The organism is Salinimicrobium sp. 3283s (assembly GCF_039602225.1).
Taxonomy (GTDB): domain Bacteria; phylum Bacteroidota; class Bacteroidia; order Flavobacteriales; family Flavobacteriaceae; genus Salinimicrobium; species Salinimicrobium profundisediminis.
The window spans coordinates 2,479,347-2,537,017 of sequence record NZ_CP143631.1 but is presented as its reverse complement, the minus strand read 5'-3'; the positions used below and the strand labels follow the sequence as shown (position 1 = coordinate 2,537,017).

Sequence of the window (57,671 nt, the reverse complement as noted above, 5' to 3'; positions counted from 1 at the left end):
TTACAATGATCTATTCCTCGTACAGAATGATAATAATGTAGAATCTGTGTTTGCTTTACAATGGACAGATTCTGGAGTGTATTCAGAAGGAAATTCCCTTCAGTCTTTTTATGGTTCTTCAGGCATCTCTGGATTTGCCGATGGCTGGTCTGCTTTAGGTCCTTCCATAAGCCTGCAAGACGCCTACGAAGATAATGACGCGCGCTATTATGGTACTATCATGGCTCCCGGTGCAGTATATCCAAATATCAATGGCGGTTACACAGTTCCCGACAACATCGACTTTCAGGGAACTAATGTAGGAATCAAAAAGTATGTGGTGGGCAAAGTTGGTGGAGGAATGATGAGTTATCCCAACAACACTTATATCATTCGTTATGCTGAGGTACTCCTAATTAAAGCTGAAGCAGCAATAATGGGTGGAGGTCCTGTCGATGAAGGTCTCAAAGCCCTTAATAAGGTACGGGAAAGAGCAGAACTTGAAGCTCTTGAGTCTTACACTCGTGAAGATGTTTTCCAGGAAAGAAGAATTGAGCTTGCTCTTGAGGGAGAATTTTGGTACGACGTAATTAGAAGAGGACCAGAGTTTTCAATTCCATTCCTTGCAGCACAGGAAAAAGGGACTTTTGATGATTCTACTACTCCTCCTACTATTTTTTCAGAGAAGTTCACTCCAACCATGGATGACCTGTTATTTCCTTACCCCAGTAACGAAATTCAAAACAACCCGGCATTATTAGAACCGCCGGTACCCTTTGACTTTGGTGATGAAAACTAATTCTAAAGCTTAAAACAAAAACTATGAAATTTAGTAGTAACACAAAATTCCCCCTTCTTTTACTTCTCCTGGTAATATGCTCTTTTACTTCCTGTGAAAGCGACTTTGACGTCGAGGAGATAAAGGGTGGAAGTGAACCTCCGGTGATCACAAGTGTAAGTGAAGCTAGAGAAGATAATCCTGTTACACAGGGAGTACTTGAGAACACCTATATCATTAGAGGTAAGAATTTTTCTTCCCTTACCGAAATATGGTTTAATGGCGTAAGAGCCAGCTTTAACCCTGCACTAACCCAGGATGATCTTACATTCACTTCTGTACCAAGAAATGCTCCTTATGTAGGGCAGGAAAATACCCTGAGACTTGTAAATCTTCACGGGGAGACCACTTATGATTTCTCGCTTCTCACTATTGAAGATTTTACTGAAGCTACCACCACTGAGGGTATAAAAACCGTAACACTCATTGGAGGTGATTTTTCTGAAACCAGTAAAGTTACTTTTGTTTCGGGTACTGCCGAAGATGGAAACCTTGTAGAAAGTGAAGCAGAAATCCTTTCTGTTTCTGAAACCCAGGTAACAGTTAAAGTACCAGACGGAATAGAACAGGCATACATTTACCTGGAAACTGCCAGAGGAGCAGTAGCACAATCAGAGTCTTATGGCTTTAGTTACTCCATTTTCATTGATGCGCTTAACCCCGATTGGGAAATGAGCCAATGGGGCGGAACTTTTGATGTAGAGAATACCGATCCGGCACTTGGGCAGTACTCTATTGCCAGTTATCGTGAAGGATGGTCTGGTTTAACCTTTTTATCTACAACGAACATCCCTTACTCCGATTATCAGGCGCTCACTGTTTCTTTGTATGGAACAGTAGAAGGCCAACTGGTGAATATCGCTCTAAATGATTTTGCAGCTTCTGTGCAGGTAAAATTGATCAAGGGACAATGGACTAAATATGTTATTCCTCTTAGAGACTGGTATCCAACAGGTGGTGCTCCTGCACTTATTACCAGAATTGATTTCCAGGAAGCAACTAACACAGCCCTGCCACAGTACATCTTTTATGTAGATGACTTTGGATTTCTGTAAACCTAAATAAAAAGGAATAGACAATGGGACCGGAAGGAGGTTTAGCGAGCTACTTTCCAATCTTCAAAAACCAAAATTCCGGTTCCATTTAATCAAACCATAATCAGATGAAAAAAGTAAAAATAAACTCTCTTTTAATTTTACTGGCAGTAGTGGGCTTCGTTTCCTGTGAGAAGGAAGATGACCTCTATCCACAGTTGGGGGATGATCCTCGCAACCTCAGTGAAATTATTTCCTCCACTCCTAACCTATCTTCTTTCTACGGAGCTATGGGGGAAGTGGAAACGAATATTGATTCTATTCTTAGACAAACTACAACTTATACCGTATTTGCTCCACAAGACGCCGCTTTCTCCAGTGTAGACTCTGAAGTTACTCAAAACCTCGTGCTAAATCATATGATAAGCACACTAACGGCTGACTTTAGCCATAACCTATCTACAGGATATGCACCCACAATGGCTACAGGTCCCGAAGGTGAATTTCTTGATCTCTTTATAAACACAGAAGGAGGAATTTCTCTCAATGGCATGGCTACAGTCCAGCCCGGCACATCAGATGTTGGTGCTACCAACGGAGTGCTGCATGTAATTGATGGAGTTTTAGTTCCTCCTACAGTAGCCGATCACGCAGAAGCAAATCCAAATTTTTCAATGTTGGCAGCTGCCATAGAAAGAGCAGGATTAACCGAAACGCTCTCCATTAGAGACACCGAAAATGAATCCTATCCTATCACCTTTTTCGCTCCCACAAATGCAGCCTTTGAAAACTTGATTAGCCGGCTCAACGGAGCTTTTGGATGGGCCACTTTAGAAGATGTACCGGTTGAAACGCTTCAGGAAATCCTGATGTATCATGTGGTACCAGGGGACAATACACTTTCTGCACTGGTTCCGGGTTCTGAATTTATCGCTATGGATGGAAACAGCTTTGCTGTAGACGATAATTCAATAATTTCTGATGCCAGTTATGATACCGCGAATATTGTCCTTACAGATGTACAGGCCGTAAACGGAGTAATGCACGGAATCGATAAGGTTTTGTTACCTGAAAATGTTTTCCAAAGCATTTTGGGTGCAACCCTGGATATCAAAGCCCGGGCTGAAGACAAAGGTTACTCTTCCTTCCTTGCTGCTGCAGAAAAAGCAGGATTATCCACAATGCTGGCAGAAGATGAGCTAACGGCATTTATACCTAACAACGATGCTTTTACTGCGCTTTTTGCTGTCATTGAAAATTTTGAAAGCCTGGAAGATTTTGACACTCCGGAAGAAATAGCACTTCTAAAAGGTCTTTTAGAATATCATTTACATTCCGGTGTTATCATGTCCAGTCAACTTAAAGACGGACTGAGTATTTCTACTCTACATAAAGATAATTTCACCGTAGATCTTTCAGGAGATAATCCACGATTACAACCCACCTATGAGGATGCTATTCCATCAACCATAGTGATGATTAATATTGGAGCTACCAATGGAGTTATTCATGAGATCAATAGGTTACTTGTACCAAACGAACTGGTGAAGGCACTTGGCTTCCCTTCAGATGAAGGCGGGGTATGTCCTGTTGGTGATCCTGAGCTGGTATTCTTTGACTGGGATGACAAAGGTATTTACTGGGGTAACGTAGCAGCCGAAAATGATGCTTCTATAAGCCTTGATGGCAGCAGTTATGGCAGGGCTAATTTCCAGACAGGCGGAACAGGATGGCAGGATCTTTTCTGGAGAAATGGCGGTACCCTTAATGGAGGCGCTATTGTTGGAGATGATCTTCAGGGTTACTCTCTAAAGTTCGAAATTAATGTTATTGAACCTATCAACGACGGAATGTTTAGAATCAGGTTCAAGGATTCAGACGGGGTGGATGCCATCTATAACTGGCAGCCCTGGGAAGAAACAGGTGAACCTTTTAGTACAGATGGATGGGAGACTATTGAGATTCCGCTTTCCGTGCTGGGGGTACCAGATTTTAGTCTCATAGATGCTGAATTCGGAATGGCTTTCGAAGGTGCAGATGTACTGCTAAACTTTGCCATAGACAATGTTCGTTTTGACACTCCGGGAGGATGCGGAAGCGGACCAGACCCTGTTGCAGATACCGATGCTGTTTTCTTTGACTGGGATAATAAAGGTAAATACTGGGGAGCTGTTGAGCCCGAAGATAATCCTGCTGTTTCTTTAGACGGAAGCAAGTACGGAAGAATCAACCAGCAAACAGGATCAGACGCATGGTTTGAGCTGTTCTGGAGAAACGATGACACTTTCTACGGAGCAGATATGGTTGGTTCCAATGTGGATGATTATGTATTGAAATTCGACCTAGCCACCTTTGAACCTATCAATGACGGTATGTTCAAAATTAGGTTTAATGCCTCTACGGGAGTAGACGCATTTTACAACTGGCAGCCGTGGGAAGAAACAGGAGAAGCTTTTGATACTCAAGGAAACTGGGTAACGGTAACGATTCCTGTTTCAGCGTTAGGACAACCAGATTTTGGTCTTGTAGATGCCGAATTTGGAATGGCTTTCCAGGGTGCCGATATCCTTCTCAATTTCGCCATTGATAATGTAAGATTTGAAAAAAAATAAATAAAATGAATTAGCCTTAAAATATTCCCTGTTCGATCTTCGGCAGGGAATATTTTTAAATTATAAAGCATGAAAAATAACATCATATTACTCCTATTTCTCACGATTAGCCTGAATACATTTGCACAAAAATTTGACGGGCTCGCAGAAACGCCTCCTATGGGCTGGAACAGCTGGAACACATTTGCCACAGATATCAATGAACAACTTGTAAAAGATATTGCCGATAAATTTGTGGAGTTGGGTCTAAAGGATGCCGGTTATGAATACATCGTTCTAGATGATGGTTGGATGACCAGGGAAAGGGATGAAAATGGAGACCTCGTTCCAGACCCAGAAAAATTTCCAAATGGTATGAAAGCCGTGGCAGATTATGTACACTCCAAAGGGCTTAAGTTCGGTTTGTATGGTGATGCCGGCACTAAAACCTGTGCCGGATATCCTGGAAATCGTGGATATGAGTTTCAGGATGCCAAAAAATATGCTGAATGGGGTGTGGACTTTTTAAAGTATGACTGGTGCAGCACCGGGAAGCAAAATGCTGAAGCTTCCTACACAACCATGCGTGATGCTCTTTATAAAGCAGGAAGGCCGGTAGTGCTTAGCATTTGTGAATGGGGAGATAATGAGCCATGGAAATGGGCTCAGGATATTGGCCACCTTTGGCGGGTTACAGGAGATATTATTAACTGCTGGGATTGTGAAGTAGGTCATGGCACCTGGTCTTCATGGGGTATATGGCCCATCATTAACATGCGCGGCAATATCCGGAAGGCAGCAGGTCCCAGTCAATGGAATGACTATGACATGATGGAAGTAGGAAATGGATTTACTGATGCCGAAAACCGATCTCATTTTGCAATGTGGAGTATGCTCACTTCTCCTTTAGTGATGGGGAACGATCTTAGAACAGCTTCAAAAGAAACTGTGATGACACTTACCAATAAAGAAGTAATTGCAGTAAATCAGGATAAATTGGGGATACCAGCTTTACGCTTCACCAATGAAGGAGACTTTGAAATTTGGGTAAAACCCCTTGCAGACGATGAATGGGCTATGGTGATTGTAAATATGGCAGATGCACCCAGAACTATTGATTTCGACTGGAATAAACATCAAATAGGTGACGATTTACATAACAGGCAGCTGGAGATAAAAAACAACAAGTATAAGATTCGCGACCTTTACAACCACAAAGATATTGGTGATACCAGTAAATATTTAAAGGCTACAATAGATTCCCATGATGTTCTCATGGTACGACTAAGAAAATAGTCTTTCAAAAGGAGGTGTCAAAAAAGGTATTTTTGACACCTCCTTTTATATCCTTTTCTAGAATGATCGTATTCAAATCAAGGATTAACATCTCCTCTATGCCTCTTTCAATACCTCATCGGGCCAAACCTCATAAAGGGTAGTGAAAGCTTCAGGAATATGGATAGAACTATTTTGATCCTTGTATCCTACATCAGATGTAGACGGCCATTCCGGAGTTCTTGCTATGGGTTTCCCATCAGTCCCCAGAACATTGAAGTAGCCTTTATGAACAGGATCGTAAGCCATCGCTTCTAACCAATAAAAAGTATTTATAGCAAGTTCCAAAGCCATTTGATTTCCGGAAGCACGATAATATTCTGCTAAACCGTAAATGGCAAAGGCATTTCCATAGGCTGTTTTTTCCTGTCCCGGTTGTAAAACAGGTTCGCCATCTTTGGTTACAAAATTATAAAAACCACCATGCACATAGTCCCACATCTCATCCTGCAAAAATTGAAACCCGTGTTCTGCATTGTTTAGATACATTTGTTTTTCAGGATAGATATCTCCAGCTATTGCATTGGTCCAGATGTGCCTTGCCTGGGTAACGATCATCTTATCCTGCTTTTTCCCTAGCTTAAAGTCCCGGGTAATTTGGCTATAATATCCCCCATTATCATGATCTAAAGACAGAGGGTACCATTTATTAAGAAGCTGCTCTTTTGCAGCAATTTCAAAATCCTCAACCAATATCTCGTCATCTGCACCTTCAGGATCCTGTGTACTAACGCAGGCGGTAAAAATTAAAGCGGAAAGAAGAGAATAACCAAAGACTCTCATGGAAGATCGATTTTGAAACCTAAAGATAAAATATTAGCTTGAATCCTGCGCCTGCTGAAAGAATACTATCTGAAAACGACAAAAAAGTATTAAGTCAAAAATTCATTAAAGGGCTATTTTTAAGGTTCAAATTCCATCCTATGAAGACCTACCTACAGTTTCTCCCGTTCCTGTTCTTTTTTAGTGCGTTTGCCCAGCAAAGCCAGGACACAACTAATACTTTCCGAATAAATGATCAGGAATATCTTGAAAGGCGGGGTGCAAATGTCATGCTGGCTCATGATTTTTATCCTGAAAGTCACCAGGGAGGTGTCGGACTTATCCAAAACGGAATTCGGGTGGCCACCAACGGAGATCTTCGACTGGAGCCTGCACCGGGGCAATGGCAACCGGTTCCAAAAGTGGGCGAGAGACAGGTAGACCGTCAAAAAGGGGAAATTAGCGTTCGCATGAGCTACCCAGATCCGTCGAAAGACAGAGTGGGTTTTAACCCTATTATATATCCGGAGCTTGACATGTCTTACACCCTAAAAGTGCTTCCGGAAGGAAAATCTTTCAGAATAGTAGTTGATCTTGATGAGCCGCTGCCCGAAGAATGGATTGGAAAAGTAGGGATGAATATTGAACTTTTCCCCGGAATTCTCTTCGGAAAATCTTACTACATGGGAGATGAATTCGGGATCTTTAACCGGCAGGCTAACGGCCCCGGGTTTTATACTAAAGAGGGTGAATACCGCCTGAAACCAATGGCCACCGGAAAGGAACTTACAGTAGCTCCCGAAGACGCTAAACAAACTTTAACCATTCGTAATCTTAAAAACAATGACCTGGAACTTCTGGACGGCCGGGCCATACACAGCAACGGCTGGTTTATCGTGCGTTCCCTGGTCCCTGCTGGCGCTACCAAAAATGCAATCGAATGGCTGGTAACTCCGAACGTTCTTGAAAAATTTACCTATGACCCTGTAGTGCAGGTTTCACAGGTAGGATATCATCCTGCCCAGGAAAAAATTGCGGTTGTGGAAACCGATAAGAATGACACTAATATAAAAGACATCAAACTTCTGAAGGTAAAAACCGATGGAGGTTTCACTGAAGTCATTTCCCAAAAACCTCAATTATGGGGAGACTTTATGAGATACAGGTATTATCAACTGGATTTTACCAGTGTGACCGATCCCGGAATGTATGTGGTGGAATACGGAGATTACACCACTGAACCTTTCCAAATTAATAAGGACATTTTCAAGAGGGACGTATGGCAGCCAACTCTCGAATATTTCCTGCCAGTTCAAATGTGCCACATGAGGGTGAACGACCGGTACAAGGTTTGGCACGGGCTGTGCCACATGGACGATGCCCGCATGGCGCCAGTAGACCACAATCATTTTGATGGCTATATTCAGGGCACCGAAACGCTCACCACATACGAACCAGGAGAGCATGTCCCTGGCTTAAACCAGGGAGGCTGGCATGACGCGGGAGATTACGATCTTAGAGTAGAATCTCAGGCAGCTACTGTTCAGGGTTTATCTCACATTTATGAAATATTCCAGGTAGATTACGATAACACCAGCATAGACCAGGAGACGCGGATCGTTGAGATCCTGCAACCCGATGGAAAACCGGATATTCTTCAGCAAATAGAACACGGACTGCTTTCCATTGTCAAGGGCTACGAGTCGCTAGACAGGTTTTACCGCGGAATTATTGTGCCCACCAAGCGGCAGTATATCCTGTTAGGTGATCCAGTAACCCACAGTGACAATGTTCCCTTCTCCAATAAACCTGAAGATAAAGATATTCCGATAGGACTTGAAGGAGCCCCCGATGATCGTTGGGTATTTACAGAAAATAACCCCCGCAGGGAACTGCAGGCTGCCGCAGGCCTTGCTGCTGCAGCGAGGGTAATGAAAGATTATAACCCCGATCTTGCACAGCGTAGCCTCAAAATTTCTGAAGAAATCTGGAATGTTATAAAACCTGATAATGAGCTTCAAAAAGTGATGCTTGCAGTAGAACTTTTGATAACTACAAAAGAGAAAAAGTATGCTGATTTTCTGGTTACAAACACAAATCTTATTGCTGAAAATATTTCACAAACCGGTTGGGTAGTTGGGCCTGCTCTTCCTTTTATCAATAATAAAAATTTCAAAGAGAAAGTAAGAGCCGCTGTAAAAGGTCATTTGCAAACTGTGCAGGAACAGGAAAAGAAAACGCCTTATGGAATGCCCTATGAACCCGATATTTGGGGAGCAGGTTGGGGAATTCAGGATTTTGGGGTAAAACAATACTTTTTCCACACCAGTTATCCTGATATTTTCCCTGCGAAGTACATGCTGAGTGCCATGAACTTTGTTTTAGGGGTCCATCCCGGCGTGAACACTTCTTCCTTTGCCTCAGGCGTGGGATCCAGATCATTAACTCAGGCGTACGGCGTAAACAGAGGAGATTTTTCACATATTCCCGGCGGAATTGGCTCGGGAACAGCCTTAATTCGCCCCGATTTTCCTGAATTGCTCGAGTGGCCTTTCCTATGGCAGCAAACAGAATACGTTTTGGGAGGCGGAACCACAGATTATCTCTTCCTGATCCTCGCTGCAGATAAATTATTGAATGAAAAATAATACCTGTCAAAAATGGCATTTTTGACACCCCACTTCAGGCATTATTCCATTAAACCTGAAGAAAACCTAATATGGTTTTTCTTCAGAATATGAGAAAGAAAAGAACAGGCTACTGGTTGGAATTGTGCGGGCTGGGTAAAATTAAAAAATAGCTGTACTCCTTTTCGCCATTTCCGAAGGACACATGTTAAGGGAGTATTTTTAGGATTTTACTAAAAAAAAGGTTAAAATAGCTCGATATTAATCATCTAAGAAAATGAAAAAGGCAATTTTACTTTCGCTAACCATCTTTATTAGTTATAATGCTACTTCGGCAGATATCATAGGGGATAAAGAAATTTGCTCCATTCAAAAAGATTCTTCAAAGGCTGGTCAAAATGTTGCTTACCAATGGGGGAAGATGGCTCTAACTGCCACCGCAAATGACACCGAAAAATTCAATCCCCGGCCCACAGTTACTTCCCGGTATTTAGGATTGATATTTACTTCAGTTTTTGACGCCTGGTCGAGATATGATGAAAAGGCCATTCCGGTCTATTTGACTGGCGCTGAAAGAAGGCCCAGTAATGAGCATAGCCTTAAGAATAAGGAAATCGCTATAAGTTATGCAGCTTACAGGGCCATGAGTGAGTACTATTATTCAGATGTGAAGCTGTTCACCAATTTCATGCGGGAATTGGGTCTGGACCCAAATAACAATTCTTTAGATCCAACTACCCCAGAGGGTATTGGAAATTTGGCTGCAAAAGCGGTCATTGAAGCCAGAAAAGGAGATGGCTCCAACCAATATGGAGAAGAAACCGGCTCAAACGGGACAGCTTATTTTGATTATGTCAATTACAAGCCCGTGAATTCTCCAGATGAAAACGTTGACCTCAACAGGTGGCAGCCCAAGTACTTTTCAGATGGTAAAGATGGAAAGTTTGCTCCGGGATGTTTAACACCTTTCTGGAATAAAGTTAAACCTATTGCCTTACAATCGGCTGACCAGTTTCGCCCCGGTCCGCCACCATTAATAGGTTCAGAACAATTGGAAAAAGAGGTGAAAGAGGTGATTGATTTGCAGGCAAACCTTACAGATCACGATAAAGCATTAGTAGAGTTTATGCGGGATGGGCCACAATCAGTTCAGCAGGCGGGGCATTGGCTAAAATTTGCTCAGGAGGTTTCCCTTCGGAATAATAATAGCCTTGATGAAGATGTGAAAATGTATTTCTATGTACAGGTGGTTGCGATGGATGCTTTTATAGCTTCCTGGGATGCAAAAATGTTCTATGATTCTGCCAGGCCAAATGCGTTGGTACATCATTATTACAAAGATCAAAAGATAAAAGCCTGGGGCGGACCAGATAAGGGTTTTACTGAATTAAACGGCACCGAATGGAGACCCTATTCTCCCGACACTTTTTTATGCCCTCCTTTTCCTTCCTATGTTTCGGGTCATAGCACTATTAGCGGAGGTTGTGCTGAAGCTCTAAAACTGTGGACAGGAAGTGATGAGTTTGGATCTGAAGCCACACTGGTTGCAGGCGCGATGACGGAACCTGAGCATTTAGGAGATACTGTCACTTTAAAATTCCCAACTTTTACTGAAACTGCTGAAATGGCAGGTATTTCAAGGGTTATGGGAGGATACCATATCCAGTCAGATAATATAGCCGGATTGGAACTGGGAAGAGATGTGGCCCGGGAAGCCTGGAAATTCTACAAAAAACACATTGGTGAAGTTGTATATTAAAAACAAAGAGGTTTACAAACCGGAACTTCTCTTTTCAAAAATAAGATTTGCTAAATTTTGCTGTCGTTGAGCATTAATTTGATTCAATGCTCTTATTGAGCACGTGATTTTTTTTAATAGATGTTAATTTAGTCAGATGGTTAAATCTCAGGATTAATATTTAGATTCCTTTCGCACAAAATAGCGCATTCTTTTAAAAGGCTAAATCCCTGTATAATTGCAATTTAGCACTTCATAAAAATAGTGGTAAAAAAGATTTGTGTTATATTTACACTTCACCTGCCAATTCAGTGCAAATTTATTTAAATCAAGATGAGTAGAATAAAAATTTTATCGGCTGTAGTGCTGCTATTAATGGCATCCAATATGACATGGAGCCAGACATTAAAACTTAATGACCTGGAGTATTTTGAGACACAAGGGGTCAATGTTCTTGTTTACAATAACCTTTTTACAGGAGGGTTTAATGATGAAAAAACCGCCGGAATCGAGCTCATTCACCATGGCGTAAGAACAGCTCAAGGTGGAGCAGTAAGGCTTTCCAATACTCCCGAGCAGTGGGACCTCGTTCCCAGTATACCTACGCGGAAGGTAAACCGTGCTTCTAATAGTATTGAGTCTGTTCTTAGCTATGATGATTTTGATTTTGAATCTAGAGTAGTGGTTACTGCTAAGGGTAAAGGTGTGGAAATTTCGGTTTACCTGGACAAACCAGTTCCTAAAGAGCTTGAAGGAAGCGCCGGGTTCAATCTAGAGTTTCTTCCCTCGCAATACTGGGCTAAAACCTACTTAATGGATGAGCGTATCAACCGTTTTCCCCGTTACGTGGTTGGTAACACTGTTACTAGACCAAATTCGGAAAAGCTCAAACAGTATAAAGGTTATGAAACCTACGACGACAGAGGTACCGGAGAATTCATCGATGTGCTGCCTCTTGAAACAGGGCGCACCTTACTTCTTGCCCCCGATGAACCCGAACGCATGGTAAAGATCACTTCGCAGGATGCCGATCTAATGCTTTTTGACGGCCGGGTACTTGCTCAAAACGGCTGGTTTGTGGTTCGGAGTTTGCTACCGGCAGGAAAAACCGGTAAAGTTTTAACCTGGACAGTAGAACCAAACGCCATTAACAACTGGGTAAGAGAACCGAATATAGGTTTTTCACAGGTTGGATATCTTCCCTCCCAGCAAAAAGTTTCAGTCATTGAACTCGACAAAAAAGCTAAACCGCTTGAGAAAGCATCTGTTCATAAAATAGATGAGAACGGCAAAACTACCGAAGTATTTAATGGCAAAATAGAACCATGGGGTGACTACTATAAATATCACTATGTGAAATTCGATTTTTCTTCAGTTAACACTCCGGGTATATATTATATCCAGTATGGAGACACTAAAACAAATAACTTTATAATAAACAAAAGCGTTTACGATAAAATTACTGACGCCACCAGCGACATTTGGATTCCAATACACATGAACCATATGTTCGTAAAGGAAGGATACAGGGTTTGGCACGGGGAACCTTTTAAAGATGGATATCTCCAGGCTCCTCCAAATACCGATCATTTTGACCTTCATGATCAGGGACCAACAACCGATACCGAATATGAAGCCCTCGAATTGATCCCAGGACTGAACGTAGGTGGTTTTTTTGACGCAGGAGATTTTGATATCGAGACGCACTCCAATATTAGTGTGGTGCAGAACTTTGTACAGACCTGGGAATCTTTTAAACCCTTACGCGACCAGACTTTTGTTGATCAAGAAGCACGGCATGTTGTTCTTCATCGCCCAGATGGAACTCCAGATATACTCCAATTTATAGAGCATGGCACCCTTAACCTAGTGGCGCAGGCTGAAATTATTGGACACATGGCGCAGACACTTTCCAATTCGGTACTCTATAATTACCATCACCTGGGAGATGCCGCCTCATTAACAGACGGACTTCCATACAATGCTGAACTTGGCCCTTACGAAATAGCTGCTGATGGTGAGTCGAGCGGAGTTAAAGATGATATGTGGGCTTTTACCAGCCGCAATCCCAGTCTGGATCTTAGGGCCGCAACTGTGTTTGCTGCAGCAAGCCGGGCACTAAAAGGTTATAATGACGATCTTTCAGAAAGAGCACTATTTCAGTCCAAGAGGCTGCTGAAGGAAGCAACAGAATTGATTGCCAAACAGCCACAGGACAGTACGGGTAGGGAGTGGGCATCTGTAGCAGATATTTCAACTAATCTTCAGCTTTATATCTCAACAGGAGAGCAACAATATAAAGATAAATTTCAGGAGCTTTTGTGGCCTGCCCTAGACCGGAATGTTAGTTTTGTAATACTGACTGCATTACACGGGATACCGCACATGGAAGCATCTTATAAGGAAAAGCTACGACCATATGTGGTGAAATACAATGAATATATTGCCGGGCTTGAAGACGATAACCCATACGGAGTACCTATTGGTCTTGGTAACTGGGCAGGGAGTGGATTCATAGTAAATTTTGGTACTACCATTAGTTTTGCCAATGAACATTTCCCGGATATTATCGATGACAAGCATGCATATAAAGCGACGGACTGGTTATTTGGCAACCATCCCTATCACAATTATTCTTTAGTGGCAACAGTGGGTGCAGCACGTCCCAAGGAAGTATTCTATGGCAATAACAGAGCAGACTTTTCATTCATACCCGGCAATGTTGCTCCGGGTATTTTATTTAGAAAACCAGACCATTTTGAAAACTATGACGACTGGCCATTCCTGTGGGGACAAAACGAGGGTACGATTGGCGGAAACACCAGTTATTTAATCTTTGGGTCAGCTTTTAAAAATCTGGTAATAGACAAAGATTAGATATATAAGTCTATTCAAAAACTGATAAACACCTTATAATAATTAAGCGCAAGCAGTAAGTTTTAAATGTAACTTACAACTTGCGCTTTTTCTTTTAGTTAGCAACATCTTTTAAAAAGATATTGACTTCTGGTTTGCCTCTCTTTAATCTTCAGCTCCTGCTTTGAGAAATTTATTTACTTCAAGCCAGTAAATAAAAGCATCAAACCAGCGATTGCTCGTGCGGTCAGGATTTCCAAGGCCGAATCCATGCCCTCCGTTCTGGTAGAGATGGAATTCAACAGGTATTCCGGCTTTATGCCAGGACTCAATCAAGCCAAACTCTCCATTAAAGAGAAAATCATCAGCAGCAATTACGTTGAACATTGGAGGAGCATTTTCCGGCACCTCCACTTCGTTCAAACCACCATAAACAGGCCCAATGAAAGCAAGATCCATAGTTTTTGAATTTAATGTAGAATGCATTGTAAGACCTGCACCGGCCGAGAAGCCAATCATTCCTATATTGGTAGTATCCACACCCCATTCTTCAGCACGTTCAACGATCATGGCATAAGCCGCCTCGGCATCTTCAAGTTGATTGTCCAGGTTCCATCGCGGACGCTCAGGTCGTGCTGCGGGTTCCCCATCTCCTGAAGCTTCCGCAGGAGGTGTCATAGGGCGATTCATCCAGGCACTAAAGTCATCAAGGGATTCGGGAGTTGGGTTCAGCCGGTATTTTAAGACAAAGGCGGCGATTCCTTTTTCGGCAAGGGCTTCAGCAACTTCCCAGCCTTCATTTCCCATAGAAAGCCATCTAAATCCGCCTCCGGGAGCCACAATAACTGTGGTACCTGTAGCTTTATCTGGATCGGGTAAAAAAGGGGTAAGCGTTGCAGTAGTAATATTTCGCGCCATAGGATCGCCCCATTGTCGAAACCATGTTTCCTGAGCAGGCTGATCTTCCACACCCCCGGTTCCTAACGGAATGGCATTTGGTTCTTTGGGATTTTCCATTGGGTAAATTGTACCATCCTGGGCCCATCCCGATGCTGTAAAGACAAAGACAAATGTCCACATGGCAGACCTGAGAAATTTAATTGGTGAATAAGTCATAATTATTGGTTTTAAGGTTAATAATCTAAAATCTATATTATGGTTGTTATTATTCAGTTTCACCTGTCATTTAACTTTCACCTGGCTTAAATTTCTCAGTCCACTTCACTTTTCCTTGAAACATGAAAATTATTCCCCGCTAAAGAATATCATTACTGCAGCCACTATTATTAGAATGATAACAGATACAACAATGTCCTTCCAGTTGTAACTATTCTTATTGTTCTTTTTCTCTTCCTCAGATATCGTTTGAAAAGTGAGATTATCTGTCTTCTCTTCAGGTGGAGCAGCAGTTAGATGACTCACCACTACGATTAGGATAATACAGAAGAGGAAAAACCATGCTCCAAAGGAAAGGAAATTACTTCCTCCCAAAACGTACAGGTAACCGTCTGGATCAAGTGAGTCTTTCATGATCTCAAGAACAATGCGTATCGCACCAACAATAAGGCCCGTTATTAAAGTTACAAAAGCTCCGGTTGCATTAATTCTCTTGTAGAAAATTCCAAGGAGAAAAACTGCGGTAATGGGAGGAGCAATATAAGATTGTACACTTTGTAGATATTCATACAGCACACCAGAAATGTTAGCCATAATTGGTATCCAGATAATTCCGATAATTACAATTACAACGGTAGCTATCTGGCCTGTTCTTACCAGTTTCTTCTCTGGGGTATTAGGCCTAAGCTTCTTGTAAATATCCACAGTGAAAAGCGTGGAACAGGAGTTAAATACCGATGCAAGAGAACTCATTAGTGCTGCCAGCAATCCTGCAGCGACCAATCCTCTTAAACCAGATGGTAACAGGTTACTCATTAAAACAGGAAAAGCCTGGTCTGGGCTATCCCAGTGAAGTTCTCCTCTCATTTTAAGAGTAAGTGCAATAATCCCGGGAATAAGAAATAAAAATACCGGCAGTAGTTTTAAAAGTGCCCCGAAGATCGTTCCTCTCCTACCCTCTTTAATATTCCGGGCAGTAAGAGCTCTTTGAACGATATATTGATCTGTACACCAATACCAAATCCCAACAATTGTACTTGTGATCAACAATGAAGGCCATGGGAAATCAGGATCTGTAGCAGGGCGCCACATATTAAAATATTCGGGACCTACAGTGTCTACCATACTCCCCCAACCTCCAACTTTATCGAGACCGATAAAGGTTAAAGCTGCTGCTCCAAGAACAAGAATGATAGCCTGCAGGGTCTCAGTGTAAACAACGGCTCTCATGCCGCCAAGTACTGTGTAAATACCCGTAAGGATTACAGTAGAAAGGGCTCCTGTCCAAAAATCTATTCCCAATAGCGCCGAAACCACAATTCCTCCTGCATAAATAGTTACAGAAATTTTAGTAAGAACGTATGCTATAATTGAAAAAATAGACAGCACCCAACGAGACCTTGCATCAAATCTTTTTTCAAGAAATTCGGGCATTGTGAACACCCCGCTTCGGGCATAGAAAGGGAGGAATACCCAACCAAGAATAAGTACCACCCAGGCCTGTATCTCATAGATCAACATGGGAAGTTTATTTCCGGCACCGGCCCCTGCCAATCCCACTACGTGTTCAGAACCTATGTTTGATGCAAAAATGGAAGCCCCAACAACAAACCAACCCACATTCCTTCCTGCTAAAAAGTAATCCTCTGTATTAGATTGTTTCTTTTGAATTACCCATACGGCAATCCCCAAAAGAATAGCAAAATAAATACCGATCGAAATCCAGTCAAAAGTATCTAATGTCTGCATATTATTTTACTGAAAATTTAAAGGAAGTTTTTGAAGTATATGTATCTCCCGGTTCAAGGATTACCGACGGAAAATTTTCCTGATTTGGCGAATCTGGATAGTGTTGTGTTTCCAGACAAAAGCCACTCCTCTTTTCATAATTCCCTTCCCCATACTGAAGCGGTAAAGTTCCATCCAGGAAGTTTCCTGAGTAAAACTGGATTCCGGGTTCGGTGGTGTGTACCTCCATAAAACGACCACTTGCCGGATGGTATGCAGAAGCAGCAAAACGCATCCCGCTATCCTGCTCATTCAGTACCCAGTTGTGATCATAACCTCCGGCTCTTTGAAGCTGCTCATTGCTTGCTTCTATATCTTTTCCTGCTTCTTTCGGCTCTCTAAAATCAAAAGCTGTGTTTGCAACATCCTGTAGTTCTCCTGTAGGGATTAAATTTTCAGTAACAGGTAAATACTGGTCTGCATTGATCTTGATTTCATGATCAAGAATAGATTCAGAAAAATCTCCTGATAGGTTGAAATACGCATGTTGAGTTAAATTAACCACCGTTTTTTTATCGGTAGTTGCTTCATAGTCCACATCGAGAGAATTATCATCATTCAAAGTATAGGTAACAATAGTCTCAAGCTTACCGGGGTAGCCTTCTTCCATATCCTCACTCACGTAAGACAGCTTAAGCATCCTGGGACCCGCCTCTTCTACAGTCCATATTACTTTATCAAAGCCTTTTTCCCCACCGTGTAAATGATTTTGTCCGTCATTTTGTGCAAGTGTGTATTCCTCACCATCAAGGGAGAACTTTCCATTTGCGATCCTGTTACCAAAGCGGCCAATTAAAGCTCCAAAAAAGGGATTATCTTCAAGATATTGTTCCAGCGAATTAAATCCCAGTACAACATCTTCATAATTTCCTTCTGCATCTGGCGCCGTTAGAGAAGTGATTCGCCCCCCATAGGTGATGATATTCACTTCCATTCCGTTTTCATTCCTAAGGGTGTATTGTTCAACCTGCTCACCATCGGGTGTTGTGCCAAAATCCTCTTTCAAAACTTCCTGATCTACCTTAGTAGTATCCTCGTCTAAAGTTTGAGTTTCTTTATTTTCATTTTTGCACTGCACGAATGCAAGGGCTAAAATCAATAACCCACAGCTTAAAAAACTTCTTTTTACAGTATTCATAATTGAGTTGGTTTGGTTCTACATCCCGTGTTGAAACAGGTGATAATAAACTTCGTTAGCGTTGATTTTATCTTTGAATTCCCGAAAATTTGTCTTTTCATCTATCACCAGTAATTCAATACCGGCAATGTCTGCAAAATCTTCAAGAAATCCTGTAGTAAGAGCCTGAGTGTAAACAGTATGATGAGCGCCCCCGGCAAGTATCCAGGAGGTTGCAGCAATGTCTAGATCTGGTTTTGGATCCCAAAGCACCCGTGCGACAGGTAAATTTGGTAGATCTGCTTCAGGTTTTACGGCCTCCACTTCATTTACTATTAATCTGAACCTGTTGCCCAAATCGATCAAGGAAGCATTGAGTGCAGGGCCTTCAGGGGAATTGAATACCAGCCTAACCGGATCTTCTTTCCCGCCAATTCCCAGCGGATGTACTTCACAGGAAGGTTTAGCATCGGCAATAGTGGGACAGATCTCGAGCATGTGCGACCCCAGAACATAGGATTTCTGCGGACTAAAATGATAGGTGTAATCTTCCATAAAAGATGTTCCCCCCTCAAGACCTTGGGTCATTACTTTCATGGCTCGCAGAAGCGCAGCTGTTTTCCAGTCTCCCTCGGCTCCAAAGCCGTAACCATCGGCCATTAAACGTTGTACGGCAATTCCCGGTAATTGTTTCAGTTCTCCTAAGTTTTCAAAAGTATCGGTAAAAGCTTTAAATCCGCCTTCTTCTAGAAATGAACGAAGGCCAAGTTCAATTTTTGCAGCTTCTTTTAACGAGTCTCTTTTCTCGCCATTCTTCTGAAGTTTTTCTGAAAGATTGTATGAAGATTCATATTCTTCCAGCAGTTTGTCAATATCTGCATCTGAAACTTTATTGATATGTGCTACCACTTCCGAAGAATCATAACCATTAACTGCCATTCCAAATTTCATCTGGGCTGCCACTTTATCACCTTCAGTTACAGCAACCTCGCGCATATTGTCACCAATTCGAGCCACTTTAAGGTTCTGCAGTTCATCCCAACCCAGTACCACTCTGCACCAATTGCCAATCTTTTGCTGTACGCGCTCTTCCTGCCAGTGGCCTACGATCACCTTTCTCTTTTTGCGCATTCTGGACATCATAAAACCGAATTCCCGGTCTCCGTGTGCAGACTGGTTCAGGTTCATGAAATCCATATCGATCTTTCCCCAGGGAATCTCGGCGTTGAATTGTGTATGAAGGTGGCAAATAGGTTTCTTGAGAATACTAAGGCCTCTAATCCACATTTTGGCGGGGGAAAAAGTGTGCATCCAGGTGATGATACCAATACATTTTTTCTCGCTGTTGGCCAGCTGGAGAAGGTCTGTGATCTCATCGGGCGTCTTTACCGTCTCTTTGTGGACAATTTTTAATGGGATCTTATTTGATCCATTAAACCCATCAACTATGGCTGCGGAATTCTTTGCGACCTGGTTAAGAGTTTCTTCCCCGTAAAGGTGCTGACTCCCGGTTACAAACCAAATTTCCTTTTCTTCTGTACTGATCATTTATTCTGAATTAGGGGTTTTTTATATTTCATTAAAAAGACCTCACAGGTTTTAAAAACCTGTGAGGTCTGATTCGTTTAATTATTTCTGACCGTAATAGGCATTTTTGCCATGTTTACGTTCGTAGTGTTTTTTAATAAGTGAGTCCTTTAGTCTTGGGGCATCGGGATTTATCTGAAGTGTCAAAAATGCCATTTTTGACACCTCTTCCAAAACCTTGCTGTTGTACACCGCTTTGGCTGCATTCTTGCCCCAGGTAAATGGTCCGTGGTTTCCTATAAGCACCATTTGAACTTCTTCATAAGACAGGTTTTTATCCCTGAAGCAGTCCAGGATCTGTATCCCGGTATTGTGTTCATAATTCCCTTCAATGAGATCATCCCGCATTGGCGGAGCACAGGGAATATCGGTGGTTAAATGGTCGGCGTGAGTAGTTCCAAAGATTGGAACATCTCTTTGCGCCTGCGCCCATGCTACCGAGTAGGTTGCGTGGGTGTGTGCCACTCCGCCAATTTCCTTCCAGTTCTTATATAAGAAAGCGTGAGTTTTAGTGTCTGAAGAAGGCCTCATTTCCCCCTCAAGGACATTGTTATCAAAATCGAGGATCACAATATCTTCAGGTTTTAGATCTTCATAGGGCACGCCGCTGGGCTTAATCGCAAAAACACCTTTTTCGCGGTCTACGGCACTCACATTTCCGAAGGTATAGATCACGAGATTCAATGCATTGAGCTGCATATTGGCCTCATAACATTCCTGTTTCAATTCCTGATAAATAGAACTCATTGTTGGTTTATTTTTCTGGTTGCACTTTTTTCGGCAAAGGCGCCCAATTCTTTGTACTCCTGCATTAATTGGGCATAGATTTTCACCTCCTCTTTCTTCGGAAGATATTCTGCTTCAAAATCACTGCCCAGGGTTTTACTGGCTTCGATCACGTTTGGATAAAGACCTGCAGCAACAGCTGCATAAATGGCCGCCCCAAGGGCAGGTGCTTCATCTGAAGCTGCTACTTTAATTGGCATATCCAGCACATTTGCCAGGGTTTGCATTATAAAAGGGGATTTTCTCGCCACTCCTCCAATTCCTATCACACTATTGATCTTCACGCCTTCTTCTTCAAAACGGTTGACAATCTCTTTAGAACCGAAGCAAATTGCATTGATCAAAGCTTTAAAAATATGGGGGGCTTTAGAACCTAAAGACAGGTTGGAAATGGCACTTTTCAACTCCTGATTGGCATCGGGGGTTCTTCGGCCGTTGATCCAGTCAAGGGCGATTGGCAGGCTCTCAAAAATGTCAATTTTCTCTGCCTCTTCAGAAAGTTTCCTGATGAAGTTCTTTTCGGCTTCTGCCTTTAGTTGCTCTTTTTGTTCTTCAGAAAGTATATCCGAATTATAAATAAGATTATCCAGGGGCCAGGAAAGTACATCCTTGAACCACGCCAGCACATCTCCAAAAGCGGACTGCCCTGCTTCGAGACCTATCATTTGCGGAATTACCGAACCGTCTACCTGCCCACAAATTCCTTTTACAGTTTTATCTCCAACGTTTTCTTTGGAAGATATAATAATGTCGCAGGTGGAGGTTCCCATTACCCGAACTAAAGTGTGTTTATCGATCTTAGCACCTACAGCGCCAGAGTGTGCATCAAAAACCCCTACTGCAATAACACAATCTGTACTTAATCCTAATTTTTGAGCCCATTTGGCACTTAAGTTCCCGGCAACCTCATCGGAGGTGTAGGTCTCGTTGTATAATCTTCCGCGAAGCTCACCTAAATAAGGGTCCAGCCTGTTGAGGAAATCTTCGGAAGGAAGTCCGCCCCAGCTTTCGTGCCACATAGCTTTATGCCCGGCAGCACAGCGGCTTCGTTTGAATGACTGCAAATCCTGATCTTCAATGAGCATAAAGGTCATAAGATCACAATGCTCCATCCAGGAATAAGCTGCATTTTTAACCTTTTCATCTTCCCTGATGACGTGGGTGATCTTCGCCCAAAACCATTCGGAGGAATAAATTCCTCCTTCGTATTTGGTATAATTCTCTCCTCCCCAATTCTCTGCCAGCTCATTGATCTCATTAGCTTCCTTAATGGCAGTATGGTCTTTCCACAACACCATCATAGCATTGGGGTTCTCTTCAAAACCCTGCACAAGTGCCAATGGAGTTCCTTCTTTAGTAACTGCAATTGGGGATGAGCCAGTGGTGTCTATGCAGATCCCTTTTACAGCCTGGCCATCAATTCCACTTTTTTCTACAACTCCTTTAATGGTTTTTTCAAGACCTTCAATATGATCTAAAGGGTGTTGCCGGAATTGATTTATCGCTGCGTTACAGTATTTCTGCTCCTTCCATCGTGGGTAATAATAAGTATCTGAGGCCAGTTCCTTCCCGTTTTCGGAGTCCACCAAAACAGCTCTCACCGAGTCGGTTCCATAATCAAGGCCTATAACATAATTCTTCATCTTAATAGTAATTGCTTAAAACAGATACTCAAATATAAGTTTCTTTTTGATTAAGTGTCATTAAAACACTTATGAATAATTAACAAAATTTTAAATTTAACAATCTTGCCAGAAAAATCTTCGTACTCCCGACTTAAAAACTCTATTAATATTCTACTTTTCGGGTTAGTCCTGTTCTTTATCCTTTAATAATCTAACATCGTAAATTCCTGCAGTACGCGAACCTGGGACTGCTTCAAATCTCAGCTTTAAGATACCATCGCTATTTTTTACCACTCCGGCAGGAAGTTTATAATCCTTTTCAAAGAACCTGTTTCCCTCCAGGCCATAAAAACTTTCTTCGGAAATGAGTTCGTCATTAATGAAGATTTTAAAATTGCGCCCTTCATCTCCTCCAAAGTAAGTGATCCTAAGTTTTCGTGCCTGTTTCTCCTTATCGACCAGGTTATAACTGAACCAGCCTTCTGCATCTCTCCAGTGCCTATCCCGATGCGTGCCGATGTTTGAATTCTGGCTTTCTATAAAATGATCGGCCTCCGGTTGTTGTTCGCCGGGAGCGACCCTGTCAATGGTTAAGGCCGCCAACATCTTTTCTTCCTCCTCCTTTTTCTCCAGTTCCTTCCTTATCTTCTCCACCCCTTCAGTAGTTTCCAGAGGAAGATAAATGGCATACCGGGAGTCATGGAGCTTGTAAAATGGTATGAACTCCAGGTCTTTAAATTGATTAGGATATAAAACCTCTGACGCCGAAAATGTCAGTTTTTTACCAGGCACTTTCTTCACCAGGGTTTCAACCTTTTCAGTTTCATCTGAAATAAAATAAGGCACTTCTGAAAGCGGAATGATCTCCCCGGCTGCAATATGACCTCCCCTACTATCATCGGCAAAAAGTCCATCCATATCCTGATCGCCTGTTTTAGCTGCCAATACAATGGGGCCGTATTTTAAAGCCTTGTAATCTGAACCATCGGGAAGTCTTTCAGAAGTAAGATGCATGGGCAACTTCACATCGACCCTGTCACCATCTTTCCATTTTCTTTTAATGCTGAAGTAATTCCCGGAAGTTGTATTCACCTCAAACGGTTTTCCATTTACTTCAACGTTGAACTCCCCCTGCGAAATCCAGCGTGGATATCTTATTTTTAAGTTTAATTCCTTAGGATCTTTAGTCTCGATGAGAAATGATGTGGACTCTTCTTCAGGAAAATTGGTTCTCTGAGTTAATGAAAAATCCTTCTCCTCCCAATTGAGAGTAGAAGGAATAAATAGATTCACATAAAGCTCATTTTCAGAATAGGCATATATGAATTCATTGTACTTGCCATGGTTTTCAATACCAGAGCCTACGCAACACCAGAAACTGGTTTCCGGCTGAGAATACACCCGGTAGTGTCCCGGACGCATAGGGGTGAAATAGACAAACCCTCCTTTTTCGGGATGTTGAGACGACAAAATGTGATTATACAGACCTTCCTCGTAATAATCTAAATATTTCTCCAAACCTTCTGCCTGGAAGAGCTTTTTGCTCAATTTGAGCATGTTGTAAGTATTACAGGTTTCGGGTCCCTGTACGTCGGTAATCATTGAAGCAAAATCGGTAGTTGGATGAAAATGTTCCCTTACACTATTCCCTCCAATAGCAACAGAGCGCTCTTCTACAACATTCTCCCAAAAATATTTAGCGGCCTCATGGTAATCTTCATCACCTGATATTGCAGCAACTGTTTCGAACCCAATAACCTTGGGGATCTGCGTGTTTGCATGCATCCCGTTTAAGACATCATTCTCCTGACTTAAAGGATCAAGCAATGCCTTCTGAGAAAATTGCCTGGCCAGTTCCAGGTATTTTTCCTCCCCTGTCAATTTAGCCACATCTGCAAAGACCTCATTTAATCCACCATGTTCGGAGATAAGAAGGGACTGGATCTGTTCATTTGAAAGGTTTGCAGTAAGATCGATCATCCAGTCGGTAAAATCGATGAGCATTTCCTTAGCCAAAGGATTTCCTGTATGTTGATATGCATCGAGTAATCCTGCGTAGGTTTTATGGATGTTATAAAGAGGCACCCACCTGTTATTCAGACTAAAACTAGCCGGCTTGAGTTCACCAGATCTTATTTCTGCCCATAACTCTTTACTTCCCGGAACACCTCCAATATAACCGGTGCCGTAAGCGTCCTGCGCACGTTTGAGTTCAGCAAGCATATATTCTAATCTTTCATATGCCTCTTCACTACCTGCAGATGCATACATTTGTGCCAGGGCAGTAAGATAATGGCCTCCAATGTGACCATCCAACCCGGAATTTTCCCAATTGGTATAGCTTGTAGTCTTTGGTTCCAAGCCCGCTTCCCGTAAAAAGGGCGCCAATAATTTATCTGGCTCCAATTCGAGAATGTAGTTGAGATCTGTAAGCATTGCCTGTTTAAAAGGCCCTTCTCCCAGCTCTACGTCCTGAAGCTTAAAAAATTTAATGTCGCTCTTACTTTGAGCCCAGACATTAGGTCCAAAAGCAAAAGCTATTAGAAGCAAATTGAAAAGAATGTGGTGCTTGTGATCTTTAATCATCAACGCAGGTTTTTAGATTGTTAAATTATTTTTTTGAGGAAAGCACTACAACTGAGAAAGGAGGTAAGACCATTGATAGTTTGCCATTTTTCAGGTTGAAATCTTTAAAATCCTTAATAGTAATTTTATCAGGGTCATCAAAAGTATTATGATCCTGGATTTTTCCTGATCGAAGGATTTGTCCCTGCATTTTCTTCACATCCATACCTTCCAGATCAATTTCAACCTTATGTTCCTTTTGGGCATCTATATTGACGAGAGAAATGTTCGTGCTTCCCGCCTCACTTTTAGAAGCCGAAACAGAAATGGCCGGTAAAGATTCCCCGTTGAAAGTGTACTCAGGAGAATCAAAAGCCACCGGAAGCAACTTAGCATCGTGGTGCACTGTATACATTTTGAAAACATGATAAGTGGGGGTAAGGATCATTTTCTCCCCTTCGGTAAGTATTTGTGCCTGCAAAACATTCACAGTCTGGGCGATATTGGCCATTTTTACCCTCTCACTATGATTATTGAAGATATTCAAAGTTGCCCCTGCAATCATTGCATCTCGCATGGTGTTCTGCTGATAAAGGAATCCCGGATTGGTACCTTCTTCTACTTCGTACCAGCCACCCCACTCGTCTACTGCTAAGTCTATTTCATTTTCAGGATCATATTTTTCCATAACCTCTATATGCCCGGCCACAAACTCATCCATTTTAAGAGCTTCCTTCATACTCTTAAAATAGATATCTTCAGTATAATTTGTGGAAGGTCCTTTCGCTTTCCAATCAATTACAGCATAATGATGCAATCCTACTGCTTCAATAAGGGATTTTGGCACCTCCCGCATTAAGACCTCGGTCCAATGATAATCATCACCTGTGGCCCCTGCTGCAATTCTATAAAGATTTTCATTATTTTCTGAGGCGTTCATAAAAGTAGCGTACTGCTTATATATATTAGCGTAATATTCAGCGGTCATATTACCGCCGCAGCCCCACATCTCATTTCCAATTCCCCAAAATTTCACATTCCAGGGTTCTTCCCTTCCGTTTTCCTTTCTCAGTTTAGCCATAGGGCTACCTGCAGGATGGTTGGTATACTGTACCCAGTCGGCGAAATCCTTTACTGTTCCGCTACCAACATTTCCTGATATAAAAGGCTCGGCTCCCAATTCTTCACACAGATTTAAAAAGTTATGGGTTCCAAAGCTGTTGTCTTCGGTTACCCCACCCCACCAGGAGTTTACCATGGTTGGCCTTTCTTCTTGTGGACCAATTCCATGCTTCCACTGATAAGTATCTGCAAAACAGCCACCGGGCCACCTGAGGTTCGGGATTTGGATTTCCTTTAGGGCTTTAATAATATCTGCCCTAACTCCTTCTTTATTTGGAATTGCGCTGGTGTCCCCAACATAAAATCCGTCGTAGATAGAGCGACCGAGATGTTCAGCAAAATGACCATAAATGTGCTTGCTGATCTTTGGGGCATTTTGGTCTTCACGTACGGTAATCTTCGTTTCCTGTGCAAATACCACCGACTGGCACATAAAAAGAAAAATAAATAGGCTACTAATTTTTTTCATGATTTACTGTTTAATTTTTTACTACTCAAAAGTCACTTCTCAAATATTTCAGAGCTGAATTAATATGTCTTTATCCCAAAATTTCCAATCAAATTTATTGGAGTATATATCTCATATAAGCTTCTCTTCAGGTGTACTACATTTTATTTTTGTACACAACACATTGAGCTTTAAAGATCCACCTGAAGTTTTTCACCATGATACTTAATATTTTTTGAGGTAGATCCCTGTTTTTCTCCCACCAATTTAATATTAAAAACTCTCTCCTTCAGCATGCCCTCAAATTCACCTTTACGGGGATGAATTATTAACTGTTTTTGTTCATCCTTCCATTCAAACTTTATTTCAGAATAGGCACCATCTTCATAATTGTAATTATCATTTTCATCCTCATATAATATAAATTCACCATTTGCGCCCGGATATACTTTAACTTCCAGATTATTCCAGTCATGTTGAGTAGCATATTGCACTTTTGGTCCTATAGGAAGGATGGAACCTGCACGAACATATAGTGGCATAACATCTATTGGTGTTTCCTTTTCGATACGTTTTCCTCCATTGAACTTTCTTTCGTCCCAGTAGTCGTACCAAATGGCACCAGCAGGAAGGTAAATGTCCTTTGACTTCACTTCTCCAAAATTTTCTGATTTGTTTACTGTGTACATGGATCTCGTGACCGGGGCTAAAAGAATGGATTTTCCAAACATATATTGATCGTTTAAATCATGCACCTTACTGTCACCAAGAAAATCCATTACTAAAGCCCGCATCATACTTGAATTATTATGAGTAATATCCCAGGCAGAAGAATAAATGTAAGGCAGTAGGCTATAACGCAGGTTTATAAACTTTTCTAATGCATCGTAGATGTCATCCCCCTTTTTTCCAAACTGATAGATCTCTCTTGGTGCATCTGCACCATGGGAACGCATCATTGGAGTAAAGGCTGCAAACTGGAGCCACCGGGCATATAATTCCCGATATTCAGGATCCTCGAGCTTGTCCTTGAATTTACTAAGGAAGAAACCTCCAATATCAGTATTCCAATAAGGTATTCCTGTAAGTGAAAAGTTTAAGCCGGCCGGAATTTGTTCCCCCAGGGCATCCCATGAAGCAGTAACATCTCCAGACCATGTGTTGGCCCCATACCGCTGTTGTCCGGCGAAAGCTGAACGTGTCAAAATAAAAACTCTTTTATCTGAAGTTTCTTGTCTCTGATTTTTATAAACTCCTCCCACACTTAACACGGGATAAGCATTACGAACCTTTCTAAAAGAGCCTAAATGAGTCTGAATATCCAGATCCTCAGGTTTAAATTCAAGATGATCGGGCTCTGTTGAATCCATCCACCATCCATCGATTCCCAGGGAATAAAGACCCTTCCTTAAATATTTCCAGTAAATATCTCTTGCCTCTGGATTGTAAGCATCATACACCCTTACGCCAGATGGATAATTCATATCTGGTGGCCATGTATCTTTTCCTGATAAAGGCCAGGTTTGAAATTCAAGAAGATCATTACCTGCTTTTAAATCTTTATAGGGTTGGGTCTCAGGACCAAAAGATGACCATATGGAAATAATGATATGAGCATTAAGATCATGAATTTGATCAATCATCTTCTGTGGCTCAGGAAAATTGGGATTTAAAAATTCCATAGCATTCCAATGATAGTTGTCTCCCCAATACTGCCAGTCCTGGATAATACCATCTAAAGGAACATTTAATTCCCGATATTTTTTGACTACCCCAACTGTTTCTTCCTGGCTCTTATATCGTTCTTTACTCTGCCAATACCCGAATGTCCATAATGGAAACATAGGCACTTCTCCCGTAAGATGTCGCATATTTGCGATTACCCCATCAGAATTTCCTCCGTCCATAAAATAGTAGTCAATCCCATCTCCAACCTCGGATTCAAATTGGGTCCTTTCAATATTATCCCTGAAAGTAGTAGGTGAATAATTATCCCAGAACAACCCATATCCTTTAACCGATTGAAAAAAAGGCACGAAATCCCAGGTGTTACCCTGTATCATTTTAACTTCCTGATTTCTCTGTGACATTTTTCCATTCTGAAGGATTCCAAGTCCGTATATAGCTTCCTCTGGATCTAACTTAAAAGATTGTGAAACGCTGTAAGTATCCTCCCCGGCATCATTGAATTTCACGAATGAGGCACTAATCTCCTGCAGGAGCACCCGCCCCCCTAATCTTTTAAAGGTAATATTCCCATTTCTAAGATCTAGTAGCACCTCAAGATCTTTTGAGCTTAAAGAAACATAATCACCCTTTTCCCTTGTATTGAAGCTTACATCTTCCGGATCCATAATTACTGAAAGACTTTCTTTTTTATAGGAAGATCCCTCAGGGTATTTAATTACCCGAACCAAGTCGGGCTTAAAAAATTGTATCTCAACCTCAATCGAGTCAATAGTTGCAGATATCCCACCTTCAGTTTCTTGAAATGATTGCGCTACAACTCCCCAACATGCCAGGAGACCAATAAAAAAACTAGAACAGATCTTCATATCTAAATTTAATTACTTTAAAATGCACTGAGCAACCTTGCCCTGTGAGAAACTTGTAGCGCAATATTCTAATAATTGAAGGCTAACACTGCGAAGCAATATTTTATTACATTTTTATTATTACTCAGGTATTGCATCATTAGCAGATGTTGCATACAAGCCTAACAATGCCCCGGTAAAACCTCCCGCAACATTAGTAGACAGAATATCTCCGGACACTGTACCACCTAAATTCTGAAAATCTTCTCCTTTCAAAGCATAACTGAACTGATAGTCATCTTCTTCTGCTTCTACTCTCAGCTGAACCTCATCTTTATATTCAATTTCCTTACTGGCCAGTATTTTGGAAGAACCTTTTTCAGTCCTCTCCAACACTAAATAAAATTTGTTGTCTTTCCTGGTTACACCAAATACATAATTAAATTTTTCACTTTGAACAGCTGTGATACCGGCTAAATCTTTTTCAGACTTTGGCTTGTAACTCATAGTAGCAGTAAAGGAAAAATCTTTGTGCTGTTGACGATGAAAAAGTGTAGAGGTAGGTTTAACTTCCTTTATATTGGTTTCAAAAGGGTTAATTTGAAGACCTTTTTTGGTAAACTTAATGAAATCTTCACGAGGCCCTCTTAATCCAACCCAACGGTAATCTAATTTATCAGAACTAAAGTCCTCGGTATAAGTAAAGTTTCCATTTGGGAAATAATCACCTTCTCCGGTTTTATTTTCAACACCTTCCGGCATTTTAAGTTTTGGTTCCATGGGAACAAGACCATTTATAAAAACAGGAAACTTTCCAGACCAGTCTACCGGTAAAATAAAAGTTTCTCTTCCGGTATTTACCCTACCTTTTTCATTTGGGCGTATTGCTAAAAATACCCCCCAGTATTCACCATCGGGTCCTTCAACCAAATCGGCATGTCCAGCCCAGTCTACTTTGTAATCCCGGTTTTGCGAAAGATATCTTTGTGTTAGGATTGGATTTGAGGGTGCAGGCTCATAAGGTCCCATTGGCTTATCACTTACAAATATCACCTCACTATGCCAACCTCCTGTACCACCTTCGGCACACATTAGATAATAAAGACCATCTTTTTTATAGATATGAGGAGCTTCAATCCAGATGGGTTTATCTGCAAGATTGACTCCTCCATCTACAATTATCTTATCAGTTCCCTCAATCACCTGATCTTTTTCCAGATCATATTCCCAAATTTTAATCACGCGATGCCCCTGGTATAGTTCTTCTCCCTGGTTTGGAGCATCATTATGGACTACATAAGCCTTCCCGTCGTCATCAAAAAAGATCGCCGGATCTATACCCTGAAAGTTCAATTTGTACGGATCGCTCCAACCTTGCATAGGATCTTTGGTTTTAACCACAATGTTTCCAAAACCACCGGCAAACTGGGTGGTGATCATATAAAACGTATCATTGTGAGGGTTATACCGAATATCCGGAGCATAAATTCCCGCACTTATACCTGTATCAAATACTTTTAACTGTGTTTTTCTATCCAGAACGTGGCCAATTTGCGTCCAGTTCACCAGGTCATTTGAATGGAAGATTGGCACCCCCGGAAAAACAGCAAAGGATGAGGAAACTAAATAGTAATCATCTCCTTTTCGGGCAATTGCCGGATCTGGATACATTCCCTGTAAAATAGGATTATAGAATTCATCCTCCTCCAAAGGATTCTCATTATACACATCATCATTCCCTTCATAAACCACTTTGGAAAATACAGGTACATTTTTCTGCGCACTACAGCCGGTAAAGACAAAAAGGGCTAAGAGAATGGTGATTAAGAACGGTTGATTTTTTTTCATTTTAAATATTTTTATTGTTATTTCCTTACGTATCTATTCTTAATTTATTTTTCAAATTTCCAGTAATCAAAATAGAGGATCTCACTTTGAGCCTTTCCTTTGAATACAAAATATACATCATGAATCCCTCTTACTTCTTCTACATCTACAGTCACCAATTCCCACCTATCACTACCTCCGGTTAATGGAACTTCAAGACTTCCAATGAGTGGTCCATCTACTGTGTCAAGTCTTACCTCCATACTTACATTTCCGTTGTGAGTTGTTCCCACCCTGGCTGTAAATTGAGAAGCACCCTGCTCTCTAAAATCTACTTTTTTAACGTTAGAAAAGGCATTGTTGCGAGTGGCCACAATAAAGTTCCCAACAATATCATTCTCTCTTGATTTTAAGCCTTCGGACCAGGCAATGGTCTCTGCTTCATTTTTTATGTAAGGGTTCAAGGGTTTTAGGGGTTCCTCTATACCTTTTGTCATTTGTAATTGCTGGATCGATCCGTCTTCATTGAATTTCAATTCCTCCACGGCTACAGAACGGGTAAAGCCACCTCCTCCGGGGAGGGCTCCATTGTGATAAAAGAAATAGGTTCTATCTTTAAAGTCAATGACGCCGGGATGATTTGTAAAGGCTCCTTCTTCCTGTGGCATCACCACTCCCTGATATTTATAGGGACCTGTGATACTGTTGCTGGTAGAATAGCCAATATGCTCGGGTAGAGGTCCGGCGGCAAAAAACAGGTAGTAGATATTGTTCCTTTTGTATAACCACGGACCTTCTTCATAAGTAGTCGGACGTTGAGGATTTTCTTCGCCTTCCCGTTTTCCAAATGCTTCGATCGTATTAGGAATCTTTTTAATTTCTCCATCATAGCTAATCATATCTTCATTAAGCTTTACATAATAGCATTCAGGATTTCCCCAGAAAAGATAAGCCTGTCCGTCATCATCAATAAATACTGAAGGATCTATATCTGCATTGCTATTGCTGATCAAGGGTTTTCCCAAAGGATCCAGGAATGGGCCGTACGGACTATCGGCTACCGCCACACCGATTCCATTCCTTCCATTCCTGGCAGTTATAGGCACGTACATATAAAATTTACCATGCCTCTCTATGGCCTGGGGTGCCCAGGCATTCTGTTTAGCCCAGTCAAAATCATCATAGGCCAGTATCGTCCCATGGTCTGTCCAATTCACCATATCTTCTGTAGTGTATAACCGCCAGTCATTCATAGTGAACCAAGTAGACCCGGCTTCATCGTGGGAGGTATATAAATATACTTTCCCATTATAGACCATAGGAGCAGGATCTGCAGTATAATTGGTCTGAACAATGGGGTTTTGAGAAATTCCATGATAATAAACCAATAACAGGATGAGACTCAAAACTGTTCTATTTGCAATCATAATTCTTAAATGTTTTATTTAAAATAAATTTAAATTCATCACCCCCTATTTTTCTATGGGAGACAAATATCCTGCAAACCCACCACGGCGCAAGAGTTCTACTTTTATGGAACTGGTTTTATCTACGACCTGATGACTGATAGAAAATTCTTTATCATGATCTCCATCTGCAAATAAGCTTAGCCTGTACTTTTTATTTTCAGGTAAAAAATTAAAATTTAAAACCTGGTTCTTTACCTTTTCTTCTCCATTGATTCCGGCTATGTACCAGGTTTCGCCTTTTTTACGGGCCATTGTAACTCCCTGCCCAGGATATCCATCCAGTAATTGGGTGTCATCCCAGGTCACCGGTAAATCCATTAGAAAAGTTATGATTTCAGTCGGGAGGGAATTATATCCTTCTGGTCTGTCGGCCATGTGTTGCAAGGCAGATTCAAAAAGCACTCCCAGGGCCAATTCGTGTCCATAAGAAGTTATATGAGGATATTGAGAGTTAGTGAAAGTTACCGGAGTGTAATCCATAGGACCAACAACATTTCTTGTGAACGGCAGGATAGTATTATGTACCGGAGCTTCATAAGTGAAATCGGGCACGTTGTTGTACCATTCGGCACCACGAACTCCTTCATAGGTCATGAGATGAGGATAAGTCCTGCCCCAGCCCCGTGGTACGAGGCTCCCATGAAATAAAACCATCATTTCAAAATCTGCTGCATCTTCCAGAATATCCATATAATAGTTGATCATATCCTGTTTTTCACTTTCAAAAAAATCAACCTTTACCCCAACAATTCCCATCTTTTTAAGTTTGGCAAACTCCTCCACCCTGTTTTCATGAGTCAACATCCTGTCTTTTGGCGTGGCTTCTACCCAGGTATGATCACCACCCGAATTATACCATATTAAAGGTTTTACTCCCTTTGAATGTATATATTCCAGGGCATCATCTAAGTCGCCGCCATTCTCCATAGCATCCCACTCCCAATCAAGTAGCGTGTAAGGCCAATTCATTTCTACTGCCAAATCGGTGAATTTGCGCACCACCTGGTAATCTTTTGTTCCATGGTTATTAGACCAATAATTCCAGGATACCAGTCCGGGTTTTATCCATTCAGTATTTTCTACTAAAGATGGTGTAGAAACATCGTCTACAAGCGTTGAGGAAACAATATCATCCAGTCCGCCAATTATTATAAGTCTCCATGGAGATTTCCAGGGCAGGTTTATTGTAGGTTGGGATTCTCCCTGTTCTCTGCCATTCCAGGCGTCAGGAAATGTGAGCTTGTACTTAGAAGGTTCTTCATAATTAGTTAGTTTCGTCCCTGCATAGCTCCTCATTAAGTCAGCTTCATGAATTAAATAAAAGTAAGTGCTGTCTGGCGCCTGAAAAAGGGCAGGATAAGCCCAGTCTTTCTGCTCCTTTGCATCTTTCATTTCCCGGTAATAACCTTCATTCGCCGGATTGAATTTTTGAAGCCAGCGTTTTGAACTATCCGGAATTGTATAAGAGGTCATTTCATCTTCTATGACAAATGAGGCTTGCTGCTTTTCAGGAAATTCATAGCGAAAAACCAAACCGTCATTATAAGCACGAAGGATCAAATTCATTTTTGATTTATCGGGCCGCTCAAAAAATACCACTACTTCGTTAGCCGAGTTGGCTCTATGTAACTTTTTACCGTGTAGGGTAACATAATCATCATTAATCTGCTTTTTCCTCCTGGATCTTAAAAATTTCAGATCTTTTGAAAAATCCTGATCACTACGTACTAACCCTAAATCAATTTTAGGAATTACTGTTTTAACCTCCCCATTTGTCTCATAGTTAACTTCAAGATACCATTCCCCCAACTCCGCCTGCTCCTCATTCCACAACCTCACAATTACTTGTTCGTTTGGGGAGCTTAAGCTAAGTTTCTGGGAAAATGCACTTGAAGCCAGGAGCATCAAAGAAAGCAGAAAATTGAATTTAATGACTTCTCCCCTTCTATTTATTTTCTTCTCTATCATTCAGGGTATTTAAAATTAGAGTTTTGTTTTATTGACACAATACGGCTGATAATGAAAATCATTTCTTCGGAAGAAAATTAAATCTATTCTATAGCTTCTACTCCTTCTTCAGTTTGTTCTACTTTCTGAATAGTACCGTCTTCATTGTAATGCATATAGTCTACCGCAACAGAGCGGCGGTAACTTCCACCTGTTGGCAACACTCCGTTATGGTAAAAGAAATAGTCTTTCCCTTTGTACTCAATAATCCCCGGATGAATGGTGAAACTATTCGGAGCGCTATCTGCTAATAATCCCTGATACTCCCAGGGGCCTACCGGACTATCTGAGGTTGCATATTCAATTCTTTCCCGCTCTTCTCCCTTGCTCGCATAGACCAAATAATAAATTCCTTTTCTTTTGTAGACCCACGGGCCTTCTATGAAATTCTTGGGATTATCATATTGAATAGGTCCATCTAGTTCGACCATATTATCTTTTAATTTAACAGTTTTAAGACTGCCATTACCCCAGTACAAATACGCCTGGCCATCATCATCTACAAAGACTGAAGGATCTATATCATCCCACCCATGCGGATTGTCGGTAGTCATTTCATTGTAAATCAATGCCTCTCCTTTGGCATCTTTAAACGGTCCTAATGGAGAATCGGCTACTGCTACCCCTATTGCTGCACCACCGTTACTCCTGCCGTCCTTTTTATGGAAGGTGGATACATAGAAGTAAAACTTCCCGTCCCTTTCTTCAACCTCGGCTGCATAGGCATCACCTGTTGCCCAGGAAAAATCTTTAGGAGATAATTTAGGGCCATGATTGGTCCAGTTCTTCATGTCTGTAGTAGAAAACACCAACCAGTCTTTCATTTCATAATTGGTTGAAGCTACAGATGCTGTATCATGACTGGTATACAGGTATAAAGTCTCATTATGTACAATTGGTGCCGGATCTGCCGTAAAAGGGGATTTTATAATTGGGTTTTGGGAAAAGCCTGAACCTATTGCCAAAATAAACCCGAAGCCTGTTAATATTTTTTGAATTTTCATAGTATAAATTTTTACCGTTAAACTTTTTTGATCAATTACTGCCTATCTATTGATTATTAAATATTTATGATCTAATTATTTTTAAATAACAACTGAGTGTATTGATATAAACTTCTTCTCCAGGTCAACCATTCATGCCCGGTTTCAGGTGACGAATAAAAAATATAATCGATATCCTGTCTGTCAAGCATATCTCGAAAACCGTTTACTGTTTTAAAGAATATTTCAGCTTCTTTAGTTCCTAAACTCAGGAAAAGTACCTGAAGTTTTTGCTCCATTTCCTCTGTATTACTAAAAGCACCATTTAGAAAGGTACCTGCATCCACTTCTTTATCTCCGGGAAAATTTGCTGTTCCACTAAACCCTCCGTAGTAGGCAAACTGGTCGAGATTATTCATTATAATGCTCATGGTTTGGCTGGCACCCATGGAAAGACCGGCTATAGCTCTGTGTTCACGATTGGGAATTGTTCTGAATTTCCCGTCAATTTGAGGAATGACTTCCTTTATTAGAACATCTTCAAAAGATGAACGGGGACGGTTTTCTCCAGCTTTTTCCAGATCTTCCGGTCTGTACGCATAGCCATTATCCATTACTATGATCATGGGTTCTGCATCTCCTGAAGCAATAAGGTTATCAAGAATTAAATTGGCATGTCCCTGAGAGGACCACCCGGTTTCATCTTCATAACTACCGTGCTGAAGATAAAGTACCGGATATCTCTTATCCAAATTTTCAAAATATCCGGGAGGGGTGTAGACAAAATTACGTCTCCACTGTCTTGTGATTTCAGAGAAATAAAGATTCTTAGAAACAGTCCCATGGGGAACATCTTTTAATGCATAAAATTCTTTATCCTTTGCAGGGATTTCGATCCCGCTGCCCCATCGACCCGCACCATAGTAATATTTCGATCCCGGGTCTGGCACCGAAGCACCATCAATATTTAGCTGGTAACAGTGAAAGCCTTCATCCTGTGGAGCCGATTCTCCTATCCATATCCCCTCTTCATTTTTTTCAAGGTCATACTTCACACCACCAATATCCAGCTGTACATTATTCGCTTCGGAAGCTTCTATCTTCACCCTAACCCGTCCTTCTGAATTAACTTTGGGAAATTCCTTCCCGGGTTGGTTTACCACAGAAGGTTCGAAATCCTCCACAATTTTCTCTTCCGATTGTGCAAAACTAAAGACACTGGAAATGATAAAAGTAAACAGCAATAATTGATGTCTCATAATTACAAGATTTTGTGTTCCACAATTGCTCCTCTATTACTTAGCCTGGTTTTTAAACAGCACAGGTGCAAATCTATACAGGTCATTTCTCCACACCGGCCAGGTATGGCCACCGGGATATTCACTGTAGATATAGTTTATTCCCATATCATCAAATCTCTGCATCATAAGCTTGTTGTTCTTAAATGCTATATCTTCTTTGCCTCCCATAGATAACCAGAATACCCTAAGTTCATTATTGATCTTTTCTGAATTCTCACTCATATACTCATATTGTCCCTTAGCTATCTCATTGTCATTCGCAAACCATCCTGAACTAAACACTCCTAAATAGGAAAACATCTCTGTATTCTGTACTCCTGCATAGAGCGTTTGAAGACCTCCCATGGATAAACCGGCAAGGGCCCTGTTGTCTGCATTTCCTTTAACCCGATATTTATTTTCAACAAAGGGGATCAAGCCTTCTTTTAATTCCCTTTGAAACATTCGGAGGCCATTTTCACTAAACCCTGAACCAGGCATATTCCCGTCGGGCATGATCACCAGCATAGGTTCTGCTTTGTCTTCAGCAATAAGATTGTCGAGAATAATATTTGTCCTTCCCTGTTGAACCCAACCTCTTTCATCTTCTCCACCGCCATGATAAATATAAAGTGCCGGGTAATTTGTATTGGTATTTTGGTCATATCCAGGTGGAGTGTATACATAGAACGTCCTCCAGCTATTTAGAACCGGAGAAAAATACTGTTCCATTCTCACATCTCCGTGCGGGACATTTTTCATTTTATAATAACCATCTCCTTTAAAAGGAACTTCTATTCCGCTGGCCATTCTTCCCATTCCGAAAAACGTCTCACTATTAGGATCGGCTACTGATACACCATCAACTATAAGAGAATAATAATGAAAGCCTTCGCTCAAAGAATCGGTGGTAACTTCCCAAACACCTTCACTGTCCTTCCCCATATCATATTTACGACCTAAATCCAGTTTTACATCCCTTGCCTCAGGAGCTTTAAGACGAAAAACGGCACGACCATCAGGTAAAATTTGGGGATATTTTGAATTCCTCACATTTGTTGAGGCAGGGGTACCCAGCAAGCTGTATTCATTGAATTTTGATTCATCTACCGGCTTAAACAGGAGTTTGGAAAACATATATAGCCCGTTCTTCCAGACTTTAAAATCATGGCCTCCTGGTTCTAAATAATAAATATGCGGCACATCCTGTTTGACCAAATACTCATGCGTTCGCTGACTGAAAGGCAACAGGTTGTCATCGTCCCCACAGGAAATCCATAAAAGATTAAGTTTTTCCATAGCTTTTTGGGGCTGCGGAACTAATTCTTCCGGACTCTTAGTATTTGGCGCTGCGGAAAACGCCCCTACCCAGGAAAATGTATCCAGGTTGCCAAGACCAAAATTCAAAGTTTGACCTCCACCCATAGAAAGTCCGGCAATTGCCCTTTTTTGCCTGTTTTTGATCACCGGATAATTCTTTTCTATAAAGGGAATAAGATCATTCAGCAGGTCTTTTTCAAAATTTGCGAACGCAGCGACTTTTGTACTGTCAAAAATATTCCCCACGGCGCGATCGTCTTTCATCGCCCTTCCGTTTGGCATTACCACGATCATTGGTTCTGCCTTACCATCGGCATATAAATTGTCCAGGATCACCTGTGGATTGCCACCTCTAAGCCATTCCTTCTCATCTCCACCAATCCCATGTAAAAGATACAGAACCGGATATTTTTTATTTTTGGAAAATTTTGGCGGAGTGTAGACCAGAGCCTTTCGGTTAGTCCCTACTGTTTTTGATTTGTAGGTAATAGTATCGATCTTTCCGCGTGAGATGTTTTCTCTTCTTTGGTCAAAACCAGCAGGAGCTTCTTTTTCCAAACCTTTAAACCCCTGGGCTTCCAACATTTTCTTGCCATACCGTCTTCCAAGTTTCCGGTAACCTTCCGGTGTGAAGTGAAGATGATCATCCATCCCGTTACAACCTTCTGAAGAAACTACATAACTATTAGGAATAACTTCGGGTAACTTCGCAATGATCTCATTCATGCTGGCACATACACCCCCTTCTTCCTTACTCACCATTTCTCCGGCAAGCAGGGGCACCTTTGCAGGATCAAGGTTTAGATCCTGCATAAGATTATCATAAACCTTCTTTACCTTTTGAGGCCATAACGTGTCTCCTGTATTTGATTCCCCCTGATGCAGTAAAATGCCTTTTATTACCCCGTCCTGTTGTGCTATTTTGGCCATTTCTACCACCCGGCCATAAGGATTACCGTCATATTGCCTCACGGTATTTTTTAGCCAGTCAGGTGCAGATTCAACATACGATTCATAATTATCCTTGTCAAAAAGTTCTATTTTAGTGCCTCCTACAGAAACATTTACCACTCCGACTTTAATGTCATCCGGTAAATTTTCGATCATTTCCCTTCCGAAGTAATCGGTTGGGGTTAAGCCTGTGTTACATCTGGTAAGAGGTGGTTTAGCTGTGTACCACTCCCCTTTTTTTCGTCCTAATTCGGGGCAATCTACCGCCTGCAGCACCTTAAACCTATCGCTCAGAGCAACAGTGTCCTGAGGTTCGAATCTCGCGTGTCCCTCCATATTTGACTGACCAAAGGCCAGATAAATATGAAAATCAGAATCCTGGGCAGAAGTCTGCAACATTGCGAGAAAGGATCCAATACAGAGAAGAATTTTAATTTTCATCTTTAAAAAGGTTATTTATCAGCATCAATTTTAATTATATATTTTCCCCCTTTCGAGGTTGTAAGATCATATTCATATATTTTCTTAAGCGTCGGCTTCTGCACATCAAGATTTTGAGCAGTAATGGGATCCTTTATTTCTGAAACCTGATAGTAAGGATTGGAATTATTACCAGTCACATCTTTTAATCCTTTGCCAGACAATGGATGATAAGAGCGAATCCTGCAATTACCACCCAGGGTGGATTGTACGACCATAGTTTTTGGCTTATTATTCTCCCATTCAAGATCTACTTCAAAACCTCCACGAGCTCTTAAACCTGAAACTTTTCCTTTACTCCAGTCTGCAGGTAATGCAGGCAAAATATGAATGGCGCCATCGTGACTTTGTAAAAGCATTTCGGCAATCCCGGCTGTGCAACCAAAATTCCCGTCAATTTGAAAAGGAGGATGTGCATCAAAAAGGTTGGGATAAGTACCGCCCTTTTCGCTATGACCTTCCTGCATTGAAGGGGTTAGCTGGTCTTTTATCAATTTGAGTGCGTGATCCCCGTCAAGTAATCTCGCCCAAAGATTCACCTTCCAGCCCATAGACCAACCGGTAGACTCATCTCCCCGGGCAACTAATGAAGTTTTTGCAGCTTCAAATAATTCCGGATTGCGGTAAGGTGAAATTTGGTTGGACGGATAAAGTCCGTATAAATGAGAAACGTGCCTGTGATCGCTGTTAGGATCATCCCAATCTTTTATCCATTCCTGTAATTGTCCCCAACTTCCAATTTGCATTGGAGGTAATTGCTGAAGTTTTTCATTTAATTCGGCTATAAAATCTTTATCATCTCCCAGGATTTCAGCGGCTTTTGCTGTTCTTGAAAAAAGGTCGAAGATCAGCTGATTATCCATTGTGGCTCCATAAGTCAATGAAGATTCGGGATGTGCGGTTGGTGCGTGTTCCGGGGAAATGGAAGGTGATACTACCAGCCAGTTATTTTCCGGCTCCCTGATCATAAAATCCAGGTAGAATTTAGAAGCTTCTTTTACGATGGAATAAACCGATTTTAAAAACTCCTTATCTCCTGAAAAATCGTATTTATCAAATAAATGCTGGGACAGCCAGACTCCGCCCATAGGCCACATTCCCCAATAGGAACCGTCTATCGCTCCGGTCATTCGCCAAATATCTGTATTATGATGCATCACCCAGCCATCTGCGCCGTACATATCTTTGGCAGTCTTCCTTCCGACTTCTGAAAGCTCCTTCACCATTTGGATCAATGGCTCGTGGAATTCCGGCAGATTGGTGATTTCGGCCGGCCAGTAATTCATTTCAGTATTAATATTTACGGTGTACTTGCTATCCCAGGCAGGAGTTAACTGATCATTCCAAATCCCTTGCAAATTGGCAGGTTGCGTTCCCGGCCGGGAAGAGGTAATTAAAAGATAGCGCCCAAATTGGAAGTACAGGGAAACAAGGGCTGGATCATTTCCAGTTTTGAAATTTATGATCCTTTCATTGGTGGGTAGCTTCGCAGCTTTCGTTTCACCTAAATCCAGTGACACCCGATTGAAATAGGTTTGATAATCTTCCAGGTGCGTTTTGTAGATCCCTGCTGATTTCTTTTTTTCTATTGCTGAAAGATATTCTTCTGCTTTTGCTTCCTCATCAATACTGAGATCTTTATAGTTTTTGAAATTAGAAGCGATGGAAATATATAGTGTAGCACTGTTGGCATCCTGAATTTTAAGAGCTTCATCTTCTGAAGTAATTTTTCCGCCTTCAGTCTGAATTTTAGTGATCGCCAGGAATTCAACTTTGCCTTCTATTCCTTCAAAATCGCTGGTTTTACCGTGTAGTTTTAATGTCCCATTTTCAGTTGAAACTTCAGCACCTCCGGGGCGATCTATCGTAGCTGAAAAATTTAAGGTTCCGGGTTTATCTGCCGTAATTTGTACCACGATCACCTGATCGGGATGGGAAGCAAAAACTTTATTTTCATAACCTACACCTCCAACTCTATAGCGAGTTGTGGTAACCGCAGTTTCCAAATCCAGTTCCCGGTAATATTCAGTGTAATTTTGGTGATTCGGAAAAGATAATTTCAGGTTCCCTGCGGTTTGATAAGGCATTCCGTGGGAAGTTTTACTTATGAAATGCTGATTAACGAGCTCCTGGGCTTCTGCGCTTTTTCCTTCAAACAGAAGTTTCTGAACTTCGGGTAAATATTTTTTGGCTTCAGGATTATCGTTTCGGTTAGGTCCACCAGCCCAGACGGTATTTTCATTTAACTGAATAACCTCTTCCTGCGGATCTCCATAAACCATTGCCCCCAATCGCCCATTTCCTACGGGAAGTGCCTCTACCCATTTTTCAGCAGGCTTATCATACCAGAGTTTTAATTGGGAATCCTGACTCCAGGATTGAAAAGGTGAGATCAAAAACAGTATTCCCAGAATTACGGAAAACCCGAACCCGGAAAAGCTACTTTTTGAAATTTTAAACTTACCAATTCTCATCCCTTTCTATTTTTCAAATTGAACCCAGTCTACCTCTACCCCAGCACCACTTTTAAGTTGCACTATCAAATCCTGAACAGCGGTTGCTTCAGATTTTACAGGAGCCGAAAAAACCTCCCAATTTCCACCTTTTTGGATGGTAACTTCAGCAATCTCCTGTGCGTTCTCACCGGCCAGTTTCAGCGCAATAGTGGCGCCCGTTAAAGATCTTGCCCTTATTTTGACATTTTTGGGACCTTCAGCACCAAAATCAACCCGGTTATATTTCACCCAGGCATCAGGTTTATTTAATACCACTTTCCAGCCCTGGAAAGGATCTAGCCGGTCTAAGAACACTGATGCAGCGCCATAGTTGCTTTTCGCACTATAGCGGTCGATCTGAATTTTTGAAGTACTGGAGATAATTCCCACTCCGCGTTTGGTTGGAATCACTTTTTTGATGTTTCCATTCTCTTCAAAGAACAAACTATCGGCACGAATGGAACGGTTTTTATCGAAATCGGGTGAAAGATCATTGTCGTGATAAAATAAGTACCATTGATCATTATAGTTCACAATGGAATGATGATTAGTCCAGGTACCCGAAGCCGATTCATCCATAATGACACCCTGATGAGTAAAAAGCCCCATCGGATTATCGGAAGTTCCATATTCAAGCCTTTCGGTATTATTGGCAACGTGCGGATAAGTCATATAATAAATGCCATTTCTTTCAAAAACAAAAGGTCCTTCAATATGCCCTTTTTGAGGTATCTCCTCGAAGGTCTTTATTTCTGAATCCAGCTCCAGCATATTATCCTTCAGTTTTGCGCCATAAATTTTTCCGCGGGACCAATACAAATAAGCCTGCCCGTCTTTATCAATAAAAACATTGGGATCTATGCCTTCTACTCCCTGAATATGGTTTAGCTGTGGCTTATAAGGCCCTTCAGGTTTGTCGGCAATCGCCACTCCTATGGAAAAACCTTTTTCCCCATCTCCTGCTTCTTTAAGTCTGGTGGGAAAATAGAAGTAAAATTTCCCATTTTTTGATACCGCATCAGGCGCCCACATACTGTAAGCCTTAGGATCTGCCCAGGGAACATCTTTTTGATCCAGAATTTTTCCGTGGTCTGTCCAATTGGTAAGATCTTCCGAAGAAAACACGTGGTAATCGGCCATATTGAACCATTCGGCACGGCCTTCCCCTTTTGGTGGCACAATATCGTGGGAAGGAAATACGTATAGCTTCTCATTAAATACTCTTGCCGTAGGATCGGCAGTAAACTGATCCATAATCAGCGGATTTTGTGCAAAAGCATTTACTGACAAGAAAAATATAATCAGACTAAGAGCTATAGTTTTCGGCATTTTTGAATGTTTCATCTTAATTATTTTTTTCAGCTTCAATTTTAAAGTAATCGAAATCTACGTGACCACCTGCTTCTTTTGTGGCGTAGTTGAACAACGCAAACCTGTAGCCCATAAAATGCGGAAGCGTGTAAGACATTTTAAGCTCGTTGCCAATAGCTTTCCAGTTTTCACCATCAAGACTGTAGTAAAATTCTGCTGTATCTATCCTGTCTTGAAAATCCCCAACGGCCTTAAGGTAAAGCTCCTCCTGATCTAACGGAATGCTTTCAACCTCTACAGGCTCTTCGGAAGCTCCATTGACCATAATAATGTGCTTCTTGTTATTCTTCATTTTAGCCCCTACAAATCCGAAATTCTTCTGAAGTAGACCAAGCCCTGCATAATCTCCCTCCTTCATTCCGGAAAGATCCACTTTAGTTATGCCCGTACTCTCTGGACCAATGGTTCTTTGGGTTAGGGTGTTTCGGGTATTTAAAAATGAAGTATCTACCCTGTCTGTAGTTAATCTTAAATAACCTTCACGGTCTTTTACAGACCAGTAATTATCTTGCGGATTGTGATTCCATTGCCAAACCAGAGGCAAATCTCTGTCTCCAGGTTTTCTGTCAAAATCATCTGAATCTACAATTCCCGGGATCCATCCTTCATTTGCGGGTAGATTCAGGGTTTCAGGCACTTTGCCTTCTTCACCCAAAACAGGCCAGCCATTTTCCCATTTTACAGGAACCAGGTAAGGAATACGCCCTACTGCTCCATAATCCCGAAATAAATATGCAAACCAATCCCCTTCAGGAGTGTCAATTAAACCACCCTGTGCCACGCCTTTATCCTGAAAAGCTATTTTTCCTTCGTAAGGTCCGGTAATTTTATCGGCGCGGTGAATGATCACGGTTCTCATCCCGTCCCTTGGCCAGGCGATGTTGAAGAGATAATACTTTCCATTAGCCTTAAATATTTGAGATCCTTCCGCAGGTAGAATATAATTTGAACCGATTGGTTCTGTGGCGTTTTCAATTAGAACCCGCTCTGTACCTTCTTTTACTCCGGACAAATCCTCCTTAAGCTCTACTATATTTAGTTTTCCGCCACCCCAAATGAGGTAAGTCTTTCCGTCGTCATCAAAAAATAAAGTATTGTCGTGAAGAGATGGGGTAAAAGAAATCTCTTCAAAAGTGCCATTTTCAATATCTTTTGTTTTGAAAATATAAGTTTTCCCTGTGGTGCTCGAAAAAGTAGAAACGTAAAAAGTATCATTATGGTAACGAAGGCTACTTGCCCAGGAGCCTCTTCCGTATGCATTTTCACCATTTTCCATATTCAGGGCATCAGTATCACCCAAATTATCGTAAGCGTAATTCACTATTTTCCAATTTACTAAATCGGTGGACTTCATAATCGGCACCCCGGGATTCATATGCATCGTGGTGCTGCTCATATAATAGGTGTCATCGACCCTAATTATGGAAGCATCGGGAACATCGGCGTGGATGATAGGATTTTGAGCCTGCTGTTGTGCAAAAATTGAATTTCCTATAAACAGGCTTAAAATTATAATGAGTAGATTTCTCTTTTTCATATTCTTTATTTGAAATAGGGTTTGGCAAATTCTATAAAATATGGCCAGTTAGGCACTACGGTATGACCGCCCTCGTGTATTCTAAAAACGAGTTTACCTTCAGATAAAAACTCCCCAACTTGAGGAAATTCAGTTTTTGACAGTGCTTTTTCATCATAGATTTCATAAGCAGGACTCGCGTGGACTCCGGCTAAAAACATCCCTTTGGCGTCTATCCAATTACCTTCAACTTTAGGATCTCCACTACTGATAAAAACAGGTCGTGGCGCTGCAAGCGCAATTAAATGATGTGCATCTACCGGAAGGTCTTTTGTTTCTAAAGGACCGCCGTATTTTATAAAACTGGGAGCAAACCAGTGGTATTGTGAAGTGGAGACCAAATTCTCTACCTGTTCTCCGAAATTCCTTCTCAATATTTTAGTACCACCTGCACCGGCAGAACCTATAAATCCAACAGCAAATCTATCATCGTAGGCCATAGTGACCATTGCAGCTTTCCCGTAGCGGGAAAGTCCTTCTATAGCCACCTTTTTTGAATCAACTTTTGAATGATTTTCGAAATAATCAAGCGCACGGCCGGCACCCCAGGCCCAGGCTTTCAAAGCGCCCCAATCATCTAATTTTCTCGGTTCGCCTTTATTCACTAACCCAATGATTCCTTGTCTAAGTCCGGCGCCGTTGTCGGCTTGATAACTTGTCGGGATCAGGCTGGCGTAACCCCAATTCTGAGCCAGTAATTGTTCATGCCAGGGTGTTTCCTGATCAGGCTCAGGGAAAAACCCAGCGGGAAAATTCCAGTCGAATTTCAAGATTACCGGCACTTTTTTATCTGTATTTTTAGGAAGGGTCAGGGTCATTTCAATTTCAACCTCGATCTCTGGGTAAGCAGAGTTATCTACCACTCCCAGAAGTTTCTCAACCTGCACCGGGTATTCACCAATAACTGAATCTTTTCTGGAAACAACTTTCCAGTTTACAGCTGGGATATTTTTAGGGAATCTTCCATAGACTTCCGCATTAAAATCTTCTTTGATCTCCTGTCTCCGTTTTTCCCATTCAGAAACTGAAGTGACTTTAGATCCATCTTTAAGAACCAAAAGTTCGGGCAAGCTATAATCTACAACTTTAGATTCATCGCAATTTGCGGCATTAGGATCATTCGGATTTCCCGAAGGTCCGGGTCGCAAGGATGCTATTCCTAATTCCTTCAGCATCAGCTGATGGTCCTGCGCACTTAAACGATAAATACTGTCCCGCTCCTCCTGAGAAAACTGCGCCATCGATTGATTAACGCAGCCAAAAAAAACGATAATGACAAATAATTGTTTCATTTTAAATATTTTACAGGAGGAGAAACCTGTACTAATTTGTAATCACAAAGCCGCCCTGGGGTTGAATGGTTACTTCAAATTTTCCTCTTTTTTGTTTGATTTCTTTCTTTTCAGTTTTCCCTTTCTTAGAGTCATTAATAATATTGAATGTACTTCCTTTCAGTTCAGGAAGGGAAAAGCTCAGCTTTTTTGCTTCTTTTGACGCATTGATTCCAGCGATATACCATTGCTCCTTATGCCTTCTGGCTATTACGCTATACTCGCCCGGGTATCCTTCAATAAAAATGGTTTCATCCCAGGTGGTAGGAACGTTTTTCATAAAGTCCATGGCAAATTCCGGAGCGTCTTCTAGATTATTTGGTGTTAAAGCGAAGAATTGAACCGGCGTCTGAAATAAAACTGCAGTTGCCAGTTGAAAAGCATCAGAGGTTCTCCTAAAGTTTCCGCCGTCATTGGTTCGATTGTAGCGTTCGTTTAGAACAGTTCCGCCAAAATCCATACTTCCCACCGTATTCCTTATAAAAGGATGAATGGCAGCACTTCGGGCTTCCTGGTCATTTGCATACTGACTAAACATTAAATTTTCTGAAGCAAGAACAGCTTCAGTACTTATAAAATTAGGGTACATTACCTCCCAACCTCTTGGAATTGTGGCGCCGTGAAAGATCATCATTAACCCGTGATCATTGGCATCGGACATTATATCCTCGTAAAGCTGAATGGTCTCTTGTTTATCACCTCCCATAAAATCAACTTTCAGACCTTTTACCCCGCTTTCCTGCAACCACTGCATTTCCTTTTTACGGGTTATAGCCCGGTGCATTTTATTCCGTGGAGTCATAGGTGCGTCATTGGCAACGCCGTTGGAATTGTACCACAAAAAAACATCAACGTTCTTGCTATTGGCGTAATCAATGAGCTCTTCTATCCTGTCGTAGCCGATATTCTGGTCCCAAAGCGCATCAATCAAAATGTATTCATAACCCATTTTAGCAGCGAAATCTATGTAAGTCACCTGGTCATCATAATTCATACTTGCATCCTGCCACATAATCCAGCTCCATACACCGCGCCCGAAATTATAATCCTGTGAGGCTTCGTAAAGCGGCTTCACCACATCAAAAGGAATGGTGGTTTCCACAATTGGCTTTAAACTTTCACCAATTGTGATAGTTCTCCAGGGAGTGCTAAACGGAAGGGAAATTGCGGCTCCGGTTGATCCAAAATCATTATTTTCAGTACTATCGGGAAAAGCAATCGTATATTCCCCTTCAGCATTTGGATCGCTGAGATGAGCGCCCACGTAGGTGCCGTCCACTCCGGTTTCAGAAAGTAGCACCCAATGATCTTCGGTTTTAAATAAACCCGGAAAGGTATAACCAAGATTATTGGCAGAAGCTTTCGTAATCTCCTGATCTAAATAATAGCCCTCTTCGTAACTGGGTTTGGTACGCTGAAAACCTACCATAGATTTAGACTGAGGCGTAAGGAAACTTTTTGCCGTATTTGGAAAATTGAATCCGGTAAATTCTTTCGTCACCACGTGGGCTATGGTATCGCTGTATTTTTGAAGATGGTATCTAAACGCGATATCATTATTACTAACCTGGAAAATTACATCCATTTTTTGCCCTTTTTGAGTGGTAAAAGTGGCGGTTAGTTCCTGTGCGTTATAATTAATCTCTGAATCTTTAAGTTTTTTGGATTCATAACTCTTTTCTACGGAATTGGTTTTACTCCCTTCAAAACTTAAACCTTCAGAATAATCTGAAATATTTGTTTTTAGTCCCAGTCTGGATTTTTCCAGCACCACTTTATTATTGTAGAAAACAGAATAGGTTGGTACTCCAGCTTCCAGGTGTACTTCTAATCTTACAGCATCATCGGGACTCTGGATGGTTGCTTCCTGTGCAACAACAAACGGAAAAATGCTTAGCAGGCAGATAAATAAAAAGACTTTTTTCATTTCTAATTTCAAATTTTGTAGGGTTATTTTGCTGCAGCCAGTTCTATAAGTTCCTTCACAACAGGTTTTGGATTATTTTCACGATCGAATAGCAACGGATAATCGGTTCTTCCTCTCACCGGCCAGTTATTCTTCCAGGAATTCCCGTCATTCACTCCCCAAAGGGCAACCCTTTCAATTTTATCCTGATGTTTTAGGAACAGTTCAAAAAATTCTACATATCTCTTTGTGAATTGTTGCTCAACATCGGCTGGCAGACCATTAGGAAAGGGATTCATTTTATCTTCATACTCATAATTATCTGAGATTTCTGCGCCGGCATCACCCCAGGGTGACGGTAAGACACTAAGATCTAATTCAGTGATCATCACTTTCCCCAGGTTTCCATATGCTTCCAGACTTTTTTCAAATTCACGAATATCAGGATGGTTTAATCCAATATGTCCCTGCATTCCTATTCCATTTACGGTAATGCCCTCCTTTTCCAGCTTTTCTACCATTCTCACTACCCCGGCACGCTTTCCTGGCATTGCCATAGAATAATCATTGTAATAAAGCTGGGCTTCAGGATCGGCTTCGTGTGCAAATTCAAAGGCCAGTTTTATAAAATCTTCACCTAAAATTTGATAGAACTTGCTATTTCTATAATTCCCGTCATCTTCTATAGCCTCATTAACCACATCCCAGGAATGAATTCTGCCTTTATACCTGCCCACCACGGTATGAATATGATCTTTCATTCTTTGGGTAAGCACTTCCTTAGACACCGTATTTCCATCTTTATCGACAAAAAACCAGTCAGGAGCCTGGGAATGCCATATCAAGGTGTGCCCGTGGATATGCATATTATTTTCCTCGCCTATTTTCACAAATTCATCGGCAAGTTCAAAATTGAACTCCCCTTCTTTCGGTTGAATTCGTGCACTTTTCATAATATTTTCGGCAACAATAGAATTGAAATTCTCTGTCGCAACTTTAAGTTCTTCAGGCTGCCTTCCCATAATTTGCCAGGCATTGAGCGTAGTACCTATATAAAATTTATCTTCAAAAGCTCCTTTTAATGTTTTAACTTCAGTCTGATAAGATAAAGAATCTTTTTCCTGGCTTCTGCAATTAACAAATGTTAAACTAACACTTATAAAAAAAAGAAAAGTTAGTGCCCTGTTATTTTTCATAACGCTTGATAATGGTTAAACTTTAGTTATAGATTCTTTATTTTTTACGGTAGTACAATATGTGTAACACCAAAATTTCGGGACCTTCTGTAATAACTTAAATAAAAATCATGATCATCCTGAACCCAGAATGATCATACCTTAAATATCCGTAATTTATCTAATATTTAAAATATTCTGAAATTAATTAATATTTCACAATTTAAGATAAAAAGTTACTCATTAAAGCTTATCTACTAAACTTTTTACCTTTTGTACAATTCATTTAATTACAACCTACACTTTCCTCAGCATAATCAGCAAACCACTTTTTTGCAGCATTGGCACATGCTTCGGGATCATTATTATAAGCCACTCCCCTATCAGGATCTCCCTCATGGATAAGATTCTCGGGAGCCAGCAAGTTCCAGCTTACATTGCCACTTTCATCGGCAAGAGCTTTAAAATTGGCTCCAAAACCCCAGGCCCCGGCTTCACCTGTTACACCGCCTTCCCCCCAGGCACTATATCCATCTGGCGCCCAGTCTATCTCTGTAATAGCTATGGGTGCAAAATCTGCAACCGGTTGAATATTTTCATGCCAGTTCTTCCTAAAGGTTCCCGGATCATTATTATCCATTCCCCAATATCCCGGATAGATATGTACTGAATATCCTATGTTATTTCCCTCAATAGGATTATTTGCGTAACCTTTATAATGAGACTGATATCCAGAACCGGGAATCCATATTACATTTTGAAATCCATTTTCTCGAATCATCTCAACTAAAGGCTGAAAAAACATTTTTAATTTATCAAAATGAGGTTGAGAATTGCTTCCCCATTCTCCATTAGTACCCAGTATGTGGATAGGTTCATTCGCCAGTTCAAACATTAAGTGGTCGTAACTCTTTAACTTTTCATGACTTGAGAGATAGTTCCATACTGTTTTAAGGTATTCATGATATTCATCTCCAACATCAATCCTTTCTGGGCATACTCCGGGTGGTCTAAGGATAATATACATTCCGCGGGATCTTGCATGCTCAATTAAAGGAATAATAACATTATTAACTCCCTCTACAAACCTGTCAAAATTAAATTGGGAAATGTCATTTTCGCCACCTACTTCAGCGCCCGGTTTATTTGACCAATAAGGATCTATGTGTAAGCGTACCATATTAAGATACCAGCCGTCATTATCCTTATTGGTCAATTTATCCATGACTTTCTTATTATACTCCAGTGCTCCCTGAACATCATAATTGTTCCATCTCCATTCCCCCACATGTCCGCCGTTAAACCAGGGATTGGGAGTCATAGCTACCCCATGAAGTAAAACTTCTTCTCCACAGGAATTTTTTAAAAACCTTCCTTCTACATTTAATTTGGATGTACTTAAGGGCCATTCAAAATTCACTGATGTATCTTCTTCTGTCTCATCTTCCCCATCATCTTCCTCTATGGGGTTTTCTTCGTTAGCCTCTTCTTTCGGCAGGGACGAATCATCAGTTGAACATCTCACCAACACAAATAGCAAAATGAATAGAAATATTCCTCTTTTAAATGGGCTGGTTAAAGACATTACTTCTTATAGATTTTGAAGAGCTTCAGCAAAACTTGCATAAGCCGGTTTTCTAGAAAAATTAAGATCCCAAAGACTCTGTCTTTCGCCAGGCATCCAGTTAGCATCATCAGAACTGTCCTGTACTCCCCATACGGTTACACCGTATCGTTGATTCGCCGGTACATTTTCAGCATAACTATCCACAACATACTTATACATTTCGGCTTGTTTTGCTAACATTTCTGAAGTGGGTTCGCTACTATTTACAGCTACATCGAGTTCAGAAACCTTTACAAGTTTTCCTGTAGCCGCAAGTAAACGGAACATCTCATCAATTTTCTCTTTTGAAGTATTAATGTTGATATGCATTTGAGTACCGATTCCATCTACCGTTGCCCCCTGACTTTCAATATATTCTACAAAATCAATGATACCGCGGGTCTTGTCCAGATTATATTCAAGATTATAATCATTGATAAAAAGCAGATCCCCTGGATTACCGTATTTACGTGCCAATTCAAAAGCCTTAACAGCATAATCCTTACCCAAATAATCCTGCCAGTAGAATTCATCTGCCGCTAGTTCTTTTCCAGCACCTGTTTTTAGTTCAAAGGGATTCCCATCATCCATAGGCTCATTTACTACATCCCAGGCATGTACATAGTCTTTGGAAACTTCCATCATGCCCGCAATCCATCTTTCCATTTCGTTTGTAATAATTTCTTCCTTTTCTTCAGGTGTTTTCTCTGTACCTCCAGGGTTTACACGGGAAAGCGTTACGTCATCAATATAAACTGTTCCTGCAAACTGACCATAGTCAATAATAAATCGCTCACGGTCCTCCTTGGTTATTGTTGTCTGCAAAGTATACTCCTTCCATTCTTCCGATACATTGAATGAGCCAAGCGGATCACTGGAGTAATCAGATGGCGATTGTATCGCGGCACTAAGAGTACCGGCAGTATTTGCCTTTACTTTAAAATTCAGTACATAAGTTGACTCCATTTCCAATGTAGGTAAATCATAGGCAATCTGTGCCTCCCAGGGATTTACAGCCGAAGGATTCGTAAAGGTAAAAGCATATCCTGTATCACCAAAGCCCCCACCTTCTGCCGAGCGCTCCCTTGTAGAACCATTTCCCCAGCCAGCCCAGCCGTCGATACCAGTTTCAAAATCAGAATTGGTAATTACGCTTGGATCCAATCCGGGACCACCACTGCCTTCCTCGTTATATTTCTTCAGGCTTATGTTATCAAAGTAATAAGTAGTGGCAACATTACCGAGGTTAAAAGCAATTGTACTTGCCCCTGCAACTTCTTCAGAGACTACAATTTTTTTGGTAAAAGTAGTCCATTCAGGTGTGGCGCTAATAGCACCAAAAAAATCCCAGTGTTTATACTCATAAGGTTGAATATGAGCCTGGGTAGCAAAAGAGGCAGCCACATCTGAGCGAACATCCATACTAAGTTCATATTCTTCCCCTACCTCCATAGGCGGAGAGAACTTTAAAAAGAACTGGCTGTCCCATTCGTTTTCCCGAGCTTCTTCATTGGTCACTTTCAATGCCCTGCCATCACCACCTGAGCCTTCTCCGTCAGCCGTAAAAGAAACAATAGCATTAGCGCTACTCTCATAATTTGCTGCTTCATCTGTTTCAAAGTAAGCATCGGTAACCACCTCCCAGATAGGTCCACCTTCTGTTTTCGTTGGTGCAATAGTGCTGTTTAGATATTCAGCATTCTGGTTAGCATGCCATACAAGAGTATGCCCGTAAACAGATAAACCAGCCGCATTTGCAGTTTCGAGAAACTCTTCCACAGCAGCCAGGTTAAGGTTCCCGTTTTTTTGTAACACGGCCCCGTGTTTCATTCCATATCCCGGAGTAACTTCTTCAAAATTTAAATTGATCAAACGATACATTAGTCCTTCCGAATTATAATCTGAAATACTAACTGCTGCGCCCAAAATAAAGTCTGAAGAATCTTCTCCTAAGTATGTCTTTAAAGCCTCGTAACTATTTAACTCCTCCTGGAGCGCTACACTTTCCGGTTTTTCGACCTGAAAGTCGAGTGGTTCATAATCTGTACAAGAGGTCACTAAAGATAATCCCAGTACACAGATACCTATTTTATATAGACTTTTCATCCCATTTAGATCTTAAATATTAAACATTTATTCGAGTACAGGAGTAAAGAGCTCCATCTCTACACCTCTATTTCTCATCACTAAAGTATCTGTTGTTGAAACCCGAAAATCATCCAAATCAACTTCATAATTGAGATAAATGGCATCCCGGTCCTGATTTCCCCAACTGTTTTCTTCTCCATCTTTTACAAATTCTCCACTACCAGTAACAGAAAAATCAGTAGAATTAGTACCAACAGTAATGGTTCCATCTTCATCAAAAGTGAGTATAAGCGGCACTTCTATATTGGTTCCATCACTGGATTTAAAAGTCACAGGAAAAAGAACTTTATTTAAAGACTGAGTAGTAAGCAGTACCACTTCATCATCAACCACAAACTCTTCACCTCTTACAATAGTTTGATCAAGATTAGCATTCCCATTCTTACCAACAATAACATCTTCTCCTCTGCGAAGGTAATACCCGTGTAATTGATTAATATATTTTACAGCGTACAGTACAAAATCTTTAGGCTGGACAGACCAATCACTTGCCACGGTTCTTCTTCCATCTGCAACTAATGGTTTTCCTGACAAAATAGAATCTGCATTTTGAACATTGGTCATTCTCACCGGAATCACATAATTTCTATGAATAGCCAATGGATCTGCAAAAAAAGCTTCGGTGAGTTGAACCTGAACACCGCCCACAATTTTCCCTTTAGGAATTATAATTTTATCGGCTACGATGTTATAGTAGTTCCCAGGCATTGATAGAATATCTCCAGCTCCTTCAAACGCTAACCCATCAACAAGGCTGTTATCTACAGTGATATCAACGGTAACATCAGCTGGATTTTCATAGACTCCCCCGGTCGTAGCCATAATCTGGAATTTCCATTCATTATCTAATGAAGTATCAAAGATATCTTCTCCCAAGGTTATGGTCCTTACAGGATATTGATGAGCGAAGTAAACCGTCTGGTATTCAAAATCGGGGAATTCCCAGTCCTCATTCTCGCATGAAGCGAACAGAATTGAGATAAATAGGAACAAGGTTAATTTAGTTATATTTTTCATGAGTTTTCATTTTAATTTTATATACAATTCCTGTGCAACCAATTTAATTGATTCTTACCACCCCATATTCTGGGTTAAACCAAATTTTAATACCTCGCTATACGGAATTGGCCCGTAGATCATATAATCTGAATAAAGTCTTGGTTCAACAGAAATAACCTCATGATTTCCATCCTCAATCCTGTCTCCAAATGCCATTTCTGAAAGGTCTTCATTCCATCTACGCAAATCCCAAAAACGGAAGCCCTCAAAACTTAGTTCCAGTCTTCTTTCATTTCTTATTAATTCCCTCATTGCATCCTGGTCTCCTTTTATAGACTCAAGATAAAGATCACCACCATTAGCACTTAATCCAGCCCGCTCACGAATTGCTCTTATCACATCATAAGCTGAATAAGAATTACCGCCTGTTCCCATTGGCCCCCAGGCTTCATTTGCTGCCTCTGCATAATTCAAATAAATTTCAGTATACCTGATTAACGGATTAATGTGCCTTTGCTGATTGACACTTTGAGGGTCAAGATTCACATCTTCCCTTAGCAGTTTGCGAAGGTAATAGCCTGTACGAGTAGAGGACTCGACTATGTTCAAACCATCAATGGTTCCGCCATCAACTGCGGTTATGATTGTTTCATCAAACGGCCCCATTTGACTACCATTCACTACTATAAAAGCAGTAAGACGGGGATCTCGGTTCACATATGGGTTTGCAGGATCATAACCACTATCGGGGTGATCAATTGGGTAACCATTTGCCATAGGAAATGCGTTGACCAGGTTTTGAGTAGGGTTTACCAGACCATCTCCAAAAAGTGAGGGTGGATAAAGTTGTTCTTCAAGTGTGCTACTTGGCCCTGGCATATTTGCTCTCCACAAAATCTCAGGGGGATTTAAACCGGCAGCAAGATTATCAATCACTCCTCCATCATTGTACCAGGTAAGACCGTCTGGATCAAGACCTCCATCTCCTCCGTTCCTGTCTAATACATCTGCCGCATAATTAGCCGCATCTGCCCAGGTTGTAGAAGTACCTTGATTAAAAGCAGGGCTTGCTGCAAGTAAAGCTGCTCTGGAACGGATACCAAGAGCAACTCTCTCGGTCATGCGTAAACGATTAGTTTTACCTAATACGCGGTTATAGTCATTGACTCCCGCTCCCATATTCACGTATTTTGCAGGAATGCCATCCTGATTTCCAATGTCTTCATAATCCAAGGGAAGCAATTCTATAGCCTTTTCTATATCACTATAAATTTGCTGTATACCTTCTTCAAAAGTAGCTCTTTGCAGACTTGAAAAATCTGTAGAAGCATCTTGTGGCTCTAACATAATTGGTACTCCCAAAAGTTGTCCCCCGGCCATTCCACCATGAGCCTGTAGCAATCTATGCATAAAGTAAGCACGTAGACCGTATACCTCACCTTTAGTACGATCTTTAAACATTTGGTTTACGGCTGGATTTTCGGCATATGTAACGGTATCTGCCTTAGATAGCATTAAGTTCAAATATTGGATTGCTGCAAAGGAATTTTGCCACTGGTCTACAGGGTTAAAATTTTCAGCCCATTGCCCTGTGGCCATGTTAGAGTAATTATTATCCTCGTCACTACTTACAGCGTCATCTGTAGCCATTTCACTAAATGACCATCCACCGGGCAGCCTGGTATAACCATTGTAAAGCAAACCAAGTGCAAAACCCGGCTCATCCTGAATATCGCTCAGATCCCGATTGTTTTCAATTGCCGGCTCAAGAAACTCCTTTTCACATGAGGAGAATACCAGCACAACCGAAACAAAAAACAGTATTTTCTTATACATAATTTAATTTTTAAAATTCATTAAAATAAGGCTTTAACACCAAGATTAAAAAAGCGGGTCTGTGGAGCACCTCCTATATTTAATTCCAGAATATCTCTATTAGGAGCGATCGTTAAAAGGTTAGCGCCATTTACGTAAACTCCAAATTCTTTAAGGAAATCACCATTAACTATGCTCTCCGGGAATGTATAAGAAACCTGAACCCGTGCAAGATCAAAACGGTTGGTACTGTAAGTCCAGAAATCTGAATTTCTGAAGTTGTTATTACCTCCCGAAGTTGTTAAACGGGGAAAAGTAGCAGTATCCATAGTCTCTGGAGTCCAACGATCTCTAACAACCTCAGAATATTTATCCTGGCCATTTACCCAGAAATAATTATTGTCTTTCATACCTATTGCACCCGAACGGGCAACTCCCAGAGCAAAGAAGGTGAAGTTGTTCCATTTTGCTGTAAGGTTAACACCTGCGGTAAATGGCGAGCCATACCAGCCCCCTCTTCCAAGGTATACCTCATCCTGTGAATTAATTACCCCATCTGCATTTTGGTCCTTATATTTAATATCCCCAGGTTGAACTTCACCAAATGCTGGTTCTGGTGAATTGGCAATATCTTCTGTACTCTCAAAAAAACCATCACTTTCCAGACCCCAAATAGCATCCAGCGGCCTGCCCTGCCTGTTCTGGTATTCATCTTCATAGAATTCGGCTCGTTTGGAAGCTTCGGTAGTGAAATAAGTACCTACCAGTCCTAAAGACCAATCTACCTGCCCAATTTGCTTATTAAAATTTACACCGAAATCAAAACCAGAACGTAGATCTTCGTTATAATTTACATATGGGATAAAAGAAGAATTAGGCCATCCTGTTTGAAAATAACTAGGATACAAAACCGAGAGTTGATCTACAAGACCAGTCATCTTGCTCATAAAAACATTTCCATTCACTACCAGCATATTGTCAAAAAAGGAAGCATCCAGCCCCACACTTATTTCTTCCCGCTTTGGTAACTTCATATTTGGATTCGCACCACGACGGGAATCGGTACTTTGTGCGGGCGCAGATAAGTCTGCCCATCCATACCAAGCTCCGTCTGTTTGTGTATAGATAGCTTCATAAAGGTAGTAATCAGAAATATCAAGATCTGTATGTAATATACCTGCCGAAACTGACAGCTTCAGGTCATCTACAATAGATGAAGACGACAGAAAGTCTTCTTCACTAATTCTCCAGCCTAACGAGAGCGTTGGAGAAAAGGCAGTCCTGTTATCTTCCGGTACCATGGTAGAGTATACCATTGCACCGTTAAATTGCGCATAGTACTTGCTCCTAAAGTCATAGCCTAAATGTAAACCAAGGTTCGCGTTATTTGTGCCCTGATATACACCAGAAGAAGATCGTTGAAATCCGCCTGCTATTAACATTGCTGAGATATTATGATCATTATCAAGCTGGGTTTGATAATTCAATTGTCCTGAAAAAGCAATTGTCTGGCGGTAAGAACTGTTGCTCACATTTAGATCCCCGGAACTAGCATCCTGTCCATACCGGGTTAAGTTGCTTATAAGATCTGTTCCTGCATAATTATTCCAGGCTGGTTCAAAAACTGCATAACTATTATTGAAAGCCTGAGTATACGAGGTTGCATAGTCTATCCCAAATAAAGAACTAAAGGTCAATCCCTCAAGCACATTTTGTAAGTCGGCATCCACACCGGCATTAAATTGAAATTGTCGGCTGTTGAATGTGTTGGAACCGCCGGCATATACATCTGCAATAGGATTGGTTTGATCCAGTTGAGTGCCTCCTAACAGATACCGCCCATTAATAAGGTTATCGGTACCCTCGACCAGGTTCCATGAAGTTAAATCATTTTCCTCAAGAAAAGTAATGGGAATAAGAGGTGTAAACCGGTTAGGCCTTATATTAGCAGCACCTTCCCAATAATTTGTATTAACCCCTACATTACTGGTAAAAATGGCAGCTAAATCTACATTGGCAGATATATAATCTGTAAGTTTCATATCCACATTCCCGCGCACATTGAACCTTTCATTTTTGTTGTTCTCAGCTTCACCGAAATTTAAAAGGGAGCCTTCTCTCATAAAACCCATGTTAGTATAGTACCTGGCTTTTTGATTTCCACCGGCAATTTCGAGTGTCCCATCATAAAGACTGTAAGCTTCCTGAAGGTAATCGGAAGAATAAAAATCAACATTGGGATATCGGTAAGGATTGTCACCTACAGCGTGATAATAAATTTCTTCCTCAGAATATAAAGCTTCAAGCCCATCATTAATTCTTGCTTCATTATAGAGTGTCATATATTCTGCAGACCCCAAATACTTCGGAAAACCTTTTGGAGTATGAAAACCGGCATTTACCCTAACATCAATTGTTTGTTCTCCAATATGGCCTCCTTTTGTAGTGATGAGTATAGCACCTTTAGCAGCCCGGCTACCGTAC

Annotated in this window: 34 protein-coding genes (2 of these 34 cut by a window edge); 7 read left to right on the top strand and 27 right to left on the bottom strand. The window is 41.2% G+C overall.

Going from position 1 to position 57,671, the window contains the following annotated elements:
• The 4 genes from VS868_RS11200 to VS868_RS11185 all read left to right on the top strand — a co-directional run.
• Positions 1–778 carry the 3' portion of a RagB/SusD family nutrient uptake outer membrane protein gene (locus VS868_RS11200; RefSeq protein ID WP_345597514.1) on the top strand. 764 nt of this gene lie to the left of the window's left edge, so 778 of the gene's 1,542 nt are visible here — the last part of the coding sequence; the start codon falls outside the window, past its left edge; the stop codon is at positions 776–778.
• A 23-nt stretch (positions 779–801) separates the two neighbouring features.
• Positions 802–1,872 (top strand): hypothetical protein, encoded by a 1,071-nt coding sequence (locus tag VS868_RS11195; protein ID WP_266067788.1) that lies wholly within the window; start codon positions 802–804, stop codon positions 1,870–1,872.
• A gap of 107 nt (positions 1,873–1,979) precedes the next feature.
• Complete coding sequence (locus VS868_RS11190; protein WP_266067789.1) at positions 1,980–4,463, top strand: glycan-binding surface protein; 2,484 nt, start codon at positions 1,980–1,982, stop codon at positions 4,461–4,463.
• A gap of 69 nt (positions 4,464–4,532) precedes the next feature.
• Positions 4,533–5,738, top strand: coding sequence for a glycoside hydrolase family 27 protein (locus tag VS868_RS11185; protein ID WP_345597510.1), 1,206 nt, complete (start codon positions 4,533–4,535; stop codon positions 5,736–5,738).
• Between the two features lie 96 nt (positions 5,739–5,834).
• Here the strand turns inward: VS868_RS11185 and VS868_RS11180 are convergent, their stop codons facing one another.
• Positions 5,835–6,560: an AGE family epimerase/isomerase gene (locus VS868_RS11180; RefSeq protein WP_345597508.1), complete on the bottom strand. Its 726-nt coding sequence runs from the start codon at positions 6,558–6,560 to the stop codon at positions 5,835–5,837.
• A gap of 140 nt (positions 6,561–6,700) precedes the next feature.
• On the opposite strand from VS868_RS11180, the gene VS868_RS11175 reads away from it, so the two are divergent.
• The 3 genes from VS868_RS11175 to VS868_RS11165 all read left to right on the top strand — a co-directional run bounded on the left by VS868_RS11175 (position 6,701) and on the right by VS868_RS11165 (position 13,781).
• On the top strand, positions 6,701–9,187 hold the full coding sequence (locus VS868_RS11175; RefSeq protein WP_266067794.1) for a glycoside hydrolase family 9 protein: 2,487 nt from the start codon (positions 6,701–6,703) through the stop codon (positions 9,185–9,187).
• Positions 9,188–9,443: 256 nt separating this feature from the next.
• Positions 9,444–10,925 carry a vanadium-dependent haloperoxidase gene (locus tag VS868_RS11170; RefSeq protein WP_345597505.1) on the top strand — a complete coding sequence of 494 codons (1,482 nt, stop codon included), beginning with the start codon at positions 9,444–9,446 and terminating at the stop codon, positions 10,923–10,925.
• A gap of 312 nt (positions 10,926–11,237) precedes the next feature.
• Positions 11,238–13,781 (top strand): glycoside hydrolase family 9 protein, encoded by a 2,544-nt coding sequence (locus VS868_RS11165; protein WP_345597503.1) that lies wholly within the window; start codon positions 11,238–11,240, stop codon positions 13,779–13,781.
• 144 nt (positions 13,782–13,925) lie between these two features.
• Here the strand turns inward: VS868_RS11165 and VS868_RS11160 are convergent, their stop codons facing one another.
• The 26 genes from VS868_RS11160 to VS868_RS11035 form a co-directional block, all read right to left on the bottom strand.
• Complete coding sequence (locus VS868_RS11160; protein ID WP_266067798.1) at positions 13,926–14,876, bottom strand: alpha/beta hydrolase; 951 nt, start codon at positions 14,874–14,876, stop codon at positions 13,926–13,928.
• A 129-nt stretch (positions 14,877–15,005) separates the two neighbouring features.
• Positions 15,006–16,625 carry a sodium:solute symporter gene (locus tag VS868_RS11155; RefSeq protein ID WP_266067799.1) on the bottom strand — a complete coding sequence of 540 codons (1,620 nt, stop codon included), beginning with the start codon at positions 16,623–16,625 and terminating at the stop codon, positions 15,006–15,008.
• 1 nt (position 16,626) lies between these two features.
• Entirely contained in the window at positions 16,627–17,802 is a 1,176-nt protein-coding gene (locus tag VS868_RS11150; RefSeq protein ID WP_345597498.1) for an aldose epimerase family protein, read from the bottom strand.
• 18 nt (positions 17,803–17,820) lie between these two features.
• Entirely contained in the window at positions 17,821–19,329 is a 1,509-nt protein-coding gene (gene araA / locus VS868_RS11145; RefSeq protein ID WP_345597496.1) for an L-arabinose isomerase, read from the bottom strand.
• A gap of 81 nt (positions 19,330–19,410) precedes the next feature.
• Positions 19,411–20,115 (bottom strand): L-ribulose-5-phosphate 4-epimerase, encoded by a 705-nt coding sequence (locus VS868_RS11140; RefSeq protein ID WP_345597494.1) that lies wholly within the window; start codon positions 20,113–20,115, stop codon positions 19,411–19,413.
• On the bottom strand, positions 20,112–21,797 hold the full coding sequence (locus tag VS868_RS11135) for a ribulokinase (RefSeq protein ID WP_345597492.1): 1,686 nt from the start codon (positions 21,795–21,797) through the stop codon (positions 20,112–20,114). Before VS868_RS11135 ends, VS868_RS11140 begins: the two co-directional genes overlap by 4 nt.
• Positions 21,798–21,962: 165 nt before the next feature.
• On the bottom strand, positions 21,963–24,365 hold the full coding sequence (locus tag VS868_RS11130; RefSeq protein WP_345597490.1) for a glycoside hydrolase family 127 protein: 2,403 nt from the start codon (positions 24,363–24,365) through the stop codon (positions 21,963–21,965).
• Between the two features lie 25 nt (positions 24,366–24,390).
• Complete coding sequence (locus VS868_RS11125; protein ID WP_345597488.1) at positions 24,391–25,935, bottom strand: alpha-L-arabinofuranosidase C-terminal domain-containing protein; 1,545 nt, start codon at positions 25,933–25,935, stop codon at positions 24,391–24,393.
• Between the two features lie 170 nt (positions 25,936–26,105).
• On the bottom strand, positions 26,106–28,469 hold the full coding sequence (locus VS868_RS11120; RefSeq protein WP_345597486.1) for a TIM-barrel domain-containing protein: 2,364 nt from the start codon (positions 28,467–28,469) through the stop codon (positions 26,106–26,108).
• Between the two features lie 120 nt (positions 28,470–28,589).
• Positions 28,590–30,296 (bottom strand): glycoside hydrolase family 43 protein, encoded by a 1,707-nt coding sequence (locus VS868_RS11115; RefSeq protein WP_345597483.1) that lies wholly within the window; start codon positions 30,294–30,296, stop codon positions 28,590–28,592.
• 44 nt (positions 30,297–30,340) lie between these two features.
• Complete coding sequence (locus tag VS868_RS11110) at positions 30,341–31,702, bottom strand: glycoside hydrolase family 43 protein (RefSeq protein ID WP_345597481.1); 1,362 nt, start codon at positions 31,700–31,702, stop codon at positions 30,341–30,343.
• Positions 31,703–31,747: 45 nt separating this feature from the next.
• Positions 31,748–33,712 carry a glycoside hydrolase family 97 catalytic domain-containing protein gene (locus VS868_RS11105; RefSeq protein ID WP_345597479.1) on the bottom strand — a complete coding sequence of 655 codons (1,965 nt, stop codon included), beginning with the start codon at positions 33,710–33,712 and terminating at the stop codon, positions 31,748–31,750.
• Positions 33,713–33,795: 83 nt separating this feature from the next.
• On the bottom strand, positions 33,796–34,755 hold the full coding sequence (locus VS868_RS11100) for a glycoside hydrolase family 43 protein (RefSeq protein ID WP_345597477.1): 960 nt from the start codon (positions 34,753–34,755) through the stop codon (positions 33,796–33,798).
• 71 nt (positions 34,756–34,826) lie between these two features.
• On the bottom strand, positions 34,827–35,993 hold the full coding sequence (locus VS868_RS11095) for an alpha/beta hydrolase-fold protein (RefSeq protein WP_345597475.1): 1,167 nt from the start codon (positions 35,991–35,993) through the stop codon (positions 34,827–34,829).
• 36 nt (positions 35,994–36,029) lie between these two features.
• Entirely contained in the window at positions 36,030–38,726 is a 2,697-nt protein-coding gene (locus VS868_RS11090; RefSeq protein WP_345597473.1) for an alpha/beta hydrolase-fold protein, read from the bottom strand.
• 11 nt (positions 38,727–38,737) lie between these two features.
• Positions 38,738–41,161, bottom strand: coding sequence for a glycoside hydrolase family 95 protein (locus VS868_RS11085; RefSeq protein WP_345597471.1), 2,424 nt, complete (start codon positions 41,159–41,161; stop codon positions 38,738–38,740).
• A gap of 84 nt (positions 41,162–41,245) precedes the next feature.
• Positions 41,246–42,514, bottom strand: a complete 1,269-nt coding sequence (locus tag VS868_RS11080; RefSeq protein ID WP_345597469.1) for a family 43 glycosylhydrolase — start codon at positions 42,512–42,514, stop codon at positions 41,246–41,248.
• Positions 42,515–42,605: 91 nt separating this feature from the next.
• The gene (locus VS868_RS11075; RefSeq protein WP_345597467.1) at positions 42,606–44,168 is read right to left on the bottom strand and encodes a glycoside hydrolase 43 family protein; all 1,563 of its coding nucleotides are present in this window, start codon (positions 44,166–44,168) and stop codon (positions 42,606–42,608) included.
• Between the two features lie 5 nt (positions 44,169–44,173).
• Positions 44,174–45,499, bottom strand: a complete 1,326-nt coding sequence (locus tag VS868_RS11070) for an acetylxylan esterase (protein WP_345597465.1) — start codon at positions 45,497–45,499, stop codon at positions 44,174–44,176.
• A gap of 31 nt (positions 45,500–45,530) precedes the next feature.
• Complete coding sequence (locus tag VS868_RS11065) at positions 45,531–47,465, bottom strand: glycoside hydrolase family 97 protein (protein WP_266067817.1); 1,935 nt, start codon at positions 47,463–47,465, stop codon at positions 45,531–45,533.
• A 23-nt stretch (positions 47,466–47,488) separates the two neighbouring features.
• A complete protein-coding gene (locus VS868_RS11060; RefSeq protein WP_266067818.1) occupies positions 47,489–48,640 on the bottom strand; it encodes an endo-1,4-beta-xylanase in 1,152 nt (383 codons plus the stop codon).
• A 265-nt stretch (positions 48,641–48,905) separates the two neighbouring features.
• A complete protein-coding gene (locus tag VS868_RS11055) occupies positions 48,906–50,204 on the bottom strand; it encodes a cellulase family glycosylhydrolase (RefSeq protein WP_345597462.1) in 1,299 nt (432 codons plus the stop codon).
• Between the two features lie 6 nt (positions 50,205–50,210).
• The gene (locus VS868_RS11050; protein WP_345597460.1) at positions 50,211–52,331 is read right to left on the bottom strand and encodes an endo-1,4-beta-xylanase; all 2,121 of its coding nucleotides are present in this window, start codon (positions 52,329–52,331) and stop codon (positions 50,211–50,213) included.
• A 27-nt stretch (positions 52,332–52,358) separates the two neighbouring features.
• The gene (locus tag VS868_RS11045) at positions 52,359–53,390 is read right to left on the bottom strand and encodes a DUF5627 domain-containing protein (protein WP_266067821.1); all 1,032 of its coding nucleotides are present in this window, start codon (positions 53,388–53,390) and stop codon (positions 52,359–52,361) included.
• 54 nt (positions 53,391–53,444) lie between these two features.
• Positions 53,445–55,208, bottom strand: coding sequence for a RagB/SusD family nutrient uptake outer membrane protein (locus tag VS868_RS11040; RefSeq protein WP_345597457.1), 1,764 nt, complete (start codon positions 55,206–55,208; stop codon positions 53,445–53,447).
• 20 nt (positions 55,209–55,228) lie between these two features.
• Positions 55,229–57,671, bottom strand: the 3' portion of a protein-coding gene (locus VS868_RS11035) for a SusC/RagA family TonB-linked outer membrane protein (protein WP_345597455.1). The gene runs 572 nt beyond the window's last position; the window shows 2,443 of its 3,015 coding nt (coding positions 573–3,015); the start codon falls outside the window, past its right edge; it ends in the stop codon at positions 55,229–55,231.

What these genes read in the sequence shown, in the direction of transcription:
- VS868_RS11195 (WP_266067788.1), top strand. Translation starts at nt 802, where the DNA reads ATGAAATTTAGTAGTAACACAAAATTCCCCCTTCTTTTACTTCTCCTG.
- VS868_RS11190 (WP_266067789.1), top strand. Translation starts at nt 1,980, where the DNA reads ATGAAAAAAGTAAAAATAAACTCTCTTTTAATTTTACTGGCAGTAGTG.
- VS868_RS11185 (WP_345597510.1), top strand. Translation starts at nt 4,533, where the DNA reads ATGAAAAATAACATCATATTACTCCTATTTCTCACGATTAGCCTGAAT.
- VS868_RS11180 (WP_345597508.1), bottom strand. Translation starts at nt 6,560, where the DNA reads ATGAGAGTCTTTGGTTATTCTCTTCTTTCCGCTTTAATTTTTACCGCC.
- VS868_RS11175 (WP_266067794.1), top strand. Translation starts at nt 6,701, where the DNA reads ATGAAGACCTACCTACAGTTTCTCCCGTTCCTGTTCTTTTTTAGTGCG.
- VS868_RS11170 (WP_345597505.1), top strand. Translation starts at nt 9,444, where the DNA reads ATGAAAAAGGCAATTTTACTTTCGCTAACCATCTTTATTAGTTATAAT.
- VS868_RS11165 (WP_345597503.1), top strand. Translation starts at nt 11,238, where the DNA reads ATGAGTAGAATAAAAATTTTATCGGCTGTAGTGCTGCTATTAATGGCA.
- VS868_RS11160 (WP_266067798.1), bottom strand. Translation starts at nt 14,876, where the DNA reads ATGACTTATTCACCAATTAAATTTCTCAGGTCTGCCATGTGGACATTT.
- VS868_RS11155 (WP_266067799.1), bottom strand. Translation starts at nt 16,625, where the DNA reads ATGCAGACATTAGATACTTTTGACTGGATTTCGATCGGTATTTATTTT.
- VS868_RS11150 (WP_345597498.1), bottom strand. Translation starts at nt 17,802, where the DNA reads ATGAATACTGTAAAAAGAAGTTTTTTAAGCTGTGGGTTATTGATTTTA.
- araA (WP_345597496.1), bottom strand. Translation starts at nt 19,329, where the DNA reads ATGATCAGTACAGAAGAAAAGGAAATTTGGTTTGTAACCGGGAGTCAG.
- VS868_RS11140 (WP_345597494.1), bottom strand. Translation starts at nt 20,115, where the DNA reads ATGAGTTCTATTTATCAGGAATTGAAACAGGAATGTTATGAGGCCAAT.
- VS868_RS11135 (WP_345597492.1), bottom strand. Translation starts at nt 21,797, where the DNA reads ATGAAGAATTATGTTATAGGCCTTGATTATGGAACCGACTCGGTGAGA.
- VS868_RS11130 (WP_345597490.1), bottom strand. Translation starts at nt 24,365, where the DNA reads ATGATTAAAGATCACAAGCACCACATTCTTTTCAATTTGCTTCTAATA.
- VS868_RS11125 (WP_345597488.1), bottom strand. Translation starts at nt 25,935, where the DNA reads ATGAAAAAAATTAGTAGCCTATTTATTTTTCTTTTTATGTGCCAGTCG.
- VS868_RS11120 (WP_345597486.1), bottom strand. Translation starts at nt 28,469, where the DNA reads ATGAAGATCTGTTCTAGTTTTTTTATTGGTCTCCTGGCATGTTGGGGA.
- VS868_RS11115 (WP_345597483.1), bottom strand. Translation starts at nt 30,296, where the DNA reads ATGAAAAAAAATCAACCGTTCTTAATCACCATTCTCTTAGCCCTTTTT.
- VS868_RS11110 (WP_345597481.1), bottom strand. Translation starts at nt 31,702, where the DNA reads ATGATTGCAAATAGAACAGTTTTGAGTCTCATCCTGTTATTGGTTTAT.
- VS868_RS11105 (WP_345597479.1), bottom strand. Translation starts at nt 33,712, where the DNA reads ATGATAGAGAAGAAAATAAATAGAAGGGGAGAAGTCATTAAATTCAAT.
- VS868_RS11100 (WP_345597477.1), bottom strand. Translation starts at nt 34,755, where the DNA reads ATGAAAATTCAAAAAATATTAACAGGCTTCGGGTTTATTTTGGCAATA.
- VS868_RS11095 (WP_345597475.1), bottom strand. Translation starts at nt 35,993, where the DNA reads ATGAGACATCAATTATTGCTGTTTACTTTTATCATTTCCAGTGTCTTT.
- VS868_RS11090 (WP_345597473.1), bottom strand. Translation starts at nt 38,726, where the DNA reads ATGAAAATTAAAATTCTTCTCTGTATTGGATCCTTTCTCGCAATGTTG.
- VS868_RS11080 (WP_345597469.1), bottom strand. Translation starts at nt 42,514, where the DNA reads ATGGATCAGTTTACTGCCGATCCTACGGCAAGAGTATTTAATGAGAAG.
- VS868_RS11075 (WP_345597467.1), bottom strand. Translation starts at nt 44,168, where the DNA reads ATGAAAAAGAGAAATCTACTCATTATAATTTTAAGCCTGTTTATAGGA.
- VS868_RS11070 (WP_345597465.1), bottom strand. Translation starts at nt 45,499, where the DNA reads ATGAAACAATTATTTGTCATTATCGTTTTTTTTGGCTGCGTTAATCAA.
- VS868_RS11065 (WP_266067817.1), bottom strand. Translation starts at nt 47,465, where the DNA reads ATGAAAAAAGTCTTTTTATTTATCTGCCTGCTAAGCATTTTTCCGTTT.
- VS868_RS11060 (WP_266067818.1), bottom strand. Translation starts at nt 48,640, where the DNA reads ATGAAAAATAACAGGGCACTAACTTTTCTTTTTTTTATAAGTGTTAGT.
- VS868_RS11055 (WP_345597462.1), bottom strand. Translation starts at nt 50,204, where the DNA reads ATGTCTTTAACCAGCCCATTTAAAAGAGGAATATTTCTATTCATTTTG.
- VS868_RS11050 (WP_345597460.1), bottom strand. Translation starts at nt 52,331, where the DNA reads ATGAAAAGTCTATATAAAATAGGTATCTGTGTACTGGGATTATCTTTA.
- VS868_RS11045 (WP_266067821.1), bottom strand. Translation starts at nt 53,390, where the DNA reads ATGAAAAATATAACTAAATTAACCTTGTTCCTATTTATCTCAATTCTG.
- VS868_RS11040 (WP_345597457.1), bottom strand. Translation starts at nt 55,208, where the DNA reads ATGTATAAGAAAATACTGTTTTTTGTTTCGGTTGTGCTGGTATTCTCC.